This window comes from Elioraea rosea, assembly GCF_007644105.1.
GTDB lineage: Bacteria > Pseudomonadota > Alphaproteobacteria > Acetobacterales > Acetobacteraceae > Elioraea_A > Elioraea_A rosea.
This window is the reverse complement of the sequence record NZ_VFAC01000012.1, coordinates 56,209-99,839: the sequence shown is the minus strand read 5'-3', so window position 1 is coordinate 99,839 and position 43,631 is coordinate 56,209. Positions and strand designations below refer to the sequence as shown.

At 70.3% G+C, this 43,631-nt stretch carries 42 protein-coding genes (1 of these 42 running past the window's edge); 21 read left to right on the top strand and 21 right to left on the bottom strand.

Features of this window, described 5'->3' with window-relative positions; translation table 11 throughout:
- A partial coding sequence (locus FIF60_RS10095; protein WP_204251159.1) for a proline dehydrogenase family protein occupies positions 1 to 1,680 on the bottom strand: 1,680 nt, incomplete at its 3' end.
- 107 nt (positions 1,681 to 1,787) lie between these two features.
- Between FIF60_RS10095 and FIF60_RS10090 the strand changes: the two genes are divergently transcribed.
- From FIF60_RS10090 to FIF60_RS10075, 4 genes are read left to right on the top strand one after another with little or no spacing between them, the layout of a single operon-like run.
- Positions 1,788 to 2,645: an ABC transporter permease gene (locus FIF60_RS10090; protein ID WP_239451580.1), complete on the top strand. Its 858-nt coding sequence runs from the start codon at positions 1,788 to 1,790 to the stop codon at positions 2,643 to 2,645.
- Positions 2,642 to 3,739: an ABC transporter ATP-binding protein gene (locus FIF60_RS10085; RefSeq protein WP_144185947.1), complete on the top strand. Its 1,098-nt coding sequence runs from the start codon at positions 2,642 to 2,644 to the stop codon at positions 3,737 to 3,739. The genes FIF60_RS10090 and FIF60_RS10085 overlap by 4 nt, the downstream gene beginning before the upstream one ends.
- A 1-nt stretch (position 3,740) precedes the next feature.
- Positions 3,741 to 4,778 carry an extracellular solute-binding protein gene (locus FIF60_RS10080; RefSeq protein WP_144185946.1) on the top strand — a complete coding sequence of 346 codons (1,038 nt, stop codon included), beginning with the start codon at positions 3,741 to 3,743 and terminating at the stop codon, positions 4,776 to 4,778.
- Positions 4,779 to 4,806: 28 nt separating this feature from the next.
- Complete coding sequence (locus FIF60_RS10075; RefSeq protein ID WP_239451579.1) at positions 4,807 to 5,727, top strand: ABC transporter permease; 921 nt, start codon at positions 4,807 to 4,809, stop codon at positions 5,725 to 5,727.
- Positions 5,728 to 5,816: 89 nt separating this feature from the next.
- On the opposite strand, the gene FIF60_RS10070 is transcribed toward FIF60_RS10075, so the two are convergent.
- The 4 genes from FIF60_RS10070 to groES form a co-directional block, all read right to left on the bottom strand.
- Entirely contained in the window at positions 5,817 to 6,020 is a 204-nt protein-coding gene (locus tag FIF60_RS10070; protein ID WP_144185945.1) for a cold-shock protein, read from the bottom strand.
- 275 nt (positions 6,021 to 6,295) lie between these two features.
- Positions 6,296 to 6,499 (bottom strand): cold-shock protein, encoded by a 204-nt coding sequence (locus tag FIF60_RS10065; protein WP_144185944.1) that lies wholly within the window; start codon positions 6,497 to 6,499, stop codon positions 6,296 to 6,298.
- Positions 6,500 to 6,825: 326 nt separating this feature from the next.
- The gene (gene groL, locus FIF60_RS10060) at positions 6,826 to 8,463 is read right to left on the bottom strand and encodes a chaperonin GroEL (RefSeq protein WP_144185943.1); all 1,638 of its coding nucleotides are present in this window, start codon (positions 8,461 to 8,463) and stop codon (positions 6,826 to 6,828) included.
- A gap of 52 nt (positions 8,464 to 8,515) precedes the next feature.
- Positions 8,516 to 8,830 (bottom strand): co-chaperone GroES, encoded by a 315-nt coding sequence (groES, locus tag FIF60_RS10055; RefSeq protein ID WP_144185942.1) that lies wholly within the window; start codon positions 8,828 to 8,830, stop codon positions 8,516 to 8,518.
- A 261-nt stretch (positions 8,831 to 9,091) separates the two neighbouring features.
- Between groES and FIF60_RS10050 the strand changes: the two genes are divergently transcribed.
- The gene (locus tag FIF60_RS10050; protein ID WP_204251158.1) at positions 9,092 to 9,358 is read left to right on the top strand and encodes an usg protein; all 267 of its coding nucleotides are present in this window, start codon (positions 9,092 to 9,094) and stop codon (positions 9,356 to 9,358) included.
- A gap of 6 nt (positions 9,359 to 9,364) precedes the next feature.
- Here FIF60_RS10050 and FIF60_RS10045 read toward each other — a convergent pair whose 3' ends face one another.
- Together FIF60_RS10045 and FIF60_RS10040 are read right to left on the bottom strand one after the other, a co-directional pair.
- Positions 9,365 to 10,060, bottom strand: a complete 696-nt coding sequence (locus FIF60_RS10045; RefSeq protein ID WP_239451578.1) for a TVP38/TMEM64 family protein — start codon at positions 10,058 to 10,060, stop codon at positions 9,365 to 9,367.
- Positions 10,061 to 10,063: 3 nt separating this feature from the next.
- Positions 10,064 to 10,864, bottom strand: coding sequence for a glycosyltransferase family 2 protein (locus FIF60_RS10040; RefSeq protein WP_144185940.1), 801 nt, complete (start codon positions 10,862 to 10,864; stop codon positions 10,064 to 10,066).
- A 197-nt stretch (positions 10,865 to 11,061) separates the two neighbouring features.
- On the opposite strand from FIF60_RS10040, the gene FIF60_RS10035 reads away from it, so the two are divergent.
- Genes FIF60_RS10035 through tldD form a run of 3 tightly spaced genes read left to right on the top strand, consistent with a single transcriptional unit; the run spans position 11,062 to position 16,377 of the window.
- Positions 11,062 to 12,135 carry a COX15/CtaA family protein gene (locus FIF60_RS10035; RefSeq protein ID WP_144185939.1) on the top strand — a complete coding sequence of 358 codons (1,074 nt, stop codon included), beginning with the start codon at positions 11,062 to 11,064 and terminating at the stop codon, positions 12,133 to 12,135.
- Between the two features lie 10 nt (positions 12,136 to 12,145).
- Positions 12,146 to 14,938 (top strand): PAS-domain containing protein, encoded by a 2,793-nt coding sequence (locus tag FIF60_RS10030; RefSeq protein ID WP_144185938.1) that lies wholly within the window; start codon positions 12,146 to 12,148, stop codon positions 14,936 to 14,938.
- Positions 14,935 to 16,377: a metalloprotease TldD gene (gene tldD / locus FIF60_RS10025; RefSeq protein WP_144185937.1), complete on the top strand. Its 1,443-nt coding sequence runs from the start codon at positions 14,935 to 14,937 to the stop codon at positions 16,375 to 16,377. The genes FIF60_RS10030 and tldD overlap by 4 nt, the downstream gene beginning before the upstream one ends.
- A gap of 15 nt (positions 16,378 to 16,392) precedes the next feature.
- On the opposite strand, the gene FIF60_RS10020 is transcribed toward tldD, so the two are convergent.
- The 3 genes from FIF60_RS10020 to FIF60_RS10010 all read right to left on the bottom strand — a co-directional run bounded on the left by FIF60_RS10020 (position 16,393) and on the right by FIF60_RS10010 (position 20,180).
- Positions 16,393 to 17,808 carry a hypothetical protein gene (locus tag FIF60_RS10020; protein WP_144185936.1) on the bottom strand — a complete coding sequence of 472 codons (1,416 nt, stop codon included), beginning with the start codon at positions 17,806 to 17,808 and terminating at the stop codon, positions 16,393 to 16,395.
- 224 nt (positions 17,809 to 18,032) lie between these two features.
- Positions 18,033 to 19,379 carry a glutamate--cysteine ligase gene (locus FIF60_RS10015; protein ID WP_144185935.1) on the bottom strand — a complete coding sequence of 449 codons (1,347 nt, stop codon included), beginning with the start codon at positions 19,377 to 19,379 and terminating at the stop codon, positions 18,033 to 18,035.
- A gap of 60 nt (positions 19,380 to 19,439) precedes the next feature.
- Positions 19,440 to 20,180, bottom strand: coding sequence for a 16S rRNA (uracil(1498)-N(3))-methyltransferase (locus tag FIF60_RS10010; protein WP_144185934.1), 741 nt, complete (start codon positions 20,178 to 20,180; stop codon positions 19,440 to 19,442).
- A 61-nt stretch (positions 20,181 to 20,241) separates the two neighbouring features.
- Between FIF60_RS10010 and ubiA the strand changes: the two genes are divergently transcribed.
- Both ubiA and FIF60_RS10000 read left to right on the top strand, forming a co-directional pair.
- Positions 20,242 to 21,156: a 4-hydroxybenzoate octaprenyltransferase gene (gene ubiA / locus FIF60_RS10005; RefSeq protein ID WP_144185933.1), complete on the top strand. Its 915-nt coding sequence runs from the start codon at positions 20,242 to 20,244 to the stop codon at positions 21,154 to 21,156.
- Positions 21,153 to 21,818, top strand: a complete 666-nt coding sequence (locus FIF60_RS10000; protein ID WP_144185932.1) for a class I SAM-dependent methyltransferase — start codon at positions 21,153 to 21,155, stop codon at positions 21,816 to 21,818. Before ubiA ends, FIF60_RS10000 begins: the two co-directional genes overlap by 4 nt.
- Here the strand turns inward: FIF60_RS10000 and FIF60_RS09995 are convergent.
- From FIF60_RS09995 to pdxH, 3 genes are all read right to left on the bottom strand, one after another.
- The gene (locus FIF60_RS09995) at positions 21,796 to 22,671 is read right to left on the bottom strand and encodes a universal stress protein (protein ID WP_144185931.1); all 876 of its coding nucleotides are present in this window, start codon (positions 22,669 to 22,671) and stop codon (positions 21,796 to 21,798) included. The genes FIF60_RS10000 and FIF60_RS09995 overlap by 23 nt on opposite strands.
- A gap of 65 nt (positions 22,672 to 22,736) precedes the next feature.
- Positions 22,737 to 24,221 (bottom strand): bifunctional aminoglycoside phosphotransferase/ATP-binding protein, encoded by a 1,485-nt coding sequence (locus FIF60_RS09990; RefSeq protein WP_144185930.1) that lies wholly within the window; start codon positions 24,219 to 24,221, stop codon positions 22,737 to 22,739.
- Positions 24,218 to 24,820: a pyridoxamine 5'-phosphate oxidase gene (pdxH, locus tag FIF60_RS09985; RefSeq protein ID WP_239451577.1), complete on the bottom strand. Its 603-nt coding sequence runs from the start codon at positions 24,818 to 24,820 to the stop codon at positions 24,218 to 24,220. Before pdxH ends, FIF60_RS09990 begins: the two co-directional genes overlap by 4 nt.
- Before the next feature lie 134 nt (positions 24,821 to 24,954).
- On the opposite strand from pdxH, the gene fabI reads away from it, so the two are divergent.
- The 4 genes from fabI (at position 24,955) to FIF60_RS09965 (ending at position 28,518) form a co-directional block, all read left to right on the top strand.
- Entirely contained in the window at positions 24,955 to 25,800 is an 846-nt protein-coding gene (fabI, locus tag FIF60_RS09980; protein ID WP_144185928.1) for an enoyl-ACP reductase FabI, read from the top strand.
- A 5-nt stretch (positions 25,801 to 25,805) separates the two neighbouring features.
- On the top strand, positions 25,806 to 26,909 hold the full coding sequence (gene aroC, locus FIF60_RS09975; RefSeq protein ID WP_144185927.1) for a chorismate synthase: 1,104 nt from the start codon (positions 25,806 to 25,808) through the stop codon (positions 26,907 to 26,909).
- A 105-nt stretch (positions 26,910 to 27,014) separates the two neighbouring features.
- A complete protein-coding gene (locus FIF60_RS09970; protein WP_144185926.1) occupies positions 27,015 to 28,214 on the top strand; it encodes a hypothetical protein in 1,200 nt (399 codons plus the stop codon).
- A 136-nt stretch (positions 28,215 to 28,350) separates the two neighbouring features.
- Positions 28,351 to 28,518 carry a peptide chain release factor 1 gene (locus FIF60_RS09965; RefSeq protein WP_144185925.1) on the top strand — a complete coding sequence of 56 codons (168 nt, stop codon included), beginning with the start codon at positions 28,351 to 28,353 and terminating at the stop codon, positions 28,516 to 28,518.
- On the opposite strand, the gene FIF60_RS09960 is transcribed toward FIF60_RS09965, so the two are convergent.
- Genes FIF60_RS09960 through FIF60_RS09940 form a run of 5 tightly spaced genes read right to left on the bottom strand, consistent with a single transcriptional unit; the run spans position 28,519 to position 33,569 of the window.
- The gene (locus tag FIF60_RS09960) at positions 28,519 to 29,256 is read right to left on the bottom strand and encodes a TlyA family RNA methyltransferase (RefSeq protein ID WP_144185924.1); all 738 of its coding nucleotides are present in this window, start codon (positions 29,254 to 29,256) and stop codon (positions 28,519 to 28,521) included.
- Complete coding sequence (locus FIF60_RS09955; RefSeq protein ID WP_144185923.1) at positions 29,253 to 30,389, bottom strand: mandelate racemase/muconate lactonizing enzyme family protein; 1,137 nt, start codon at positions 30,387 to 30,389, stop codon at positions 29,253 to 29,255. The genes FIF60_RS09960 and FIF60_RS09955 overlap by 4 nt, the downstream gene beginning before the upstream one ends.
- Positions 30,389 to 32,350, bottom strand: coding sequence for a 1-deoxy-D-xylulose-5-phosphate synthase (gene dxs / locus FIF60_RS09950; protein ID WP_456305146.1), 1,962 nt, complete (start codon positions 32,348 to 32,350; stop codon positions 30,389 to 30,391). Before dxs ends, FIF60_RS09955 begins: the two co-directional genes overlap by 1 nt.
- A gap of 20 nt (positions 32,351 to 32,370) precedes the next feature.
- Positions 32,371 to 33,276 (bottom strand): polyprenyl synthetase family protein, encoded by a 906-nt coding sequence (locus FIF60_RS09945; protein WP_144185921.1) that lies wholly within the window; start codon positions 33,274 to 33,276, stop codon positions 32,371 to 32,373.
- A complete protein-coding gene (locus FIF60_RS09940; RefSeq protein ID WP_144185920.1) occupies positions 33,276 to 33,569 on the bottom strand; it encodes an exodeoxyribonuclease VII small subunit in 294 nt (97 codons plus the stop codon). The genes FIF60_RS09945 and FIF60_RS09940 overlap by 1 nt, the downstream gene beginning before the upstream one ends.
- Before the next feature lie 136 nt (positions 33,570 to 33,705).
- On the opposite strand from FIF60_RS09940, the gene FIF60_RS09935 reads away from it, so the two are divergent.
- Genes FIF60_RS09935 through FIF60_RS09925 form a run of 3 tightly spaced genes read left to right on the top strand, consistent with a single transcriptional unit; the run spans position 33,706 to position 37,313 of the window.
- Complete coding sequence (locus tag FIF60_RS09935) at positions 33,706 to 34,239, top strand: cytochrome P460 family protein (RefSeq protein ID WP_144185919.1); 534 nt, start codon at positions 33,706 to 33,708, stop codon at positions 34,237 to 34,239.
- A gap of 47 nt (positions 34,240 to 34,286) precedes the next feature.
- Positions 34,287 to 36,458: an excinuclease ABC subunit UvrB gene (uvrB, locus tag FIF60_RS09930; RefSeq protein ID WP_144185918.1), complete on the top strand. Its 2,172-nt coding sequence runs from the start codon at positions 34,287 to 34,289 to the stop codon at positions 36,456 to 36,458.
- Between the two features lie 21 nt (positions 36,459 to 36,479).
- Complete coding sequence (locus FIF60_RS09925) at positions 36,480 to 37,313, top strand: class I SAM-dependent methyltransferase (protein ID WP_144185917.1); 834 nt, start codon at positions 36,480 to 36,482, stop codon at positions 37,311 to 37,313.
- A 22-nt stretch (positions 37,314 to 37,335) separates the two neighbouring features.
- Here FIF60_RS09925 and FIF60_RS09920 read toward each other — a convergent pair whose 3' ends face one another.
- Both FIF60_RS09920 and FIF60_RS09915 read right to left on the bottom strand, forming a co-directional pair.
- Positions 37,336 to 38,268, bottom strand: a complete 933-nt coding sequence (locus FIF60_RS09920) for a histone deacetylase family protein (RefSeq protein WP_144185916.1) — start codon at positions 38,266 to 38,268, stop codon at positions 37,336 to 37,338.
- Between the two features lie 7 nt (positions 38,269 to 38,275).
- Positions 38,276 to 38,524: a sulfurtransferase TusA family protein gene (locus FIF60_RS09915; protein WP_144185915.1), complete on the bottom strand. Its 249-nt coding sequence runs from the start codon at positions 38,522 to 38,524 to the stop codon at positions 38,276 to 38,278.
- Positions 38,525 to 38,587: 63 nt separating this feature from the next.
- Here FIF60_RS09915 and FIF60_RS09910 point away from each other — a divergent pair, with 63 nt between their 5' ends.
- The 3 genes from FIF60_RS09910 to FIF60_RS09900 all read left to right on the top strand — a co-directional run bounded on the left by FIF60_RS09910 (position 38,588) and on the right by FIF60_RS09900 (position 42,361).
- A complete protein-coding gene (locus tag FIF60_RS09910; protein ID WP_144185950.1) occupies positions 38,588 to 39,487 on the top strand; it encodes an ROK family protein in 900 nt (299 codons plus the stop codon).
- Positions 39,488 to 39,491: 4 nt separating this feature from the next.
- Complete coding sequence (locus FIF60_RS09905; RefSeq protein ID WP_144185914.1) at positions 39,492 to 40,748, top strand: DNA polymerase IV; 1,257 nt, start codon at positions 39,492 to 39,494, stop codon at positions 40,746 to 40,748.
- 110 nt (positions 40,749 to 40,858) lie between these two features.
- Positions 40,859 to 42,361: a hypothetical protein gene (locus FIF60_RS09900; RefSeq protein WP_144185913.1), complete on the top strand. Its 1,503-nt coding sequence runs from the start codon at positions 40,859 to 40,861 to the stop codon at positions 42,359 to 42,361.
- An 87-nt stretch (positions 42,362 to 42,448) separates the two neighbouring features.
- On the opposite strand, the gene FIF60_RS09895 is transcribed toward FIF60_RS09900, so the two are convergent.
- Complete coding sequence (locus FIF60_RS09895; protein WP_158639156.1) at positions 42,449 to 43,282, bottom strand: cell envelope integrity EipB family protein; 834 nt, start codon at positions 43,280 to 43,282, stop codon at positions 42,449 to 42,451.
- 217 nt (positions 43,283 to 43,499) lie between these two features.
- Between FIF60_RS09895 and FIF60_RS09890 the strand changes: the two genes are divergently transcribed.
- Positions 43,500 to 43,631: the 5' end (the start) of a GGDEF domain-containing protein gene (locus tag FIF60_RS09890; RefSeq protein ID WP_144185911.1), read on the top strand. It continues 543 nt past the right edge of the window; 132 of the gene's 675 nt are visible here — the first part of the coding sequence; the start codon lies at positions 43,500 to 43,502; the stop codon falls past the right edge of the window.

The window sequence follows — 43,631 nt, the reverse complement described above, 5'->3', positions numbered from 1 at the left end:
CGGGTCGCGCACCGGCACCGCCTCGCCGCGGATGCGGTCGCCGCCGACGATCGGCGCCGCATCGGCCGGGCGCGCGGCGGCTTCGCGGATCGCGGCGAGCACGGGCGGCGCCTCGACAGGGTCGCCGAGGTCGAGCCCCGCGCTGTTCAGCCAGGCACCATAGAGGTTCCGCGGAAGGGGGATGCGCAGGTTGCGCGGCGAGCGGCCGGTGATGGCAGCGACCGGGTCCTCCGCCAGCGCCTCGGCAGGCACCTCGGGGTCGGTCAGCCGGTGCACGAAGCCGGTGTTGGCGCCGTTCTCGAGCAGCCGGCGGACGAGATAGGCGAGAAGGTCCTCATGGCCGCCGACCGGGGCGTAGACGCGCACGGGGCAGTCGGTTCCGGCATAGAGCGCCTCGCCCATGCCGTGCAGGCGCTGCATCTCGAACATGCGCCCCGAGGCATTCTCTAGGATGAAGGCGAGCGAGGTGGCGTTGTGGGTGGCGAAGGCAGGCTGGATGTGCGGCGAGGCGTCGAACATCCGCCGCGCGCAGGCGAGCCAGGAGACGTCGGTCGCCGCCTTGCGGGTGAACACGGGATAGTCCGCCCGGCCCTGCACCTGCGCGTGCTTCACCTCCGTGTCCCAGTAGGCGCCCTTGACCAGCCGCACGGGCATCGGCCGCCCGTTGCGCGCGGCCAGTGCCGCCGCCCAGTCGACCACCGCGAGCCCGCGCTTCTGGTAGGCCTGCACGGCCATGCCGAGCCCGTCCCAACCGGCGAGCGCGGCGTCGCCGTGCACCGCGGCGATGATGTCGAGCGAGATGTCGAGCCTGTCCGCCTCCTCGGCATCGACGGTGAGCCCGATATTGCCTGCCTTCGCGGCCTTCGCGAGCTCGGTGAGCGAGGCGACCAGGGCGGGGATGCAGCCGGGCTTCGTCGGCTCGTAGCGGGGATGCAGCGCGGAGAGCTTCACCGACACGCCGGGCCCTTCGATCGGCCCTCGCCCGCCGCTCGCACGGCCGACGGCGCCGATCGCGTCGCGATAGGAGGCCATGTAGCGCTGCGCGTCCGCTTCCGTGCGCGCTGCCTCGCCGAGCATGTCGAAGCTGTAGCGTGCCCGCCGCGCCTCGGCGCTTTCCTGGCCGCGCTTCAGCGCCTCGCCGATCGTCCGGCCCATCACGAACTGCCCGGCCAGCACCTTCATGCCCTGGCGAAGTGCTGCACGGATCACCGGCTCGCCGAGGCGGCGGACGGTGCGCGACAGCATCGCCGAATCCGCCTCGGGCGAGAGCACGCGGCCCGTGAGCATGAAGGCGAAGGAGGAGGCGTTGACGAGAAGGCTGTCTGCCTGGCCGAGATGGCTCTGCCAATCCGCACCCGCGAGCTTGTCCTCGATCAGCCTGTCCGCGGTCGCTGCGTCGGGGATGCGGAGAAGCGCTTCGGCGAGGCAGAGAAGGGCGACACCTTCGCGGGTGCCGAGGCCGAACTCGGCGAGGAAGGCCGAGACGTCGGCGCCGGGCGTGTGCGCGCGGCGTGCGCCTTCGACCAGAGCGATCGCACGCGATCGTACGCGCGCAGCGGCCTCCGGCGGCAGTGAGGCAAGCGCGAGAAGGGGGGCGAGGACGGTCTCGTCGGCCGCGCGGTGCAGCCGGCGGATGGCGGCGCGGTGCGGGTCAGCCGCGAGCGGGGAGCCTTCTGGCATGAGCCCATCGTGCACCAAAGCCCGCGCCACGCACCATGCTTCCTTGTGAACCCGGCCTCCCGCCCATAGGATCGCGCGCGACCACGAACCGGGGGACCAGGGTCAACGTGACGACGATTGCCGCATCGGCGGAGGGGGGAGTGCCTGCCGCGGGCCCGGGCCGCCGGTGGCTCGGCCGCTTCGCCCTGCGCGCGGTGGCGACGGTCGTTTTCTGCTTCATGTTCCTGCCGGTGTTCTTCGTCGCCTGGATCTCGCTGTTCGACCAGCAGATCGTCTCCTTCCCGCCGGACGGCTATACCTTCGCCTGGTACGCGAACGCGCTCTCGCGCCCCGAGTTCGCGCGCGGCTTCGTCACGAGCTTCCAGGTCGCCGCCGTCGCGACGGTGATCGGCGTCAGCCTGGGCGCAGCCGCGGCCTATGCGATCGTCCGGTTCCGCTTCGCGGGAAGCGGCACGCTGAACACGCTCCTGCTCGGGCCGCTCGTCGTTCCCGGCATCGTCGCCGGCACCGCGCTCTACGTCTATTACGTCGCGCTCGAGAACGCGCTCGACGTGGATTTCCGCGCCACCCTGCATGGTCTCGTGCTCGGCCACGTCCTGCTGACCATCCCCTGGACGGTGCGGCTCGTCTCCGCCTCGCTGGTCGGGCTCGACCGGGCGATGGAGGAGGCGGCGGCCAATCTCGGCGCCTCGCCGCTGACCGTCTTCCGGCGCGTGACGCTGCCGATGATGCGGCCCGGCCTCGTCGCGGCAAGCCTGTTCAGCTTCATCCAGAGCTTCGAGAATCTCGAGCTCTCGCTTCTCCTCGTGGGCCCGGGGCGGATCACGCTTCCGGTCGCGATGCTGAACTACCTCGAGTTCCGCATTGACCCGACCATCGCTGCCGTCGCGACGATGCAGATCGTGATCATCGGTGCCCTGATGCTGATCTCCGACCGTTTCGTGAAACTCTCCCGGATCGTATGAGCGAACTCGTCCTCACCTCCCTGCGCAAGACCTACGGCCCGACCGTCGCTGTCGACGATGTGAGCCTCACCGTGCGCGAGGGGGAGCTCGTCGCGCTGCTCGGCCCCTCCGGCTGCGGCAAGACGACGACGCTGCGCATGGTCGCTGGCTTCATCGAGCCGACGGCAGGGCAGATCGTGATCGGCGGGCGTGACGTGACGCACCTGCCGCCGCATCGCCGCGACACCGGCATGGTGTTCCAGTCCTACGCCCTCTTCCCGCACATGACGGTTGCACAGAACGTGGCTTTCGGGCTCGAGATGCGGAACGTGCCGAAGGCCGAGGCGGAGAAGCGCGTGGCCGATGCGCTCTCCCTCGTCCGGCTCGGCCATCTCGGCGAGCGCTATCCGCGCCAGCTCTCCGGCGGGCAGCAGCAGCGCGTCGCGCTTGCGCGTGCGCTGGTGGTCAACCCGGGCGTGTTCCTGCTCGACGAGCCGCTCTCCAACCTCGACGCCAAGCTCCGCCTCGAGGTGCGCGTCGAGATCCGTGAGCTGCAGCGCCGGCTCGGGCTCACCACCGTGTTCGTCACGCATGACCAGGAGGAGGCGCTGACGCTGGCCGATCGCCTCGTGGTGATGGCCAATGGCGTGGTGCAGCAGGTTGGCACGCCGGAGGAGCTCTATGAGAGCCCGGCCAACCTTTTCGTCGCGGGCTTCATCGGCCGCTCGAACGTTCTCGCCGGACGGCTCGTCTCGCCAGGCCGGTTCGAGAGCCGCGGCGGGCTTGCCGTCTCGGTGCCGGCCGATGGCCGCGCAGCCGGCCCGGCCGCGCTCGCGCTCCGCCCCGAGCGGCTGACGCTTGCCGAGCCAGGCGCGCCCGTTGCGCCGTGCATGAACAGCGCGACCGGGAAGCTCGTTCTCGTGACCTATCTGGGCGCGACGAGCGAGTATCGTGTCGATCTCCGCGGCGACGAGGTTCTGACTGCCACGCTGCCGACCCCGCCCGCCTCGGACCCGCTCAGGCGTCTCGCGGCCGGCGACCCCGTGACCCTGACCTGGCCGGCCGACGCATGCCGGCTGCTCGCGCCCGACGGCGCCCACGACCAAGGAGGCTGAGATGATCGGATCTCGTATCAATCGCCGGGCGCTGCTCGCGGGTGCCGCCGCCGCGCTCGCCGCGCCGCATGTCGCACGTGCGCAGTCTGGCGGACGCGTCATCGTCGGCACGTGGGGCGGCGACTACCAGGACCTGCTCAAGCTCAACATCGCCGACCCGCTGATGGCGCCGAAGGGCATCGAGACGCTCTACGACGTGGGCGTCGCCCCGCCCCGCAAGACCAAGCTTCTGGCCGAGCGGACGAGCCGCCGCGGCAGCATGGACGTCGCCTGCCTGTCGGACATCGACATGTTCGAGATGTCGCAGCTCAACCTGTTCGAGGAGCCGACCGAGGCGAACGTCCCGAACATGAAGCACGTGATCAAGGCGCTGGCGAAGCCCTACGCGCTGCCGCACATCTATTCGGGCAAGGTCATCCTCTACAACCCGGACAAGATGACGCCCGCGCCCCGCAGCTACAACGACCTGTGGGACCCGAAATGGCGCGGCCGCATCGGCTTCGCCGACGGGCTCTACATGCAGGTCATCGAGAGTGCGGCGATGATCAACGGCGGCAGCCCGACCAATTTCGAGCCCGCCAAGGCGAAGCTCATGGAGCTCAAGAAGCTCGAGCCGCGCGTCTACCCCTCGAACGAGGCGCTGGCCGCGGCGCTCAAGAGCGAGGAGGTGTACGCCACCATCATGTGGCTCGCGCGCGGCTACATGTGGAAGAAGGGTGGGCTGAACCTCACCCATGCCGTTCCGGAAGAAGGTGCCACGCCGATCATCTTCGACAAGGCGGTACCGCGGAACGCGCCCAACAAGGCCAATGGCTGGGCCTGGATGAACGCGATGCTCGACCCGAAGGCGCAGCTCGGCTTCGCCGACCGGATGGGCTACGTGCCGACGGTCACGAACGCGGAGATCCCGGCCGAGATCGCGCGCGAGATCAGCTTCACGCCGGAGCAGCAGGAGAAGTTCATCCAGCCGAACTACGAGTACATCGCGCAGAACAACTCGCAGCTCCTCGAGTGGTGGACGCGCGAGTTCAAGGGCTGAGCATGGCGATGGCGGAAGGAGGGCGGCGGTGGCGCTGACGGTCACCGCGCCCGCGATCGGGGCCGGCGAGAGGCGGGCAGGGGCAGGGTTCAGCCTCGGCCCGGCTCTCGTCATCCCCGCGACGCTGCTCGTGCTCGCCTTCCTCGGCGCGCCGATGGCGCTGCTCTTCCGCTACAGCCTCAACCGCTACAGCCCGCGCGAGTTCATGATCGACGCGGTGACGGCGGAGAACTACATCCGCTTCTTCACCGACCCCTACTTCATCGGCGTGCTCGGCACGACCGTGCAGGTCGCGGCGTTCTGCACCGTCGTCGCGACGCTCGCGGCGTTTCCCGTCGCCTACCTTCTCGCCCGCTCGCAGAGCCGGTGGAAGAGCGCGCTCGTCATCGCCGTGGTGTTCCCGCTGATGGTCGGCAATGTCGTGCGCGCGGCAGGCTGGATGGCGCTGCTCGGCAACGATGGCGCGGTGAACGCGGTGCTGCGCTGGACCGGCATCGTCTCCGAGCCTGTACGGCTGATGTACACGCCGTTTGCGGTGATCCTCGGCATCGTCGCGGTGGTGCTGCCCTACATGATCCTGACGCTGCAGAGCGTGATCGAAAGCATCGGCCGCGATGTCGAGGAGGCGGCGGCCAATCTCGGCGCTGGGCCCATGGTGGTGTTCCGCCGCGTGCTCCTGCCGCTCTCGCTGCCAGGCATCATCGCCGGCGGCACGCTCGTGTTCATCCTCTGCATGAACGCCTATGCGACGCCGGTGCTGCTCGGCGGGCCGCAGTTCAAGATGATGGCGCCTGCCCTGTACGACCAGTTCGCGCGCACCACCAACTGGCCATTCGGCGCCGCGCTCGCGTTCATCCTGATGGCCTCGACGCTGATCCTCACCTTGATCGGCACGACGCTTCTCGCGCGACGGATGCATCACCGGCGCATCGACGCCGCGGCGCGCTGAGCGGGGCGGGCGGGGCGCAAGCCTCCGCAAAGCGAAGGGCCGCCCCCTTGCGGGAGCGGCCCTTGCCGTCAGTGGAGCCGGGGGGGTGCTCAGGCGGCGCGGAGGTTCGTCGCGGCGGGCTTGCCGCGCTCCATGCTCACCTCGAAGCTCACCTTCTGGCCCTCGTTCAGGCCGGTCATGCCGGCCGCCTGCACGGCGGTGATGTGGACGAACACGTCCTTGCCGCCCTGGTCGGGAACGATGAAGCCGAAGCCCTTCGTCGGGTTGAACCACTTGACGATACCGGTGGCCATCGATGGCCCTCCTTCTCTCTCGAACCGCCGTGCGACCGTCGCACGACGGGCAGACAACCGGGAGTTCGGGGAGTGAGCCTTTGGCATCCCGGTGGCCTGGTGGTCCGGAGAGCCGGTCGGTCAGTCGAGCCAAACGCGATTGCAGGTATTAGACAGGCAGGTTGCGCAATCGAGGTCAAGCCAAAAGCCATGTCGCGCCGCAGCAGGAAAACCGCGGCCGGAAACGAGAAAGGGCCGCCCCGAGGGGCGGCCCTTCCGTCGTGGTGCGGGGCAGCTCAGATCGCGCGGAGCATGCCGGCGGCAGCCTTGCCGCGCTCCATCGCAACCTCGTAGCTGACCTTCTGGCCCTCGTTCAGCCCGGTCAAGCCGGCCGCCTGGACGGCGGTGATATGGACGAACACGTCCTTGCCGCCGTCGTCGGGAACGATGAACCCGAAGCCCTTCGTCGGGTTGAACCACTTCACAGTGCCTGTGGCCATGGGGGCCTCCTATGTCGAGCACGTCGCAGCGTGCGGTGATCGCACGTCGCCAGACCAACCGGGGTTTTCGGAGCGAGCATCGAAGACGTCCGGGTTGAGCCGGAGTGCCGCCAAGGCCAGGCAAGCGAAACGCACGATTGCCCCGCAATGGGCGCAGGGAGACGCCGCGGGGTCAAGTACAATCGCCGCCGCGCCGCCGATCGTGAGGCCTGCGTGCCACACGGGACTGACGAAAAAAGGGGGCCGCCCGAAGGCGACCCCCCTGTTCCGATCGGCCGTCTCCGGCCGGAACGACGTGGATCAGAAATCCCAAGCCGCGGAGCGGCTCAGAAATCCATGTCGCCCATGCCGCCGCCCGGGCCACCGGCCGGGGCTGCCTTCTTCTCCGGACGCTCGGCCACCATCGCCTCGGTGGTGATGAGCAGCGAGGCGACCGAGGAAGCATCCTGCAGCGCCGTGCGCACGACCTTGGTCGGGTCGATGATGCCGGCCTTCACGAGGTCCTTGAACTCGCCCGTCTGCGCGTCGAAGCCGAAATTGTACTCGTCGTTGTCGAGCACCTTGCCGAGGATGACGGCACCGTCCTCGCCGGCGTTCTCGCTGATCTGGCGCAGCGGCGTGGTGATCGCCTTGCGCACGATCTCGATGCCGAAGCGCTGGTCGTCGTTGTCGACCTTGATCTTGGTGAGGATCAGGCTGGCGCGGGCGAGCGCGGTGCCGCCGCCCGGAACGATGCCCTCCTCGACGGCAGCGCGCGTGGCGTGCAGCGCGTCGTCGACCCGGTCCTTCCGCTCCTTCACCTCGACCTCGGTCGAGCCGCCGACGCGGATCACGGCAACGCCGCCGGCGAGCTTCGCCAGCCGCTCCTGCAGCTTCTCGCGGTCGTAGTCCGAGGTGGTCTCCTCGATCTGCGCCTTGATCTGGCCGCAGCGGCCCTGGATGTCGGCCTTCTTGCCGGCACCCTCGACGATCAGGGTGCTCTCCTTCTCGATCACGACCTTCTTGGCCTTGCCGAGCATGTTGAGCGTGACCGTCTCGAGCTTGATGCCGAGGTCTTCGCTGATCACCTGGCCGCCCGTGAGGATCGCGATGTCCTCGAGCATGGCCTTGCGGCGGTCACCGAAGCCGGGGGCCTTCACGGCGGCGACCTTGAGCCCGCCGCGCAGCTTGTTCACCACGAGGGTGGCGAGCGCCTCGCCCTCGACATCCTCGGCGATGATCAGCAGCGGCTTGCCCGTCTGCACCACGGCCTCGAGCAGCGGCAGCATCGGCTGCAGGCCCGAGAGCTTCTTCTCGTGGATCAGGATGTAGGGGCTGTCGAGCTCGGTGATCATCTTCTCCGCGTTGGTAACGAAGTACGGAGAGACGTAGCCGCGGTCGAACTCCATGCCCTCGACGACGTCGAGCTCGGTCTGGATGCCCTTGGCCTCCTCGACCGTGATCACGCCCTCGTTGCCGACCTTCTGCATCGCCTTGGCGATCATCTCGCCGATCTCGCTCTCGCCGTTGGCGGAGATCGTGCCGACGGCGGCGACCTCGGCGGAGGTCGAGATCTTCTTCGACTTCTTCTTGAGGTCCTCGACGACCACGTTCACGGCCTTGTCGATGCCGCGCTTAAGGTCCATCGGGTTCATGCCGGCGGCAACGGCCTTGGCACCCTCGCGGACAATCGACTGCGCGAGTACGGTGGCCGTCGTCGTGCCGTCACCGGCGACGTCGTTGGTCTTCGAGGCCACCTCGCGCACCATCTGCGCGCCCATGTTCTCGAACTTGTCGCCGAGCTCGATTTCCTTGGCGACGGTCACGCCGTCCTTGGTGATGCGCGGCGCGCCGAAGCTCTTGTCGAGCACGACGTTGCGGCCCTTGGGGCCGAGCGTGACCTTCACGGCATTGGCGAGGATGTCGACGCCGCGGAGCATCCGCTCGCGCGCGTCAGAGCCGAACCTCACGTCCTTTGCGGGCATGTTCTCTTATCCTTCGATGGGTTGAACGACGTCAGAGAGGCGGCGAAGAGGATCAGGCGGCCTTCTTCTTGGCTGCCGTGACCTCGACGATCCCCATGATGTCGCTCTCCTTCATGATGAGTAGGTCTTCGCCGTCGATCTTGACCTCGGTGCCGGACCACTTGCCGAACAGCACGCGGTCGCCGGCCTTAACGTCGAGCGCGACGAGCTCGCCCTTCTCGTTGCGGGCGCCGGGGCCGACCGCCACGATCTCGCCCTCCATGGGCTTCTCCTTGGCGGTGTCGGGAATGATGATGCCGCCCGCCGTCTTCTCCTCGGCGGTCACGCGGCGCACCACCACACGGTCGTGCAGGGGACGAAACTTCATTGGGAGCTCTCCTGGCGTTTACACGTCGTCCCCGCCTGTGCTGCCGAGCCGCGGCGACGGCTGCTAGCACTCACTGGCGAGGAGTGCCAGCGATCTAGGCCCATGGGAGGGCGAAGTCAAGAGTGGCAGCACTCTCGGGGGCTGGCTGCTAATTCCTTGAAAACACGGCGTTTTCGCTTCCCGTTCCGGCCCTGTTCCTGTCATCCTTCCCGGTCCAGGGAACGGGATGCCGTCACTGAAGGAATGGAGGAACCAGAAGAGATGACGACGCCGCTTGCACGCCAGCTCGCCGGATATCGGCTGACCACGGCGAAGATCCTCTATCACATGCCGGATCACCCCGCCCTGCTGCAGACCTTCGTCTGGCAGAACCTCGACATCGCCCCGCGCTTCCCGGAGCTCAACCGCTTCCTCGCCTTCTGGGAGCGCGAGATCGAGGGGCGGCTGCATTCGGTCTCTGTCGCCTCGGCCGGGCTCGTGAAGCCGGCAGAGCTCCGATTCGCCAGGGGCGAATTCGGGCTGCACTGAGCCCTCTCAACCCTCCTCCTCGAGCCCGGAGGCTTCTGCCGCCTCGCGCGCGCGCCGCCCGCGCCTGAGCAGCCACACGCCGAGCAGGATGGAGGCGGCGAACAGCCCGAAGCCGAGCCAGAGCTGAACCGCTCCGTCCACCCTCACCCCCTTGCCGAGAAGGGCGAACACCACGGTCTGCGGCACGTAGCCGAGCGCCGAGCCGAGCAGGAACGGCAGGAACGCCACGCCAGAGAGCCCTGCGAGAAGGGTGATGGCGAGGTTGTTGCCCACGGGAAGGAGCCGGAGCGTCAGCGCCGCGGTGAAGGTGTTATCGGCGAGGAACCGGTCGAGCCGCGCGAGGCGCCCGGCATAGGCACGCTCGATCCGGCGCCTCGCCCAGTCCCGCCCCACCGCGCGTGCCCAGAGGAACGAGCCGGCGCAGCCCGCGACCATCGCGACGAGCCCGAGAAGCGTTCCCATCAGCGCCCCGAAGGCGGTGCCCCCCGCGAAGGCCACGGCCTGGCGCGGGATGCCGACCATGCAGGCGACGGCGCCGAGGGCGACGAACACGACCTCGCCCGGGATGCCGGCGCGGCCGGCCACGCGATCGAGGAAGCCGGTGTCGAGCATCCCGGCGTCGCGGAGCTCGCGAAGCAGCACGCCCGCGGCCACGAGGCCCGCAAGCAGCAGCAGCGGCTTGCCCAGGCGCGAGAGCCGCACGGCTCAGCCCTGCCCCTCGCCGTCCCTCACGCGCTCGGCGATGGGCCTCTTCCAGCGTCGCTGCAACCACAACACGCCGAACAGGTCGGCGATCGCGACGGCGAGACGGTCGAGCGTGCCGTAGTTCGACCTGCCCCGCAGCCGCGGACGATGGTTCACCGGAACGCTCGCCACCCGCCCGCCTGCGCGCAGGAAGAGCGCGGGAAGGTAGCGATGCATGTGGTCGAAATGCGGGAGCTCGAGGAAGTCGCCGCGGCGGAACAGCTTGAGCCCGCAGCCCGTGTCTGGCGTGGCGTCGCCAAGCAGCCAGGCGCGGAAGCGGTTGGCGAAGCGGCTGGTGAAGCGCTTCGTTGCCGTATCCTTGCGGTTCACCCGGTGACCGGCGATCAGGATCGGCGCCGACGAGCCCTCGGCCTCCTTCAGCGCCCGGGCGTAAAGGGCGGGAATGTCTGCTGGGTCGTTCTGGCCGTCGCCGTCGAGGGTGGCGATCCAGCGGCCGCGCGCCGCCTTCACGCCGGAGACGATCGCCGCACTCTGCCCGCAGCTCCGCGCATGCCGGATCCGCACCAGGTCGCCGGCCCTTGCCTCCTCTGCGAGGCGCGCCTGGGTGTCGTCGGTCGAGCCGTCATCGACATAGACGATCTCGGCGCCGAGCGGGGCGGTGGCGGCGCGGATCTCGGCAATCAGCGGCGCGATGTTCGGCCCCTCGTTCCGCACCGGCACGACGACCGAGAGGGGTGGCGCCTCGGTGTCTCGCCATGCCGGGGCGGGCTCGGCCGCCGCGGCAGCATTCTCTGTCGGCATGGGGAGGTACGGTCCCGTTCCGGCCTGCCGGGACGGTCCCTGCGGGGCTGCCACGGCGCGGCCGTTGCTTGATTTCGGCGTGCCGGGCGCCATACCAGAGGGGCGGGGGCCGGGCAAGCGACGCGGCTGCAGCCCCGCCTGTCACCCCGGTCGCCACGGCCCTGCGCCTGGCCCCGGCACGAGGACGATGCGAGACGATGCCCTTCGACACGACCTGGCCGCCCCTGGACGCAGACGCCGCCGACCGTGACCGGGCCGGCGACGGTGCCGTCGCGGCCTGGCTGATGATCGTCGCGGCCATGATCGTCGTGATGATCGCGCTCGGCGGCGCGACGCGGCTGACCGGTTCCGGGCTCTCGATCATGGAGTGGCGGCCGCTGACAGGCTGGCTTCCGCCCTTGTCGGAGGCGGAGTGGAACCGCCTTTTCGCCCTCTACCGCACCATCCCGCAATACCTCGAGGTGAACCGGGGGATGGACCTTGCCGGGTTCAAGGAGATCTTCTGGCTCGAGTACCTGCACCGGCTCTGGGGCAAGCTGATCGGCGTGGCCTTCGCGGGCGGGGCCATCCTGCTCGCCCTGACGGGGCGGCTCCGGCGCAGCCTCTGGCCGCGCATCGGGCTGCTGTTCGGCCTCGGCGCGCTTCAGGGGCTGCTCGGCTGGTTCATGGTGGCGTCGGGCTTCTTCCCGCACCGCACCGCCGTGAGCCCCTACAGGCTGACGATGCATCTCGGCCTCGCCTTCGTGATCTTCGCCGCCGTGCTCTGGACCGCGCTCGACCTGCTTCGCCCTGCGCGTCGTGGGGAGCCGCCGCCGCGTGCGCTCAAGGTCGCGGTGCATGCCGCCGGCGGCTTCGCGGTGCTCACCATGCTCGCGGGCGGGTTCGTGGCAGGCACGCGGGCAGGGTTCACCTTCAACACTTTTCCGCTGATGGACGGCAGGCTGTTCCCCGCCGGCTACGCTGACCTCTCGCCCTTCGTGCTGAACTTCTTCGAGAACCTGGCCGCGGTGCAGTTCAACCACAGGCTTCTCGCCACGCTCGCCCTCGTCGCCGCCGTCCTGGCGGGCGCGCTCGCCCTGCGTGCCGGCTCGCCCTGGCGGCTCCCGGTGCTCGGTCTCTCCGGCGCGATCGTCCTGCAATACGTCCTCGGCATCGCCACGCTGCTCGCCGTGGTTCCCGTGTCGCTCGGCACGCTTCACCAGACGATGGCGGTTCTCGTTCTCGGCGCCTTCGTCATCGCCGCGCACAGGGTGCGCCGGCTTGTGGCATGATCGCGGCCTGATGGAAGGAACCACCCAGGGACGCCGCGACGGCGACACCACCTCCGAGGTCGAGGCGCTGCGCGTCGCCTGCGCGATGCTCGAGGCGCGCGAGCGGCGGCTCAGGGATTTCGCCTTCGCCTCGGGCGACTGGTTCTGGGAACAGGACGCCGAGCTCCGCTTCACCTGGCTCTCGCAGCGTGACGTTCCGCCGGGGGGAGACGTTCTCGCCCCGAGGCTGAACGACCCGATGCTCGGCCGCACGCGCGACGAGAATGCCATCCGCGAACCCGGCGACGAGGCGATGTGGTCGGCGCATGCCGAGGCCCTGGCGGCCCGGCGGCCGTTCCGTGACCTCACCTACCGGTCGCGCCGCGGCACCGACCTTCCCTTCTGGGTGCGCATCAGCGGCGTTCCCGTGTTCGGCGCCGATGGGCGGTTCGAGGGCTATCGCGGCATCGGCCGCGACGTCACGGCGGAAATGGAGGCCACTCAGGCCGCCCGCAGGCAGAGCGCGCTCCTGCGCGACACGCTCGACCGGCTGCCCGTCGGCATCGTCCTCTATGACGCGGAGCGGCGGCTGATCTGGGCCAACGCCGCCTATGCCGAGATGGCCGGCGGCAACATGTCCGAGCTCGTTCCCGGTCGCACGCTCGAGGAGGTCGTGCGCGCCTATGCGGGCCGCGGCGGCTATGGCCCGGGCGACCCCGAGAGCTACGTCGCGCTCGCCCTCTCGATCGACCGTACGCGCCCGCATCGCCGCACGCGCCGGCTTCCGGACGGCCGCTCGATCGATGTGCGCTACGAGCCGCTTCCCGATGGCGGGCACGTCATCTGCGCGCTCGACGTCACGCCGCTGATCGAGGCCGAGCAGGAAGCTCGTTCGCGCGCCACGCAGCTCGACATCGTTCTCGCGCGTCTGCGCAGCGGAGTCTGCGTGTACGGGCCCGATCATCGGGTGACTCTGAAGAACCGGCGCTACGAGGAGCTGCTCGGCCTTCCGCACGACGCGGTCAGGCCAGGCATGGGGCTCGTCGACGTGATGCGGATGCTGCGCGACCGCGGCGAGTTCGACGCGCTCGACGCGGACGCCTATCTCGCGCGCATCCTCGCGATGGACCGGACGGTGCCGCACGTCACGCGCCGCGTCCGCGCGACCGGAACGGTGCTCGACATCGGCTCCGACCCGCTTCCCGATGGCGGGTTCATGATCAGCGCCAACGACATCACCGCGCTCGCGCGCGCCGAGGACGAGGCGCGCGGCCGGGCGACCATGCTCGACGCCATCCTCGCCAACCTGCCGCACGGCGTGGCCGTGTATGACCGTTCCCGCATCGTGACGATGTTCAACCCCGCCTACTCGGCGATCATGAACGGCGCGCCGATCATGGTCGGCGACACGATCGCGGACGTGATCCGCCGGCGCGCCGCGGCGGGCGAGTACGGCTCGGGCGATGTCGAGGAACTCGTCGCGCGCGAACTCGCCCGCGACGTGCGAGAGCCGCAGCGTCGCCGGCGCGTCCGCCCGAACGGCACGGCGATCGACGTCCGCTCCGCCCCGCTTCCCGATGGCGGGCACGTTTCGGTGGTGACAGACATCACCCCCGTCGTCGAGGCCGAGGCGGAGGCGATGCGGCGCGCGGCGATGCTCGACACGATGCTCGAGCACATCCGCCACGGCATCTGCATGTTCGACCGCGACCGACGCGTCGTGAGCGCGAACCGCATGGCCGCGCAGCTTCTGCTGCACCCGCCCGATTTCCTCGTCGCCGGGCGGACGCAGGAGGAACTCGTCGGCGCGCTTCGCGCGCGCGGCGAGCTCGGCCAGGGAGAGGAGGCGGAGGCGCGCGTCGGGGACTTCCTGAGCCGTGACCGCTCGATCCCGACCATCCATCGGCGCACCCGGTCTGACGGGCATGTGCTCGAGGTCCGCTCCGACCCCACGCCAGATGGTGGCTTCGTCGTCACCTACACCGACGTGACAGACCAGACGGAGGCGGAAAGCCGCCTCCGTTCGGCGAAGGAACAGGCCGAGGCGGCGAGCCGGGCGAAGAGCCAGTTCCTCGCGACAATGAGCCACGAGCTGCGCACGCCGCTCAACGCCATCATCGGCTTCTCCGACGCGCTGATGCACGACCCCTCGCGCGCGGGCCTCACCAAGATCGCCGAGTACGCTGCGTCCATCAACGAGGCGGGAAGGCACCTCCTCGCGCTCATCAACGACATCCTCGACGTCGCCCGGATCGAGGCGGGCCGCATCGACCTCTCCGAGGACAAGGTCGACATCGCGCGGCTTGCCGAGAGCTGCCGCCGCCTGATGGAGCCGACGGCGCGCACGACCGGGGCGAAGCTGACGCTCGACCTGCCCGATGACCTGCCGCTGGTGCGCGGCGACGAGCGGCGGCTGCGGCAGATCCTCCTCAATCTCGTCTCCAACGCGGTGAAGTTCTCCGGCTCCGCCGGGCATGTGCGGATCTCGGCGCGCGTGACGGAGGAGGAGACGCTGAAGGTCATCGTCTCCGACAACGGCATCGGCATCTCGAAGGAGCAGCTCGAGCACGTCTTCCAGCCCTTCACACAGCTGGATAGCTCTCTCTCCCGCCGGTTCCAGGGAAGCGGCCTCGGCCTCTACCTCTCCCGTGCTCTTGCCGTCGCGCATGGCGGCACGCTGCATCTCGAGAGCCCGGGCGAGGGGCAGGGCACCACCGCTGTGCTGACGCTTCCCGCCTCGCGCGTCGTCGCACCGCCTGGCGGCAAGGCCGCCGACACACAATCCGCCGCCGATGCGCGCGGCACCAGGAGCAGCCCCCAATGAGCCATCTCGATACGACCGACAGGCTGTTCTTCGGCCGCGACGATTCCGCGATCGACCGCGACGGAGCCGAACGCATCGCCGCCGCGGCGCTCGAGGGCATGGACGATGGCGAGCTCTTCCTCGAGTACCGCGAGAGCGAGGCGCTCGCGCTCGAGGATGGGCGCATCCGCTCGGCGAGCTTCGACACCACGCTGGGCTTCGGCCTCCGCGCCGTCGCGGGAGAGGCGGTCGGCTATGCCCACGCGGGGGAGGTGAGCGAGGCGGCGCTGAAGCGCGCGGCGGAGACAGTGCGCGGCGTCCGATCGGGCCGCGGCGGCACGATGGATGTCGCGCCACGCTCCACCAATGCGCGCCTCTACGCGCCGGAGAACCCCGTCGCGGCGCTCGACTTCCCGGCCAAGGCGGAGCTTCTCGCGAGGATCGACGCGCATGCCCGCGCGCGCGACCCGCGCGTGACGCAGGTGATGGCGACCCTCTCTGGCGAATGGCAGGCGGTGCAGATCATCCGCGCGGATGGCGTGCGGGTGGCAGACCTCCGCCCCCTCGTGCGCCTCAACGTCACCGTCGTCGTCTCCGCGAACGGGCGGCGCGAGACCGGCACCTTCGGCACAGGCGGGCGCCATGGCTATGGCCACCTGCTGGAGCCCGCGACCTGGCAGGGCGCGGTGGACGAGGCGCTTCGGCAGGCCGTGGTGAACCTCGATGCGGTGCCTGCGCCTGCCGGCGAGATGGAGGTCGTGCTCGGCCCGGGATGGCCTGGGATCCTTCTGCACGAAGCGATCGGCCATGGGCTCGAGGGCGACTTCAACCGCAAGAAGACCTCTGCCTTCGCCGGCCTGCTCGGCCAGCGCATCGCAGCGCCCGGCGTGACGGTGGTCGATGACGGCACGCTCCCCGACCGGCGCGGCAGCCTCACCGTCGACGACGAGGGCACGCCCTCTGGCCGCACGGTGATGATCGAGGACGGCATCCTTCGCGCCTTCATCCAGGACAGGCAGAATGCGCGGCTGATGGGCGTCTCGCCCACCGGCAACGGGCGGAGGCAGAGCTTCGCGCATGCGCCGATGCCGCGCATGACCAACACGATCATGACCGGCGGGCAGCATGCGCCGGAGGAAATCATCGCCTCGGTCGATCGCGGCCTCTACGCGGTCAATTTCGGCGGCGGGCAGGTGGACATCACGTCGGGCAAGTTCGTCTTCTCCGCCTCGGAGGCGTATCTGATCGAGGGCGGAAGGATCGGCCCTGCCGTGAAGGGCGCGACGCTGATCGGCAACGGGCCCGAGGCGCTGACGAAGGTGACGATGGTCGGCAGCGACCCGGGCCTCGATCCCGGCATCGGCACCTGCGGCAAGAACGGTCAGGGCGTGCCTGTCGGCGTCGGCCAGCCCACGCTGAAGATGCGCGGGCTGACCGTCGGAGGAACGGCGGTGCGCTGAGCGCCGCCGCCGCCGCTACTTCGATCGCCTGAACACGGTCGGGCCGCCGGCGAGGGTGCGACCCTCGCGCGTGAGCACCATCGACTGCCCGTTGATGGACACGACCACGCGGCCGTCGTCCTCCTCGGTGTAGGTGCCTGCCGCTGTCTGACCGTTTCCCTGCTTGAGGAAGACGCGCGTGCGGTCGACAAACTCGAGCGAGAACCCCGCCGGGCTGTCATAGACGCGGCCGCGCAGGCTGCCGCGTTCGGCGCGGTTCACGGCGGCGAGGATCGCGGCGCGGCGCTCGCGATCCGCCTCGATCAGCTTTGCCTTCTGCTCGCCTGCGCTGTCGGGGATGCGGGCGATGGCCGGCATCAGCGTGCCGTCGATCAGGTCGAGGCTTTCCTGAGTCTCAGGAAGGGCGGAGAGTTTCGGCCTCAGATCGGCAAGCAGGGCCGCGCCGGCCTTCTGCCGCTGCGCCGCAGCCGCCTCCGTGACCTTCGCCGCACCAGCGCGTGGCAGCATCACCAGGAGGCGTTCGTCGGTGCGCTGGTCGATCAGCCGGAAGGCCTCCTCGTTCGCGGGCAGCGCTGCGATCGAGGCGGCAAGGTCATCGGCGATGCTCGCACCCATCTCGGCCCTGCGCGCGGCGATCGCTCGGTCGATGGCGGCGTAGTCCTCCGCGCCCAGCGCCTCGCCATGCTCGCGGCGAAGAGCAAGCGGCATCGCCGTCAGCCGCTGGAGGGAGGCAACGCTGGTCGGCATCTCGGCGAAGGAGGCGACGATGCTGTCGCGTACGCCGCCGCGGATCGTGCCGAGCCGGGCGGAGGCAATCTCACGGACGGCACCTGCCGCCTCGGCCTCGGGCAGGTCGCGCAGCGCCGCCATCAACGCGCGCGCCTCGGCCTGCTCCTGCCCCTGAAGTCCGCCTGTTGCGCGGTTCGCCTCGTTGAACGCCCTGCGGTCGCGCCCGAGATCCGCGAGAGCGGCGTAGAAGGCCAGCAGCGAAGTCGACGGTGCGGCGCTCTCGAGCGATGAGAGCCGCGCCGGCACCTCCGCCCGCGCCTCGGCCAGCGCCTGGAGATAGCGCGCCACATTGTTCTGCGCGTAGCCGCGCATGGCGCTCACGTCGTTCCGCTCGGCCAGCCTATTGGCCCGGCGAAGCGCCTGCTCGCACCTGCGCAGCGCCTCGGCGGCCTCCTTCGCCTCCTCGACGCTCCATTCGAGCACCGGCTTGCCGAACGTGTCCGCCGTCGCCGGTGCGGCGAAGCCGGGCGGGAACCAATAGCGCGTTCCGAACTGGTTCGGCTTCCATTGCGCGCCGCGCTCGTAGCTCGATGCCCAGCTGGCGAGGGCATCGCAATCGGGGATGCGCAAGGTGGCCGCGGCCGGCCCAGCAAAGGCGCCGACTAGGGCAATGGCGAGAAAGCCTGACGCCGCACGGTTCATCGTGAATGCTCCCGGCGATGGCACGGCGTACGGCGCCTTGCGCACCGGCCGGGAACGCCGTGAGGACACGGAAACGTTCCGGGCTAGAGACGGACTAACCCGGCCGCATGCGGCACGCCCGGCGCATGCCGCGGCTGCAAGGCCCTCCCAGACCCTGCCACGGCCGATCCTAAGTTCGCTTGGCTGACCTGTCGAGACGGCGCGGAAGCGTTACAAAAGCGCAGTCACAGCGCGCCTTCAGCGAAGATGCGCGAGACGTCGCCACCCCAGGCGGTCTCGTACCGCTCGAGCCAGCGATCAGCGAGCGTGCGGCCTGTCTCCACGATCTCTTCGAGCGGCGCGAGGTAGACCTCCTCGCCCATGGCGCGAGCGGAAAGGCCGCGCTTCGCGATCGACACTACCTCGCGCGCGAGCGACCGCACCGTGCCGTCGCACCACGGCGCCGCAAGCCCGAGCCGCGGCACGTCGCGGTGCAGCGCCTGGTAGTCGCCGCAGGGATGGTCAGTCACGAGAGCGAGCGCCTCGGCCTGCGCGCCCTTGTCGTACAGAAGTCCCGTCCACAGCGCCGGTAGCGCCATGAGCATCCCGGGCGGGCCCGAATCGGCGCCGCGCATCTCGAGGTAGCGCTTGAGCCGCACCTCGGTGAAGGCGGTGGTGATGTGGTCGGCGAAGTCGCCCACCGTCGGCCGCTCGCCAGGCATGCCTGGCAGCCTGCCCTCCATGAACTCGCGGAACGACTGGCCGGCGACGTCGATGTACTGCCCGTCGCGCATCACGAAGTACATCGGCACGTCGAGCAGGTACTCGACCCAGCGCTCGTAGCCGAAGCCCTTATCGAACACGAAGGAGGGAATGCCGCAACGGTCCGGGTCCGTATCGGTCCAGACATTCGCGCGGAAGCTCCTGAACCCGTTCGGCCTCCCCTCGGTGAACGGCGAGTTGGCGAACAGCGCGATCGCGACAGGCTGCAGCGCGAGCGAGATGCGGAACTTCTCGACCATGTCCGCCTCGTCGGCGAAGTCGAGGTTCACCTGCACCGTCGAGGTGCGCAGCATCATGTCGAGGCCGAGCTTGCCCTTGAGCGGCATGTAGCGGCGCATGATCGCGTAGCGGCTCTTCGGCATCCACGGCATCTCGTCGCGGCGCTTGAGCGGATGGAACCCGTGCGGCAGGAAGGCGAGGCCGAGACGCCCGCCGACACTGCGGCAGGCGTCGAGATGTTCGTCGAGCTCGGCCTTCGTGGCATGTAGGTCAGCCATCGGCGCGCCGGAGAGCTCGAACTGCCCGCCGGGCTCGAGCGAGACATTGCCGCGCCCCCGCTTCAGGCCGATCACGTTGCCCTTGTCCGTCACCGGCTCCCAGCCGGTCGCGGCGATTCCCTCGAGCAGGGAGCGGATGCCGGCCTCGCCCTGGTACGGCGGGGGAGACAGGTCGTCCTTCCGGAACACGATCTTCTCGTGCTCGGTGCCGATGCGCCAGGCATCGCGCGGCTTGGCGCCGCCGGCGATGTGCTCGACCATCTGGCGGAACGACGTGATCGGCGTGGCATCGCCTTCGGATGGTCCCGACATGATGGTCTCGCGTTCTTGTGTCGAAGGATGGGGCGGGCGCCGGGCAGCCGGCAGGATGCGTCAGACGAAATGGGGATTGCGCCAGTCCCCCGCCAGGGCCTGGAGAACGGCGAGGGTGGAAAGCGCAGCCGTCTCGGCCCGCAGGATGCGCGGGCCAAGGCTGGCGGGGCGACAGAAAGCGAGTTTGCCGAATGCGTCAAGTTCGGCAGGCGAGAACCCGCCCTCCGGCCCGACCAGCACCGCCCAGGGCCCGCGCGGCGCGTCGGCGAGGACGGTCGGGATGGGCGGGGAGGCGCCCGATTCGTCGGCCAGAAGCAGGAGCCGCGCGGCCTCCCAGGAGGCAAGAAGGGTTCGGAGCGCCACGGGCTCGCCGATCTCCGGCACGTCGAGCCTGCGGCACTGCTCCGCCGCCTCGGCGGCGATCGCGGCAAGGCGCGGCACGTTGGTGCGGTGCACGGCGCTCCGCTCGCTCGTCACCGGCTGGATCCGCGAGACGCCAAGCTCGGTCGCCTTCTCCACGGTCCATTCCAGCGTCTCGCGCTTGAGAACCGGCGCGAGCAGCCAGAGATCAGGCGAGGGAGCCTGCGCGCGCGTCCGCGCACCGACGGCGAGCGTCGCGCGGCCCTTGCCAAGCGCGGCGATCGTCGCCTGCCACTCGCCGTCGCGCCCGTTGAACAGGCGCACGCCGTCGCCGACGCCGCGGCGCATCACCGCGCCGAGGTAATGCGCCTGCTGCGCCGGAAGCGTGACCATGGCGCCCTCGTGCAGCGGTTCGGTCACGTAGAGGCGGATCGTGCTCATGGGCAGAGGCTATGTGGCCCTCGGTTGCGTTGCTCTCCGATGCGGCCAGACTATAGGGACGATGCACACCGCCCAACCCAGCCCCGCCTCCGACATCCGCGCCGACGGGCTTGTCGCGCGCCTGCCCGCGGGCATCCGCCCCTACGCCCTGCTCGCACGGCTCGACAGGCCGATCGGCACCTGGCTCCTGTTCCTTCCCGGGCTCTGGGGCCTCGCGCTCGGCGGCGCGCCGTGGCCCGACCCGTGGCTCGTCGGGCTGTTCGGCATCGGCGCGGTGGTGATGCGCGGCGCGGGCTGCGTCGTGAACGATCTCTGGGACCGCGACATCGACCGCCGCGTCGCCCGTACCGCCGGCCGCCCGCTCGCCTCCGGCCTCCTCTCTGTGCGCCAGGCGCTCGCCTTCCTGCTTCTGCTTCTGCTGATCGGTCTCGCGATCCTCCTGCAGCTCTCCCTCGCAGCGATCCTGCTCGGCGTCGCCTCGCTGGTCCCGATCGCGATCTACCCCGGCATGAAGCGCATCACCTGGTGGCCGCAGGCCTTCCTCGGCGTCACCTTCAACTGGGGCGTGCCGATGGGCTATGCGGCGGCGACGGGAACGCTCGCGCCCGAGGCGTTCGTGCTCTACGCGGCGGCGTTCTTCTGGACGCTCGGCTACGACACGATCTACGCCCACCAGGACCGCGAGGACGACGCGCTCGTTGGCGTTCACTCGACGGCGCGGCTGTTCGGCGAGGCGACGCGGCCGTTCCTTGCGGCCTGCTATGCAGCGACGGTCCTGCTCGCCGCTCTTGCCGGCACGATGGCGGGGCTCGGCGCGGCCTTCTACGCCGTCCTCGGCATTGCCGCGGCGATGCTTGCCTGGCAGGTCGCGACGCTCGCGATCGACGATGCGGCGCGCTGCGGCAGGCTGTTCCGCGCGAACCGCGATGTCGGCCTCGTCGTCGCCGCGGCGATCGTCGCCGGCCGGGTTCTGTGACCGAGGCGGAGCGCGAGGCCTTCGTCCTCGGCCAGACCGCGCCGGCCGCACCGCCTCTCGTTCCCGAGGTCACGCTCCATCTTGCCTCCGCCATCACGCCGATCTGGGAGGCGACGGAGGTCTCGCTCGCCCGCTCGGGTGTCGAGCCGCCCTACTGGGCCTTCGCCTGGCCAGGCGGGCAGGCGCTCGCGCGCTTCGTGCTCGACGATCCGGCCTTGGTGCGAGACAGGCGCGTGCTCGATTTCGCCGCTGGCTGCGGGCTCGCCGCGATCGCCGCGGCGAAGGCGGGGGCGGCGCACGTGCTTGCCGCCGAGCTCGACCCGCTTGCCGCGACCGCGGCGCGTCTGAACGCGGCAGCCAATGGCGTTGCGATCGAGACGGAGGCTTCGAATCTTCTTGCCGCACCGCCTTCGGGGTGGGACGTCATCCTCGCCGGCGATGTCTGCTACGAGGCGCGGATGACGGCGCGCGTCGTGCCCTGGCTCCGCCAGGCGGCCGATGCCGGCACGCTCGTGCTGCTCGCCGATCCGGGCCGCGCCTACCTGCCGCGGGGCGGCATAGAGGCGGTTGCCGCCTACGACGTTCCGGTGACCCGCGAGCTCGAGGATCGGGAGCTGAGGCGCACGGTCATCTACCGCCTCAGCGGCACATCAGGAGCGTGATGCCTGCGTGCTCGAGCACGTGGCGCGTCACGCCGCCGAGGATGAGCTGACGCAGCCGGGAGTGGCTGTAGGCGCCCATCACCTGGAGGTCGGCGCCGAACTCTGCCGAGGCCGCGAGCAGGCCAGCGCCGACGGAGTTGTTCAGCGGCTTGAACTGCGCGCTGTCTGCCTTGATGCCGTGCCAGGCAAGGTAGTCGAGCAGCCCCATCGCCTCCGGCCCGCGGCGCTGGTACTCGTCGGCGTAGAGCACGCGGACGGCCTCTGCGCGCTCGAGCCAGGGCAGCGCGCCGGCGACGGCGGCGGCGGATTCGGCGGTGCCGTTCCAGGCGACGCAGACGCGCGTGCCGAGCGTCGCCGGCACCTTCTTCGGCGTCACCATCACCGGCCGGCCGCTGTCGAACAGGACCGCGTGCAGCGCGTCGGAGGTCGAGACGTCGTCGCCCGCTTCCGGGTGGGCGATGACGACGATGTCGGAGAGCCGCGCCTGCTGCGCGACGATGTCCTCCTCCCGGCCGATGATCGACCCGAAGCTCGCCGTCACCCGCCCGGCCTTGAACGCGTCGGTCGGGTCGGAGACGGCGGGGATCTCGTGCTCGGCGATGTAGCGGGCGAACATCGCGTGCACGCCCTTGGCGCGCTCGCTGCTCTCGCGCTCGGTCGCGCTCATCATCTCCTCGATCATCGCGCCCGAGAGGCCTTCGCCGGCAAGCGGGGCGACGTCGCGCGGATCGATCCGGACATGCAGGCCATGCACATGCGCCTGCCAGATCCGTGCTGCCATGAAGGCGGTGGCGAGCGCGGCCTCGCCGGCCTCGGTGCCGATCACGGGAACCAGCAGCTTGCGGTACGCCATGGGAGCCCCCCTGTCTGTCGAACGGACCCTGTCGAACGGACCCTGTCGAGCCGGATCAGAGCCTATCACTTGCCCGTGGCGGCATTCACCACCGCTTCGGCGCGTGCCGCAAGCCCTTCCGATGCGGCATCGAGCCTCGTCCAGCCGATCCCGCCGGTCTCGCGGGCGGCAGCCTGCCTGACGACGGCGGCATCGGCGTCCGACGCGTCGCCCCGCCGCGCGGCCAGCCTGGCCTCGAGGACGGCAAGCGGCGCCTCGAGCCAGATGCCTGCGAAGGGCACGGCGGCGCGGCGCGCGACCTGTTCGATCCCGTCTCGTTCCTTTTGCGCAAGAAAAACCCCGTCGACGATCGCCGCATGGCCGTGCGCGAGCGCCGCGGCCGCAGCCTCCTCGAGCGCCGCATACACCGCCGCGGACGCCTCGCGCGTATAGGAGGACGCCGGCAGCCGCTCCTCCGGCGCGACGCCTGCGAGGCGCTTGCGCGTCTCGTCGCTCCGCAGCACGAGCGCGCCTGGCGAGGGGCCGAGCGCGGGGGCGATCGCGCGGGCGAGCGTCGTCTTTCCCGTTCCCTGCAAGCCCCCGATGGCGACGAGGCGCGGCTTCGCGGGGCGGAGATAGGCCCCCGCCGCGCCGAGAAGCGCCTCGCCGCGCGCGGCCTCGCCCATCCGCGCCGTGACATGGGCGCGCACCATCGCGCGGGTCGAGAGGTAGAGCGGGAGCGCGCCGAGGAGGGCGACGTCGCTGGTGCGCGCGACGTAGCGCGACAGCACGCGGTTGGCCGCTGCCCGGCCGCTGCGCTGCTCGAGGTCCATCAGCAGGAAGGCGAGGTCGTAGCCCGTATCGATCGTCGCCAGCGCCTCGTCGAACTCCAGCGCGTCGAAGGGAACCGGGCGGCCCTGCCAGAGGCAGAGGTTGCCGAGATGGAGATCGCCATGCGCGCGGCGGACGAAGCCACCCTTCGCGCGCGCGGCGAGATGGCCGGCGAGCCGCGCGATCCCGGCTTCCGCCGCCTCGCGCCATGTCCCGACACGCGCGACGGGCAGCCCCGCCTCGCGCGCGGCGACCGCGTTGCCCTGCACCACGCGGCGCATCGCCTCGGCAAGGTCGACCCCGGCGACGGGAGGCAGCGCTTGATGGAACGCGGCGACGGAATCGCCAAGGGCATCGAGGAGCGACGGCGTGAGCCCGCCGCGCTCGGCCACGCGGTCGAGGAAGTCATCCTCCGGCACCCGCGCCATGCGCAGCACCCAGTCGACCACCTCTCCCTCGCCGCCTAGGGCGAGCTGGCCATCCCGTCGGACGATCGGCACCACGTCGCGGTAGAGGCCCGGTGCCGCGGGGGCGTTGAGCGCGAGCTCGCGCCGGCAGAAGCGCTCGCGGGCAGCCAGCGTCGTGAAGTCGAGGAAGGAGAGGCGTACGGCCTTCTTGAGCTTCCACGCCTCGTCGCGCCCGAGGAAGACCAGGCTGATATGCGTCTCGACCGGCGGCCGGCCGGCGAGGGAGGCGAGGAAGGCGACGACCTCGTCCCGGCCGCCGCGCGCGCCGCTCACGGGTAGAGAAGCTCCGTCCTCCACGGCGCGTCCGGCCCCTCCCGCAGGAACACGAGCCGCTCGTGCAGCCGGAACGGCATGTCGCGCCAGAACTCGATGCGCGCGGGCACGAGCCGGAAGCCCGACCAGAAGGGCGGGCGTGGGATGTCGCCAACGGCGTACTTGAGACCGAACTCGGCAACCCGCTTCTCGAGCGCGTAGCGGCTCTCGAGGGGGCGGGACTGCTTCGAGGCCCAGGCGCCGATTCGCGAGCCCCGCGCGCGCGAGGCGTAGTAGGCATCCGCCTCCTCCGCCGACACGTTCTCGACCTGGCCCTCGACGCGCACGGACCGGGTGAGCGACTTCCAGTGGAAGCAGAGCGCGGCGTGCGGGTTGGTGGCGAGCTCTCCGCCCTTGCGGCTTTCGAGGTTGGTGTAGAACACGAAGCCCCGGGCATCGACGCCCTTCAGCAGCACCATCCGCGCCGAGGGGCGGCCGTCGGGCGTGGCGGTGGCGAGGCACACGGCGTTCGGGTCGTTCGGCTCCTTCTCCGCCGCATCGGCCATCCAGGCCTCGAAGCGGGCGATCGGGTCTTCGGTGGTGGCGGCCGTGTCGGGCATGCTTGGTTCCTGCTCTTTCCGCCGCGCACTTTGGCGCAGGTCCGGCCCCTGTCCAGTGCCGCGGTTGCGAAGACCCTTGCCGCCGCGCGCAGGCAGTGCCACCAAGGGCCGAGCCATTTGACGGGATCTGAGGCATGAACGACAGCCGGGCGGCGGAAACCACCTCCGCGACGCCAACCGGAACCCTGATGCGCGGCCGTCGCGGCCTCATCATGGGCGTGGCGAATGACCGCTCGATCGCATGGGGAATCGCCGCCGCCTGCGCCGCGCAGGGGGCCGAGCTCGCCTTCACCTACCAGGGCGAGGCGCTGCAGAAGCGCGTCGAGCCGCTTGCCGCCTCGGTCGGCTCGAGCCTCGTCGTACCCTGCGACGTGACCGACGAAGCCTCGATGGACGAGACCTTCAAGGCGGTCGCCCAGGCCTGGGGCAGCCTCGACTTCCTCGTCCACGCGATCGCCTGGTCGGACAAGGACGAGCTGAAGGGACGGTACCTGAACACGAGCCGGGACAATTTCCTGCGCTCGATGGACATCTCCTGCTTCAGCTTCACCGCCGTGGCGCAGCGCGCGGTGCCGCTGATGAAGCCCGGCGCGGCGCTGCTGACGCTGACCTATCTCGGGGCCGAGCGGGTGACGCCGCACTACAACGTCATGGGCGTTGCCAAGGCGGCGCTCGAGGCCTCCGTGCGCTACCTCGCCGCCGATCTCGGCCCCGACGGCATTCGCGTCAACGCCATCTCCGCCGGGCCGATCAAGACGCTGGCGGCCTCGGGCATCGGCGATTTCCGCTACATCCTGAAGTGGAACCAGTACAACGCGCCGCTGAAGCGGAACGTCACGATCGAGGATGTCGGCGGGGCCGGCGTGTACCTGCTGTCCGACCTCGCCTCGGGTGTGACCGGCGAGGTGCACCACGTCGATTGCGGCTACCACGTCGTCGGCATGAAGGCGGTCGACGCGCCCGACATCTCGACGGTCTGAGCGCCTTGGCCTCCAACACCTTCGGCACGCTGTTCCGGTTCACGAGCTTCGGCGAGAGCCACGGGCCGGCGATCGGCTGCGTGGTCGACGGCATCCCGCCGCGCATCCCGCTCACCGAGGCCGACATCCAGCCCTGGCTCGACCGCCGCCGGCCGGGGCAGTCGAAGTTCACCACCCAGCGCCAGGAACCCGACCAGGTGCGCATCCTCTCCGGCACCTTCGAGGGGATGACGACCGGACACCCGGTGATGCTGCTGATCGAGAATGTCGACCAGCGCAGCAAGGACTACGGCGAGATCAAGGACCGGTTCCGTCCCGGCCATGCCGACCTGACCTACCACCTCAAGTACGGCATCCGCGACTACCGCGGCGGAGGCCGCTCCTCGGCCCGCGAGACGGCGGTGCGCGTCGCCGCAGGCGCCATCGCGCGCAAGATCCTGGGCGACGGCGTGACGATCCGCGGCGCGCTCGTCCAGATCGGCACGGAGAGGATCGACCGCGACGCGTGGGAGTGGGACGCCGTCACCGACAACCCGTTCTTCTGCCCCGACCGCCAGGCCGCGCAGCGCTGGGAAGGGTATCTCTCCGACATCCGCAAGCGCGGCTCCTCCGTCGGCGCCGTCATCGAGGTCGTCGCCGAAGGCGCCCCGCCCGGCCTCGGCGAGCCGGTCTACGGCAAGCTCGACGCCGAGCTCGCCTCCGCCATGATGGGCATCAACGCCGTCAAGGGCGTCGAGATCGGCGAGGGCTTCGCCGCCGCCGCGCTCACCGGCGAGGAGAACGCCGACGAGATGCGCATGGAGGGCGCGCGCGTGCGCTTCCTCGCAAACCACGCGGGCGGCATTCTCGGCGGCATCTCCACCGGCCAGCCCGTCGTCGTCCGCTTCGCGGTGAAGCCGACCTCCTCGATCCTCACCCCGGTGAAGGGCGTCGATGCGCATGGCAGCGACGTCGATGTCGTCACCAAGGGGCGGCACGACCCCTGCGTCGGCATTCGCGCCGTGCCTGTGGGCGAGGCGATGATGGCCTGCGTGCTGGCTGACCAGCTCCTCCGCCGCCGCGCGCTGACGCCCGATGCGCCGGACGCACCGCTGCTGCCCAGGCCGTGACCGCCCGCTCACGGGAGTTTGATTAAGCGCCCCGGTGCACCGCGGCCATTGTGCGCGCGGGGAAGTGCTTGGCCTTTGCTGTCACGTGCGGGCCAGGATCAAACCATGAAGCGAACAATCGAGCGGTCAGCCGCACCGGCCAACGAAGCCGGTCGCGTGCGGGGTTTCATCGCCCTTGCCGGGCGTGCGGCGTGGCGTGCGCGCGCCGAGGAACTGCGCGCACGCGCCACCTCGCAGCGCATCGCCGGTCGCGTGATTGCCGAGCGGCACGCCATCGAGCTCGCGATCGACCGTCTCGCCACCGCTGCGCCGCGCAACCGCGCCGAGCGCGCGATCGCCACGCTCGCCGCCTCCGCCGTCGCGACCGCGCGCAGCCTCTCGGCTGACGGACGTGCGCGCCTCGAAGCGATGCTCGCCACCGCGCTCACCGGCGAGAACACGCTTGTCCCGCTGTTCCACCTGTTGCGACTGGCTGCCCTGCACCGCGCCCGCGGATTCTCCGTGCGCTTCTCCGGCCTCGAGGACGAAACGGCACATGACCTGCTCATCGAGCGCGACGGGGCGGAGGCGGAGATCGTCTCGGCGGTGATCTCTGCCGACGAAGGGCGCTGGGTTCACCGGGGCGACTGGTTCGGCCTGATCGACCGGATCAACCCCGACCTCGAGCGCTGGCTCGCCTCGCATCCCGGCCGCTACCTGCTCAAGCTCACCCTTCCCGAGGGACTCTCCGGACCCGAGGGCCAGTCTGCGGTGCAGCAGCGCATCGCGGCGCTGCTCGCAGAGGACAGGCGGACCGACCATTCCGAGGCGGCCATCCTCCGCCTCGACCCGCTTCTCATCGCGCAGACCCAGGCCGGCACCACGCCGCTGATGGATCGGCTGAAGGCGCAGTTCGGGCCCGAGGCGCATTTCGCGGTGATGGGCGGGGAGCGCTCGGTGTTCGTCATGGCCGCGCGGGCGGGCCGCGAGAATGAGGTCGCCGCCGTGCTCGGCCGGCGGCTGGCGGAGCTTCCCGCGCGGCTCTCCGGCGCCCGGCCGGGCATCCTCGCCGTCTTCATCGAGGACACCGACCGGACGGAGTGGCGCGGCCTGCGCGAGCGGCTCGAGATCGAGGGGGCGGCGCGGAACTTCCTCACCGTTCCCGAGGCGCGGCCCGTCGTGGCCGTGACCTGCGCGAGCCGGTTCGAGCTCCTCGACAGCCCGGCGCCGGATGCCGCGGAAGGGGGCGAGTTGCGGTTCCGCAATGCCGCTCATCCGCGCGCGAAGGATGCCGCGCTCGCGCCGGCGGTGCTGAACGAGGTCTGACGCCCCCGGTGCGTTGTGGGGGGCGTGGCGAGAGCCACCGAGCGTCCACGCCCCCATCCTTCCACCACCCGGTCGCTTTCCGGTCACCTTTTCCGGTGCACACTTCCCCATCGCTTCTGCGACGGAGCCTGTGACGATGGACGACACGGCGGAGTTCGGCGACGAGAGCTACGAGGCCGCGCAGGCCGAGCTCGACCGGCTGCTCAACGACCCCGAGGTGCGCTTTGACCCCAAGCGCGTCTGGGCGCTCCTCGCCGCCCTGACGGAGCACGACGTTCCGGCAGCGCCACCGGCGGCGGAGTAGCTACCGCTCCCGCCTGGCGGCGATCAGGAACTCGCGGTTTCCCTCAGGGCCCGTGATCGGGCTCTCGGTGACGCCGAGGACGCGCCAGCCGGGCAGGGCGCCCAGCCACGCCTCGATGCGCGCGATGACGGCGCGGTGCTGCCCGGCCTCGCGCACCACCCCGCCCTTGCCGACCGCGCCCGGCCCGACCTCGAACTGAGGCTTGATCAGTGCGACGAGCCACGCGCCCGGCGCGCACAGCGCCATGGGGGAGGGCAGCACGACCTGGAGCCCGATGAACGAGGCGTCGCACACCAGCGCGCCGATCGGCTCGGGCACCTGATCGGCCGTGAGGAACCGCGCGTTGGTCTTCTCGTGCACGACGACGCGCGGGTCGGAGCGCAGCTTCCACGCGAGCTGCCCGTGCCCGACATCGACGGCATGGACGCGCTCGGCCGCGCTCGCGAGCAGCACGTCGGTGAAGCCACCCGTGGATGCGCCGATGTCGAGGCAGACGAGCCCTTTCGGAGAGAGTCCGAAATGGGCGAGCGCGTGGGCCAGCTTCACGCCGCCGCGGCTCACCCAGGGGTGGTCCTGCCCGCGCACCTCGAGCGCGGCGTCCTCGGCCATCGGCTGGCCTGGCTTGTCGAGCCGCTTCTCTCCGGAGAAGACCTTCCCGGCCATGACGAGGGCCTGCGCCTTCGCCCGGCTCTCGACGAGCCCGCGATCGAGCAGCAGTTGATCGAGCCGGCGCTTCACACGCGCCAGTGTGCCAAGGCGGCCCGGTCCGGCGCCACCCCCAGACCGGGGGCGTCCGGGATCGCGACCGTCCCATGCTCGAGCGCGACGGGTGGCGTCAACGCGTCGCGGATCGGGTGGGGCGAGCGGTCGAGCTCAAGCATCGGCGGGGTGGGGAACAGGCCCGGCGGGTTGTCTGGGATCACCGCGATCAGGTGAAGCGAGGCGGCGAGCGCGATGCCCGTGCCCCAGACATGCGGGTTGGTGCGAAGCCCGAAGGCGGTCGCCATGTCGGCGATCTTCTTGGCCTCGGAGAGGCCGCCGCAGGCGGCGACATCCGGCTGAAGGATGTCGGCCGCGCGGCGGGCGATCATCTCGCGGAAGCCCCAGCGGGTGAACGTGGCCTCGCCTCCAGCGACCGGGATGGGCTGGCGCAGCTTCACCTCGCAATACCCGTCTATGTCCTCTGGCGGCACGGGTTCCTCGAACCAGAGGATGTCCTGATCGGCCACGGCATTGCCGTAGCGGATGGCACCGGCCGCGTCGTAGGCGTGGTTGCAGTCCACCGGCATGAGGATGTCGGGGCCGAGATGGCGGCGCATCGCGCGGGTGAGTGCGATGTCCTCGGCGAGGCCCCAGCCGGTCTTGAGCTTGATCGCGCCGAAGCCTTCGGCGAGGCGGAGATCGGCCTCCTCCTTCAGGTACTGCTCATGGTCGTCGCGTTCGCGCCGGTAGAAGCCGGTGGCATAGGCGCGGACGGAACTGCGGAGCGGGCCACCCATCAGCCGGTGGATCGGCAGCCCCGCCACCTGGCCGCGAATGTCCCAGAGCGCGATGTCGATCGCGCTCAGCGCCTCGATGGCGAGGCCCCTCTGCCCATGGTCGCGCAGCCTGTTGTAGAGGGCCTGCCAGATCGCCTCGCCTGCGAGCGCATCGGCGCCAACCAGAAGCGGGGCGAACCACGCGACGATGGGTGCGGTCAACGCGGGCGGACCGAAGGCCTCGCCCCAGCCGACGATGCCGTCCTCCGTCTCGATCTCGACGAGCATCGCGCCGCGCTCGCGGTACCAGGCCTGGCTGTAGGCGAAGGGCTCCGGCAGCGCCGCCATCAGGACATGGGGCGTGACGCGGCGGATCGCCGCCCTCTGCGCCATCAGGCGCGGGACGGCAGTGCTTCGTCTCCTTCCGCCTCGCCGGCGCCGAGGGCGCCGAGCGCTGCGTTGACCATGTGCCGGGCGGTGAGGCCTGCCTGGTCGTACTGCTTCTCGGGCTTGTCGTGGTCGATGTAGCGGTCCGGCAGAACGAGGGGGCGGAACTTCACCCCGCCATCGAGCAGCCCGGCATGCGCGAGGTCGTGCATCACGAAGCTGCCGAACCCGCCGACGGAGCCTTCCTCGATCGTGAGCATCACCGCGTGGTTGCGGGCGAGGTTGCGCACCAGGTCGGTGTCGAGCGGCTTGGCGAAGCGGGCATCGGCCACGGTGGTGGAAAAGCCGCGCGCGGCGAGCGCATCGGCCGCGCGAAGCGCCTCGGCGAGCCGCGTGCCGTAGGAGAGGATGGCGATCGAGGAGCCTTCGCGCAGCACGCGCCCTTTGCCGATGGGAAGGACCGTTCCCTTGGCCTCGCGTGCAACGCCCATGCCTTCGCCGCGCGGATAGCGCAGCGCGATCGGGCCGCCGTCATGCGCCGCGGCGGTCGCCACCATGTGCGACAGCTCCGCTTCGTCGGAAGCGGCCATCAGCACCATGTTCGGCAGGCAGCCGAGATAGGCGATGTCGAAGCTTCCCGCATGCGTCGCGCCGTCGGCGCCAACGAGCCCGGCCCGGTCCATCGCGAACCGCACGGGGAGGTTCTGGATGGCGACGTCGTGCACCACCTGGTCGTAGGCGCGCTGCAGGAAGGTCGAGTAGATCGCGACGAACGGCTTGAAGCCCTCCGTCGCGAGGCCTGCGGCGAAGGTCACCGCATGCTGCTCGGCGATGCCGACGTCGTAGCACCGGTCGGGGAAGCGCTTCGCGAAGGCGTCGAGTCCCGTCCCTGCCGGCATGGCGGCAGTGACGGCCACGATCCGGTCGTCCTTCTCGGCTTCGGCGATCAGGCTCTCGGCGAAGACCTTGGTGTACGTCGGCGGCCCGGGCGGGGCCTTGGCCTGCTCGCCGGTGACGACGTTGAACTTGGAGACGCCGTGGTACTTGTCGGCCGATTCCTCGGCCGGCGCGTAGCCCTTGCCCTTCTTGGTCACGACATGCAGAAGCCACGGGCCCTCGCGATCGCTGTCGCGGATGTGGCGCATGACGGGCAGCAGGTGGTCGAGGTTGTGCCCGTCGATCGGGCCCACGTAGTAGAAGCCGAGTTCCTCGAACAGCGTGCCGCCTGTGAGCAGGCCGCGGGCGTATTCCTCGGCCCGGCGAGCCGCGCGCTCCATCGGCGCCGGCAGGCGCTTGGTCACCTGGGCCGCGAGCTGTCGGAGGTTCACGTAGCTTCGCGAGGAGAAGAGCCGGGACAGGTAGGCGCTCATCGCGCCCACGGGCGGCGCGATCGACATGTCGTTGTCGTTCAGGATGACGATGAGGTTCGACTTCATCGCCCCGGCGTTGTTCATGGCCTCGTAGGCCATGCCGGCGCTCATCGCCCCGTCGCCGATCACGCAGACGACGTGGTTCTTCTCGCCCTTCAGGTCGCGCCCCACCGCCATGCCGAGCCCGGCGGAGATGGAGGTGGAGGAGTGGGCGGCGCCGAACGGGTCGTACTCGCTTTCCGACCGGCGGGTGAAGCCCGAGAGCCCCCCGCCCTGGCGGAGGGTTCGGATCCGGTCGCGCCGTCCGGTCAGGATCTTGTGGGGGTAGGCCTGGTGGCCGACGTCCCAGATCAGCCGGTCGTCCGGCGTGTCGAACACTGCATGGACGGCGACGGTGAGCTCGATCACCCCGAGCGAGGCGCCGAGATGCCCGCCGGTGATCGAGACGGCCTCGATCGTTTCCTGGCGGAGCTCGTCGGCGAGCTGGCCGAGCTGGCTGGCTGAGAAGTTGCGAAGGTCGGCCGGAATGCGGACCCGGTCGAGCATCGGCTTGGGCGCTGACTGATGTGTCATGGCTGCTTGACGCTCATGTGTCATGGACGGTTTACAGTGCCCCACTACATCCGTCTTGTCACGACAAACGCTACGAGATCGCGCAACGAATCTGCAGAGGGCCCGAACGGGTCGAGATGGCCGATCGCCTGCTCGGCCAGCATCCGCGCCTGCGACCTTGCCCGCTCGAGCCCCAGAAGAGCCACCAGCGTGGCCTTTCCGGCGGCGGCATCCTTCTTCGGCGTCTTGCCGATTTCCTCCGGCGTGCCCGTCTCATCCAAGATGTCATCTGCGATCTGGAAGGCAAGGCCGAGGTCGCGCCCATAGCCCGCAAGGGCGTGCCGGAGTGGGGCTGCCGCCTTTCCGAGGATCGCGCCGGCCTCGCAGCACCAGGTCATCAGCCGGGCCGTCTTCAGCATCTGGAGGCGGGTGACCTCGGCCTCGGTCAAGGCATGCGCCTCGGCCATCAGATCGATCATCTGCCCGCCCGCCATGCCGCGGGCGCCTGCCGCCTGGCCAAGCGAGGAGATCAGCTCGCAGCGAACAGCAGGGTCGGAATGGGTGTCTGGCTCGGCGAGGATCTCGAAGGCGCGGGCCTGCAGCGCGTCGCCTGCGAGGATGGCCGTCGCCTCGTCGAAGGCCTTGTGGCAGGAGAGCTTGCCGCGTCGGAGATCGTCATCGTCCATCGCCGGCAGGTCGTCGTGCACGAGGGAATAGGCGTGCAGCATCTCGACCGAGGCGGCCACGCGGTCGGCCGAGCGGGGGGCGACGTTGAACAGCCCGGCAGACTGCATCACCAGGAAAGCGCGAAGCCGCTTGCCGCCGCCGAGGCAGGCATAGCGCATGGCCTCGTAGAGGCGGCTCTGCGCCTCCTCGCCCTGGGGCAGGAGCCTGTCGAGCGCTGCCTCCGCCCGGTCCGCAGCCTCGGCGAGCGCGGGGGCGAGCCGCCCGTCAACGACCGTAAGCGCCATCAGGCCTCGCCCGAGTCGAAGGGGGTGGTTCCCGTTGCCGCCCCGCCGCGCGCGACGATGGCCTGCACCTTGGCCTCGGCCTCGGCGAGCTTGTCCTCGCAGTGCTTGCGGAGCGCCGCGCCACGCTCATAGGCAGCGATCGCGTCCTCGAGCCTTCCCTGGCCGCCCTCGAGCTGGCGGACGATGCCTTCGAGCTCGGACAGCGCTTCCTCGAAGCTCAATCCCGCCACCTCGGGCGGCAGAGGCTTGCCGCCCTCCTCGGCCGCGCGGGGGGCGCGCCGTTGATCAGCCATTCGGATACTCCCGTCACTTGCCGGGCACTCTAGGCAAAGCACCGTGGCGCGCCAATGGCAGCAGGAGGAGGGGAGGCTTGCCCTCGCCGTAGGGGAGGGAGGATCATCGCTCGCCGGGTGACGCAGGGAGGCTCCGATGCAGGGTCCGTTCGTCATCGCCGCGGCGTCCATCCTCGCCGGCGCGGCGCTCGCCCAGGCGTACAGGCCGGGCCCCGAGAACATCGCCTTTCCAGCGGGGTTCGAGCGCGAGTTCATCCGCTACGCCACCGTCGACAAGCCTGACCGCAAGATCGTCCGCTTCCTCTACGTCAACCGGGAGGCCTTCGAGGCGGCACGGCAAGGCGAACCCCTGCCCTACGGCACGGTGATCGTGATGGCCGACAAGCGGGCCCGCCTCGGGGCGGACGGGACCCCGCTTCTCGACCTCGACGGTCGCATCATCACCGAGCCCGACTACACGGTGGTGGCCGTTCAGCAGAAGGAGCGGGGCTGGGGCGAGGGCTACGGGCCGGAGAAGCGCAACGGCGAGTGGGAATACGCTTCCTTCACCCCCGAGGGGCAGAGGCGGAGCGTCAGCCTTGACGGCTGCTTCTCCTGCCACCTGCAGGCCCGGAAGGCCGAGGACTACGCATTCCAGTTCTGGGACTACGTCCAGGCCCGCAGGCGGTAGTTTCCCCCTGCCCACTCACCATCTCTTGCAGAGACCGAGGAGGATGGATGACCGCCTATGCCGTGCAGGAGAGCCGCGCGCTCTTCATCCCCGAGAAGCGCGCGCCGGTGGCAGGCCGCGCCGAGTTCCGCATCGCGTCCGACTTCGCGCCGTCGGGCGACCAGCCCTCCGCGATCGCGGCGCTGACCGCGGGCGTGCAGGCGGGCGAGCAGGACCAGGTGCTGCTTGGCGTCACCGGCTCGGGCAAGACCTTCACCATGGCGCACGTGATCGCCAACACCGGGCGGCCGGCGCTGATCCTCGCGCCGAACAAGACGCTCGCCGCCCAGCTCTACGGCGAGATGAAGAGCTTCTTCCCCGACAACGCCGTCGAGTATTTCGTCTCCTACTACGACTACTACCAGCCCGAGGCGTACGTTCCGCGCACCGACACCTACATAGAGAAGGACGCGCAGATCAACGAGCAGATCGACCGGATGCGCCATGCAGCGACCCGCGCGCTGCTCGAGCGGCCCGACGTGATCATCGTCGCCTCCGTCTCCTGCATCTACGGCATCGGCTCGGTCGAGACCTACAGCCAGATGGTGGTGAAGCTCACCGTCGGCGAGACGGTGGCGCGCGAGAGATTGCTCAAGGCGCTGGTCGAACTCCAGTACCGCCGCAACGACGCCGCCTTCCAGCGTGGCAGCTTCCGCGTGCGCGGCGACGGCATCGAGATCTTCCCCGCCCACTACGAGGACCGCGCCTGGCGCATCTCGCTGTTCGGCGACGAGGTCGAGAGCATCGTCGAGTTCGACCCGCTGACGGGCGAGAAATCGGCCGCCCTCGAGAGCATCGCGGTCTACGCCAACAGCCACTACGTCACCCCGCGGCCGACCTTGCAGCAGGCGGCGGTCCGCATTCGTGCAGAGCTGAAGGAGCGGCTCGAGGAGCTCCGCGCGCAGGGCAAGCTTCTGGAGGCCGAGCGGCTCGAGCAGCGCACGCAGTTCGACCTCGAGATGATGGAGACCACCGGCTCCTGCCGCGGCATCGAGAACTACAGCCGCTACCTCTCCGGGCGGAACCCCGGCGAGCCGCCGCCGACGTTGTTCGAGTACCTTCCCTCCAACGCGCTTCTGTTCGTCGATGAGAGCCACGTGACGGTACCGCAGGTGGGCGGAATGTTCCGCGGCGACTTCAACCGCAAGCAGGTTCTCTCGGAGTTCGGTTTCCGCCTTCCCTCCTGCACAGACAACCGCCCGCTGAAGTTCGAGGAGTGGGACGCGATGCGGCCGCAGAGCGTGTTCGTCTCGGCAACCCCCGGGCCGTGGGAGATGGAGCGCACGGGCGGCGTGTTCGTCGAGCAGGTGATCCGCCCGACGGGGCTGGTCGATCCGATCACCATCATCCGCCCGGTCGAGATGCAGGTCGACGACCTGCTTGCCGAGATCCGCGACGTCACCGCGAAGGGCATGCGCACGCTGGTGACGGTGCTGACCAAGAAGATGGCCGAGCATCTCGCCGAGTATCTCGGCGATGCCGGCATCCGCGTCCGCTACCTCCATTCCGACATCGACACGCTCGAGCGGATCGAGATCATCCGTGACCTCCGGCTCGGCGCGTTCGACGTTCTCGTCGGCATCAACCTGCTGCGCGAGGGGCTCGACATTCCCGAGTGCGGGCTCGTCGCCATCCTCGACGCCGACCGTGAGGGCTTCCTTCGCTCAACCACCTCGCTGATCCAGACGATCGGCCGCGCGGCGCGCAACGTCGACGGCCGCGTGATCCTCTACGCCGACACGATGACCGACAGCCTCAAGCGCGCGCTCGAGGAAACCGAGCGGCGCCGCAACAAGCAGATCGCCTGGAACGAGGCGCACGGCATCACGCCCGCATCGGTGAAGAAGCAGATTGCCGACATCGTCTCCTCCGTGTTCGAGCAGGACTATGTGACGGTCGCGCCCGTGGAGGGTGGCGGCCCGGCGGAGCTTGTCGGCAAGGACCTGCGCAAGACGATCGCCACCCTCGAGAAGGAGATGCGCGAGGCCGCGGCGAACCTCGAATTCGAGACGGCCGCGCGGCTGCGCGACGAGATCAGGCGCCTCGAGGCGAAGGAACTCGGACTCGACGCGCCAGGGATGCCCCGGCGCCAGGCCGAGGAGTGGAAGCCCAAGCCGATGGGCCCTGGCGGCGGCGGGTACGATCCGAAGAAGCGCGGCCGCGGTCGCCCGAGACGCTGACCGAAGCCCGGAGGTGCGTCCGTGGAGCACGATTGGCGGGCGCTGAACCGCGCCAACTGGGAGGAGCGGACGGGCGTCCATCTCGGCCCGGGTGGCTACGACCTCTCATCGCATCGCGCGGGGCGTGGCGCGCTCGACGCCATCGTGGAGGCGGAACTCGGGCCGGTCGAAGGCCTTCGCGTGCTGCACCTCCAGTGCCACATCGGACACGACAGCATCGCCCTCGCCCAGCGCGGCGCGGCGGAGGTGGTGGGCGTCGATTTCAGCCCCGCGGCGATCGCGGCTGCCCGCTCGCTGGCCGACGAGGTGGGTGCGGCGAACGCGCGCTTCGTCGAGGCGGAGGTGTACGGCGCCCCCGAGGCGCTGGCGGGCGAGGCGGCAGCATTCGATCTCGTCTTCACCACCTGGGGCACGATCGGCTGGCTTCCCGACATCACGCGGTGGGCCGCGGTGGTCGCGCATTTCCTCAAGCCCGGCGGGTCGCTCTACTTCGCCGACGGCCACCCGGCGGCGCTGGTATTCGACGACGCCGTGCCCGGCACGACACCCGCGCTTCCCGGCCCGCTCGTACCGTATTTCGAGCGCGCGCCGCGCCTCTTCGACGACCCGACCGACTATGCCGACCCGGACGCGAGGCTCGCGAACAGCCGCACGGTGAGCTGGCTTCACCCGATCGGCGACGTGCTCGCGGCACTCTCCGCCGCAGGGCTTCGGCTCGACTGGCTGCACGAGCACCCAGCCGTCACGTGGCAGATGTTCCGCTCGCTCGTTCCCCGCGAGGGCGGGCTCTGGACCTGGCCCGCGGAGCAATGGTTGCCGCTGGCCCTCTCGCTCCAGGCGACGCGGCCGGAGTGATGGCCGCGCGGGTGTCGCGACGCTAGACCCGCATCAACGCCCGCACATGCGCCGCGGCCGAGGCCGCGAGGCCCTCGAGGTCGTAGCCGCCCTCGAGAAGGCTCACGAGCTTTCCGCCGCACGCGCGCTCCGCCAGCGCGACGAGCTCGTGGCTCAGCCAGGAGAAATCAGCGGTCGTGACGGTGAGCGAGGCGAGCGGGTCGCGGCGGTGGGCGTCGAAACCGGCGGAGACGATCAGCAGGTCGGGCCCGAACGCCTCCACGGCGGGGATGATCTCGTCTCCCCAGGCGGCACGGAATTCCGGCCCGCCTGACATCGAGCGCAGCGCGACATTCAGCACGTTGTTCGCCACGCCCCGCTCGCTCGGGTCCCCCGTGCCGGGGTAGAGCGGCATCTCGTGGCTCGAGGCGTAGAAGAAGCCAGGGTCGCTCTCGAGGATGGCCTGCGTGCCATTGCCGTGATGGACGTCGAAGTCGACCACCGCGACGCGCGCCGCCCCCCACTTCGCCCGCGCGTGGTGGGCTGCGACGGCGGCGTTGGAGAACAGGCAGAAGCCCATCGGCCTTCCCGCCTCGGCGTGGTGGCCAGGCGGGCGCGTCGCGCAGAAGGCGTTGTGCGCCCAGCCCTCCATCACCGCATCCACGGCCGCAACCGCTGCGCCGGCCGAGCGCAGGGCGGCCGCTCGGCTGCCGTGGCTCATCACCGTGTCGCCGTCGAGCATCACGCGCTCGTCCGGCTCCGGCACGATCGAGAGGATGCCCTCGACATAGGCGCGGGGGTGGGCGCGCGCGAGCGTCTCGACACTCACCTCGGGCGCCTCCTCGCGCAGAAGCATCGCGAACTCCTCCGCCTCCAGCGCGGCGAGCACGGCCCTGATCCGGTCGGCCCGCTCGGGATGGCCGGGGCCGGTGTCGTGGCCGAGGCAGGCGGGGTGGGAGAAGAGAACTGTGCTCATCGCCCGATCATTCGGCCTTCGCGGGCTGGTCGACCTTGCGCTGGATCACGAAGGAATAGGTGCCGCGATCCTCGCTGAACGCCACGAGAGCGTGGCCTGTCTGCTGGCAATAGGCCTGGAAATCCCTCACCGAGGCAGGGTCTGTCGCGAGCACGCGAAGCCTCGCGCCTGCGGCCATCGTCCGGAGAGCCTTGTTGGCGCGCAGCACGGGAAGGGGGCAGCTGAGGCCCTTGAGGTCGAGCACGGTCTCGGTCATCCGCCCATGCTGCGCGGGGGGCGCGGATTGAGCAAGCGGGCGGCATCGGCCACCATCGGCGCCATGCGCTTCGGCATAGACCTCGGCGGAACCAAGATGGAGATCCTCGCACTCGACGATGCGGGCATCGAGCGGTTCCGCGTCCGCGCGCCAACGCCCGACAGCTACGGCGGCGTCGTGCGCGGCATCGTCGACCTCATCCGCACGGCCGAGGCGGAGACGGAGCCTGGCGCGACGGTCGGGATCGGCATGCCAGGCTGCATCTCTCCGGCGACGGGGCTGGTGAAGGGCTCCAACACCACCTTCCTGAACGGCCGCCCGCTCGACCGCGACATCGAGGCCGCGCTCGGCCGGCCCGTGCGCATGGCCAATGACGCGAACTGCTTCGCGCTGTCTGAGGCGACCGACGGGGCTGCCGCCGGCAAGCGCGTGGTGTTCGGCGTCATCCTCGGCACGGGCTGCGGCGGCGGCGTCGTGGTCGATGGCCGCATCCTCGAGGGCCCGCACGGCATCGCCGGCGAGTGGGGGCACACGCCGCTTCCCTGGCAGGTGGGGTACGAGAACCCTGGGCCCCGCTGCTGGTGCGGGCGCGTTGGCTGTCTCGAGCTCTGGCTCTCCGGCACGGGGCTCGCGCGGGACTGCGACGGACCTGGGGCGCGGGACGCGACGCAGATTCCCCTTCGCGCCAAGGCAGGCGACGAGGCTGCCCGCGCCGCGCTCGCCCGCCATGCCGACAGGCTCGCCCGCGGCCTCGCCGGGGTGATCAACCTGCTCGACCCGGATGCGATCGTTCTCGGCGGCGGCGTGTCGAACCTCGACCATCTCTATGTCGAGGTGCCGCGCCTCCTGAAGCCCTACGTGTTCTCCGATGTCGTGCACACGCCGGTTCTGAAGGCGAGGCACGGCGACAGCTCGGGCGTGCGCGGCGCTGCCTGGCTCTGGCCACGGCAGCCGGGCGGCTGAGGCGATGCCCGCCCTCTGCCGCGACTGCGACGCGGTGGTGGCGGAGGAGGCAACGGCCTGCCGCGCCTGCGGCGGGGTGCGGATCGTCCGCCACCCCGAGCTGTTCTCCCTCGCCATCGCGCATCTCGACTGCGATGCCTTCTACGCCTCGGTGGAGAAGCGTGACCGGCCGGAGCTCACCGAGCGTCCCGTGATCGTCGGCGGCGGGCGTCGCGGCGTCGTCACCGCGGCCTGCTACGTCGCGCGGCGCTACGGCGTGCGCTCGGCCATGCCGATGTTCAAGGCGCTCGCCCTTTGCCCCGAGGCGGTGGTGATCCGCCCCGAGATGGCGAAATACGCCGAGGCAGGCCGGGCGGTGCGCGCGCTGATGGAGCGGCTCACCCCGCTCGTGCAGCCGCTGTCGATCGACGAGGCGGTGCTCGACCTCTCCGGAACCGAGGCGCTGCACCACGCCCCGCCCGCCGTCACCCTGGCCCGGCTTGCGCGGGAGGTGGAACGGACGGTGCGGGTGACCGTCTCGATCGGGCTCGCACCGAACCGGATGCTCGCCAAGATGGCGGCCGAGCGCGACAAGCCGCGCGGCTTCGCCGTGATCGGCCGGGCCGACGCGGCCGCCGTGCTCGCGCCGATGCTCGTCTCGGCCCTACCGGGGGTCGGGCCGAAGGCGGCAGACCGCCTTGCCGTGAAGGGTTTCGCCACGCTCGGCCAGCTCGCCGCGCTCTCTCCGTCCGAGGCGTTGCGCAGGCTGGGCGAGGACGGGCCGGCGCTCGCGGCGATGGCGCGGGGGGAGGACGGCCGACCGGTCGACCCGTCGCGCGAGGCCAAATCCATTAGCGCCGAGACGACCTTCAACGAGGATCTGTCGGCCGTGGCAGAGCTCGAGCGTGCCTTGTGGCCGCTAGCCGAGAGGCTCTCGGCCCGGCTTAAGGCGAAGGAGCTTGCGGCCGCCGGCGTGACCCTGAAGCTCAAGACCGCGAGCTTCCAGATCCGCACGCGTCATGCGCGGCTGCCAAGTCCCACCCAGCTTGCCGACACGCTGTTCGCCGCAGCCCGCGCGATGCTCGCCCGCGAGGCGACGGGGGTGCGCTTCCGGCTCATCGGAATCGGCGCCGACCCTCTGGCCGAGGCGGCCGAAGCGGACCGAGGCGACCTCGCAGACCCCGCCGCACCCAAGCGCAAGGCGGTGGATCAGGCGATGGACCGCCTCCGCGAGAAGTTCGGCGCCGGCGTCATCGGCAAGGGGAGGGGAATGGGGTCTTAGGGGCGCGTGACGCCGCGCGCAGGGTGATGCTGTGCGCGTCCGTACAGATGCGGTTCTCCTCCGCTCGATACTGTTCAGGACGGTTCATCAACGTCCTGGAGTGCCGATCCGTGCGCCCTATTTCAGCTCTTCTCCTCGGCATGCTGTGCCTGGGGACGCTTGCCGACGCAGCCAAGGCCCAAAGCCCCGACCTGGGGTTACGCCTGATGGTGCAGCCGTGGGACCCGGCCACCGACATCGACGACGTCGATCGTCGCATCGACGATCCACGCCTTCTCTCCCGGCCCCTTCAGGAGGCCTGGGAGCGCGGCAGCGGCCAACTCGAGCAGACGCTAATCGGCGTCCTGCAGCAGCCCGACCTACTGTTGCAGGGCTTCTCGCTCCGCAATGTCAGGCTTGGCCTCACTGAGCCGCAGCTGAGCATCGAGCGCCTATCCGGCGGAGGGCTCGGCAGCGCGCCGCTTGCGATGCGCGTGCGCTACAGCATGGCCGGGGCAAGCATCGAGTTCGAGTCGAGCCAGCCCCTCCCGCTGGTTGATGACCTGCTCGATCCGCGCTGCAAGGCGAGCGCCGACATCGCAGTCTCCTTCGAACTCCGGGTCGGTGACGACCGGACGCGCCTGCTGAGGGCGGGGGAGCTGGCAGGCGAGCGCACAATCTCCGGCAGCAACTTCCGGGCGGAGGGGAAGAACTTCGTCTGCCGCGTCGTGGTCGCCGCGCTCGACCTTCTCGGCGTTGACCTGCAGGGGCTGCTGGAGTCGAGGCCTGAACTCCCTGCGGCTGGCGCGACGTTCGTCGACACCGCCGATGCCGTGCTTCAGGCAGCCAACGGTGCGATCTCGGCCCTCATCGAGCCCGGCTTGCAGCGTCTCGGCGCCTGGATGGACGCGGTGCCAGGTGGACAACGCATTGCTGTGGCGTTCGGAGTGCGTCCCAGGACGGATTCCTCGCCTCCGGCCACGATCGCAGGCACGCTGCGCCTGGGCCACGGCCTTGGCCTTGCAGGCGGAACGGGGGCAGTGATCGATTGCAGCGCACTGCCTGTAAAGGTCGCGCGCAAGCTGGGACCGAAGCCCATCCTGAACGGCAACGGCACGCTCGGCGATGCCCCGATGCAGCCGCTCGTTATCACCGTCCTCTGCGCTGGGCTCGCCCAGGAAGGCGGCCCGGGCGTGCCCTATCGCCTGCGTGGCCTCTCGTCGGAAATGCCCAACTACTTCGAGTTCGACGGGCTACGGACGGGTTGCACGCAGGGCGTGCCATGGCGAACCGGCATTGCGCTGGGGTTCGTCCCGCCGCGGGCAGCGCGCATCCTGTCCGGTGAACTGGCCCAGACATTCGACGTTGGCGGCTATGCCATGCGGGTGCCATGCCGGGTGAACGCGCTCGGTCCGCGCACGATCCCGTCCGAGTTCCCGCCCATCGATCAGCTGGTGACCGTCATGCGTGACCTGGTCACCGTGCTGGGCGCGCGCGAAACGGCCGGGCAACTGCAGGCACTCAATCCCCAGCCGCTGCCCCCTGCGCCACTGTCCGAAACGCTGGCGTTGCAGCGGGAGCTGCTGCACATCCAGGCTGAGTTGCTTCGGCTGCTGCAGGGACTTGCGCGCTAGGGTCGAGGCTCGAGGCGCGGAGGCAGGCGTCCGGCATGGCACGCCTGCCTCATCCTTGACGCGAGATCGCCAGCCGAACGGCGGCCGTCAGCACCCGCCCTGTACGATTTCCAAAGTGTCGAGCTTCCCCTCGACAACGAAGTCGCCGAAATCCATGGTCAGCTCGTCGGCGATGCCGTTCTCCCAGTAGCGTATGCCCACCTCGTAGTCGGGGCTGCCGGTCGTGTTCGCCGCCTCGAAGAAGGCGATGCGGAACCGCCAGGACTTGACGCCCTCGAGCGCGGGGAAGCGCTCGCCGCCCTCCGGGACCGCGCCGACGATGGCGGTGTTGCTCTCCATCGCCCCGTCCTCGGAGGTGCCGTCGAACAGCGGCGCGGCGAGCGCGCGCTCGCCTGCCCGGGCGGCGGCGAAGATCTTCAGCGAATGGATCATCGGAAACAGCGTGCCGGCCGGCAGGGCCACCTCCTGCTCGGCGGGCTCGCGGTAGCGCACCACGCCGCTGCCGTCCGCCTCAAGCCGCGCCTCGCCGGTGATCGACTGGGCGAGCTGCCCGTCTACGATCTGGCGGAGCCGGAACCTGAGGCTGCGTCCGTCCTTCGCCTCCCAGGTCACGTAGTCGGACTGGCGCTCGGTGGTCGTTCCGTCGCGCGAGGTCACCGACAGGGAGAAGCGTTGCTGCGAGGTCCAGGCCTCGCACCGGTCCACCACCTCGTAGAGCATCGCCCCGCCGGCGCTCTCGATCCCGGCATTGCCGCGCACCTGGCTCAGCATCAGCCGGTAGGCGGCGCGGTGCGAGGCGAGCTCCCCATTTGCTGCGCTCGCCTCGATGGGCGCGCCGAGGCCCGCCACGAGCGCCCCGGGGAGCAGCAGGGCGCGGGCGAGGAAGCCTGAGGCGGAGAGGCCGGGGCGTCGTCCGAGCATCGAGAACCCTTTCGTTGTTCCCACAACCATATGGGGCACGCCTTGCCTGCTCCAGGGGGCCATGGGGAACGCCCTGCCGGGTCAACAGGCCGCGAGGGGGAAGATTCTGCCGCTTCCCCCCGGGAAATCCACGCATCCGCGCGCCATCCGGCTGGCACGGCGGTTGCGAAACACCGCGTGAGGCCGGCGCCCCGGCCACCCCACAGGAGCTTCACCGATGCCGCTCGACGCCTCCTCCCTCTCCCCCTCGCAGACCATGCCGGTTCATGTCGTGGCCCTGCTCGCGGAGGTGTCACGCAGCATCCCCGACGCCGCGCAGCGCGCCGCCGTGCTCGCCCGGGCCGAGGCG

Coding starts and splice junctions, on each gene's coding strand:
- FIF60_RS10085 (WP_144185947.1), top strand. CDS start 2,642: ATGAGCGAACTCGTCCTCACCTCCCTGCGCAAGACCTACGGCCCGACC.
- FIF60_RS10080 (WP_144185946.1), top strand. CDS start 3,741: ATGATCGGATCTCGTATCAATCGCCGGGCGCTGCTCGCGGGTGCCGCC.
- FIF60_RS10070 (WP_144185945.1), bottom strand. CDS start 6,020: ATGGCCACCGGTATCGTCAAGTGGTTCAACCCGACGAAGGGCTTCGGC.
- FIF60_RS10065 (WP_144185944.1), bottom strand. CDS start 6,499: ATGGCCACAGGCACTGTGAAGTGGTTCAACCCGACGAAGGGCTTCGGG.
- groL (WP_144185943.1), bottom strand. CDS start 8,463: ATGCCCGCAAAGGACGTGAGGTTCGGCTCTGACGCGCGCGAGCGGATG.
- groES (WP_144185942.1), bottom strand. CDS start 8,830: ATGAAGTTTCGTCCCCTGCACGACCGTGTGGTGGTGCGCCGCGTGACC.
- FIF60_RS10050 (WP_204251158.1), top strand. CDS start 9,092: ATGACGACGCCGCTTGCACGCCAGCTCGCCGGATATCGGCTGACCACG.
- FIF60_RS10040 (WP_144185940.1), bottom strand. CDS start 10,864: ATGCCGACAGAGAATGCTGCCGCGGCGGCCGAGCCCGCCCCGGCATGG.
- FIF60_RS10035 (WP_144185939.1), top strand. CDS start 11,062: ATGCCCTTCGACACGACCTGGCCGCCCCTGGACGCAGACGCCGCCGAC.
- FIF60_RS10030 (WP_144185938.1), top strand. CDS start 12,146: ATGGAAGGAACCACCCAGGGACGCCGCGACGGCGACACCACCTCCGAG.
- tldD (WP_144185937.1), top strand. CDS start 14,935: ATGAGCCATCTCGATACGACCGACAGGCTGTTCTTCGGCCGCGACGAT.
- FIF60_RS10020 (WP_144185936.1), bottom strand. CDS start 17,808: ATGAACCGTGCGGCGTCAGGCTTTCTCGCCATTGCCCTAGTCGGCGCC.
- FIF60_RS10015 (WP_144185935.1), bottom strand. CDS start 19,379: ATGTCGGGACCATCCGAAGGCGATGCCACGCCGATCACGTCGTTCCGC.
- FIF60_RS10010 (WP_144185934.1), bottom strand. CDS start 20,180: ATGAGCACGATCCGCCTCTACGTGACCGAACCGCTGCACGAGGGCGCC.
- ubiA (WP_144185933.1), top strand. CDS start 20,242: ATGCACACCGCCCAACCCAGCCCCGCCTCCGACATCCGCGCCGACGGG.
- FIF60_RS09995 (WP_144185931.1), bottom strand. CDS start 22,671: ATGGCGTACCGCAAGCTGCTGGTTCCCGTGATCGGCACCGAGGCCGGC.
- pdxH (WP_239451577.1), bottom strand. CDS start 24,820: ATGCCCGACACGGCCGCCACCACCGAAGACCCGATCGCCCGCTTCGAG.
- fabI (WP_144185928.1), top strand. CDS start 24,955: ATGAACGACAGCCGGGCGGCGGAAACCACCTCCGCGACGCCAACCGGA.
- FIF60_RS09970 (WP_144185926.1), top strand. CDS start 27,015: ATGAAGCGAACAATCGAGCGGTCAGCCGCACCGGCCAACGAAGCCGGT.
- FIF60_RS09965 (WP_144185925.1), top strand. CDS start 28,351: ATGGACGACACGGCGGAGTTCGGCGACGAGAGCTACGAGGCCGCGCAG.
- FIF60_RS09955 (WP_144185923.1), bottom strand. CDS start 30,389: ATGGCGCAGAGGGCGGCGATCCGCCGCGTCACGCCCCATGTCCTGATG.
- dxs (WP_456305146.1), bottom strand. CDS start 32,350: ATGACACATGAGCGTCAAGCAGCCATGACACATCAGTCAGCGCCCAAG.
- FIF60_RS09945 (WP_144185921.1), bottom strand. CDS start 33,276: ATGGCGCTTACGGTCGTTGACGGGCGGCTCGCCCCCGCGCTCGCCGAG.
- FIF60_RS09940 (WP_144185920.1), bottom strand. CDS start 33,569: ATGGCTGATCAACGGCGCGCCCCCCGCGCGGCCGAGGAGGGCGGCAAG.
- FIF60_RS09935 (WP_144185919.1), top strand. CDS start 33,706: ATGCAGGGTCCGTTCGTCATCGCCGCGGCGTCCATCCTCGCCGGCGCG.
- uvrB (WP_144185918.1), top strand. CDS start 34,287: ATGACCGCCTATGCCGTGCAGGAGAGCCGCGCGCTCTTCATCCCCGAG.
- FIF60_RS09920 (WP_144185916.1), bottom strand. CDS start 38,268: ATGAGCACAGTTCTCTTCTCCCACCCCGCCTGCCTCGGCCACGACACC.
- FIF60_RS09915 (WP_144185915.1), bottom strand. CDS start 38,524: ATGACCGAGACCGTGCTCGACCTCAAGGGCCTCAGCTGCCCCCTTCCC.
- FIF60_RS09910 (WP_144185950.1), top strand. CDS start 38,588: ATGCGCTTCGGCATAGACCTCGGCGGAACCAAGATGGAGATCCTCGCA.
- FIF60_RS09905 (WP_144185914.1), top strand. CDS start 39,492: ATGCCCGCCCTCTGCCGCGACTGCGACGCGGTGGTGGCGGAGGAGGCA.
- FIF60_RS09895 (WP_158639156.1), bottom strand. CDS start 43,282: ATGCTCGGACGACGCCCCGGCCTCTCCGCCTCAGGCTTCCTCGCCCGC.